The 54,971-nt window shown below is 61.7% G+C and carries 58 protein-coding genes and 2 tRNA genes (1 of these 60 running past the window's edge); 32 read left to right on the top strand and 28 right to left on the bottom strand.

The window, feature by feature from the left end; translation table 11 throughout:
* Window positions 1-1,915 carry the 3' portion of a sensor histidine kinase gene (locus BB347_RS03870; RefSeq protein ID WP_076578219.1) on the top strand. It extends 71 nt beyond the left edge of the window, so only the last 1,915 of its 1,986 coding nucleotides appear in the window; its start codon lies off the left edge, out of view; the stop codon is at window positions 1,913-1,915.
* Window positions 1,916-1,954: 39 nt separating this feature from the next.
* On the opposite strand, the gene BB347_RS03875 is transcribed toward BB347_RS03870, so the two are convergent.
* The 3 genes from BB347_RS03875 to BB347_RS03885 form a co-directional block, all read right to left on the bottom strand.
* Complete coding sequence (locus BB347_RS03875) at window positions 1,955-2,548, bottom strand: response regulator transcription factor (protein WP_076578214.1); 594 nt, start codon at window positions 2,546-2,548, stop codon at window positions 1,955-1,957.
* A gap of 93 nt (window positions 2,549-2,641) precedes the next feature.
* Window positions 2,642-4,933 carry a phosphoribosylformylglycinamidine synthase subunit PurL gene (gene purL, locus BB347_RS03880; RefSeq protein WP_076578212.1) on the bottom strand — a complete coding sequence of 764 codons (2,292 nt, stop codon included), beginning with the start codon at window positions 4,931-4,933 and terminating at the stop codon, window positions 2,642-2,644.
* Window positions 4,934-5,015: 82 nt separating this feature from the next.
* On the bottom strand, window positions 5,016-5,366 hold the full coding sequence (locus tag BB347_RS03885) for a winged helix-turn-helix transcriptional regulator (RefSeq protein ID WP_076578210.1): 351 nt from the start codon (window positions 5,364-5,366) through the stop codon (window positions 5,016-5,018).
* Between the two features lie 128 nt (window positions 5,367-5,494).
* Between BB347_RS03885 and BB347_RS03890 the strand changes: the two genes are divergently transcribed.
* The gene (locus tag BB347_RS03890) at window positions 5,495-6,106 is read left to right on the top strand and encodes a flavin reductase family protein (protein WP_076578208.1); all 612 of its coding nucleotides are present in this window, start codon (window positions 5,495-5,497) and stop codon (window positions 6,104-6,106) included.
* Between the two features lie 20 nt (window positions 6,107-6,126).
* On the opposite strand, the gene BB347_RS03895 is transcribed toward BB347_RS03890, so the two are convergent.
* Window positions 6,127-6,531, bottom strand: coding sequence for an SRPBCC family protein (locus BB347_RS03895; protein WP_076578206.1), 405 nt, complete (start codon window positions 6,529-6,531; stop codon window positions 6,127-6,129).
* A 223-nt stretch (window positions 6,532-6,754) separates the two neighbouring features.
* On the opposite strand from BB347_RS03895, the gene BB347_RS03900 reads away from it, so the two are divergent.
* Entirely contained in the window at window positions 6,755-7,729 is a 975-nt protein-coding gene (locus tag BB347_RS03900; RefSeq protein ID WP_076578204.1) for an aldo/keto reductase, read from the top strand.
* A gap of 422 nt (window positions 7,730-8,151) precedes the next feature.
* Window positions 8,152-8,604, top strand: a complete 453-nt coding sequence (locus tag BB347_RS03905; protein ID WP_076578202.1) for a PaaI family thioesterase — start codon at window positions 8,152-8,154, stop codon at window positions 8,602-8,604.
* A 178-nt stretch (window positions 8,605-8,782) separates the two neighbouring features.
* Here the strand turns inward: BB347_RS03905 and BB347_RS03910 are convergent, their stop codons facing one another.
* Window positions 8,783-9,337 carry a hypothetical protein gene (locus tag BB347_RS03910; protein WP_076578201.1) on the bottom strand — a complete coding sequence of 185 codons (555 nt, stop codon included), beginning with the start codon at window positions 9,335-9,337 and terminating at the stop codon, window positions 8,783-8,785.
* 158 nt (window positions 9,338-9,495) lie between these two features.
* Between BB347_RS03910 and BB347_RS03915 the strand changes: the two genes are divergently transcribed.
* A complete protein-coding gene (locus BB347_RS03915; protein ID WP_076578199.1) occupies window positions 9,496-9,912 on the top strand; it encodes a MarR family winged helix-turn-helix transcriptional regulator in 417 nt (138 codons plus the stop codon).
* 134 nt (window positions 9,913-10,046) lie between these two features.
* Here the strand turns inward: BB347_RS03915 and BB347_RS03920 are convergent, their stop codons facing one another.
* Together BB347_RS03920 and BB347_RS03925 are read right to left on the bottom strand one after the other, a co-directional pair.
* Complete coding sequence (locus tag BB347_RS03920) at window positions 10,047-10,586, bottom strand: CBS domain-containing protein (RefSeq protein ID WP_076578197.1); 540 nt, start codon at window positions 10,584-10,586, stop codon at window positions 10,047-10,049.
* A gap of 87 nt (window positions 10,587-10,673) precedes the next feature.
* Complete coding sequence (locus tag BB347_RS03925) at window positions 10,674-11,030, bottom strand: DUF555 domain-containing protein (protein WP_076578195.1); 357 nt, start codon at window positions 11,028-11,030, stop codon at window positions 10,674-10,676.
* A gap of 307 nt (window positions 11,031-11,337) precedes the next feature.
* On the opposite strand from BB347_RS03925, the gene BB347_RS03930 reads away from it, so the two are divergent.
* Window positions 11,338-11,517, top strand: a complete 180-nt coding sequence (locus BB347_RS03930; RefSeq protein WP_076578193.1) for a hypothetical protein — start codon at window positions 11,338-11,340, stop codon at window positions 11,515-11,517.
* A gap of 128 nt (window positions 11,518-11,645) precedes the next feature.
* The gene (psmB, locus tag BB347_RS03935; protein WP_076578191.1) at window positions 11,646-12,377 is read left to right on the top strand and encodes an archaeal proteasome endopeptidase complex subunit beta; all 732 of its coding nucleotides are present in this window, start codon (window positions 11,646-11,648) and stop codon (window positions 12,375-12,377) included.
* 226 nt (window positions 12,378-12,603) lie between these two features.
* Here psmB and BB347_RS03940 read toward each other — a convergent pair whose 3' ends face one another.
* Window positions 12,604-12,993, bottom strand: a complete 390-nt coding sequence (locus BB347_RS03940) for a hypothetical protein (RefSeq protein ID WP_076578189.1) — start codon at window positions 12,991-12,993, stop codon at window positions 12,604-12,606.
* Window positions 12,994-13,132: 139 nt separating this feature from the next.
* Entirely contained in the window at window positions 13,133-14,248 is a 1,116-nt protein-coding gene (locus BB347_RS03945) for a Gfo/Idh/MocA family protein (RefSeq protein ID WP_076580121.1), read from the bottom strand.
* 276 nt (window positions 14,249-14,524) lie between these two features.
* On the opposite strand from BB347_RS03945, the gene BB347_RS03950 reads away from it, so the two are divergent.
* Complete coding sequence (locus BB347_RS03950) at window positions 14,525-15,229, top strand: ThuA domain-containing protein (protein ID WP_076580119.1); 705 nt, start codon at window positions 14,525-14,527, stop codon at window positions 15,227-15,229.
* 60 nt (window positions 15,230-15,289) lie between these two features.
* Here BB347_RS03950 and BB347_RS03955 read toward each other — a convergent pair whose 3' ends face one another.
* On the bottom strand, window positions 15,290-16,141 hold the full coding sequence (locus BB347_RS03955) for a translation initiation factor eIF-2B (protein ID WP_076578187.1): 852 nt from the start codon (window positions 16,139-16,141) through the stop codon (window positions 15,290-15,292).
* 524 nt (window positions 16,142-16,665) lie between these two features.
* On the opposite strand from BB347_RS03955, the gene BB347_RS03960 reads away from it, so the two are divergent.
* Window positions 16,666-17,925 (top strand): polysaccharide deacetylase family protein, encoded by a 1,260-nt coding sequence (locus BB347_RS03960; protein ID WP_076578185.1) that lies wholly within the window; start codon window positions 16,666-16,668, stop codon window positions 17,923-17,925.
* A gap of 88 nt (window positions 17,926-18,013) precedes the next feature.
* On the opposite strand, the gene BB347_RS03965 is transcribed toward BB347_RS03960, so the two are convergent.
* Complete coding sequence (locus tag BB347_RS03965; protein WP_076578183.1) at window positions 18,014-18,337, bottom strand: DUF5783 family protein; 324 nt, start codon at window positions 18,335-18,337, stop codon at window positions 18,014-18,016.
* Window positions 18,338-18,481: 144 nt separating this feature from the next.
* Between BB347_RS03965 and BB347_RS03970 the strand changes: the two genes are divergently transcribed.
* From BB347_RS03970 to BB347_RS03985, 4 genes are all read left to right on the top strand, one after another.
* Entirely contained in the window at window positions 18,482-18,805 is a 324-nt protein-coding gene (locus tag BB347_RS03970; protein WP_076578181.1) for a hypothetical protein, read from the top strand.
* Window positions 18,806-18,877: 72 nt separating this feature from the next.
* The gene (locus BB347_RS03975; protein WP_076578179.1) at window positions 18,878-19,954 is read left to right on the top strand and encodes an Mrp/NBP35 family ATP-binding protein; all 1,077 of its coding nucleotides are present in this window, start codon (window positions 18,878-18,880) and stop codon (window positions 19,952-19,954) included.
* Complete coding sequence (locus tag BB347_RS03980; protein WP_076578177.1) at window positions 19,951-20,199, top strand: hypothetical protein; 249 nt, start codon at window positions 19,951-19,953, stop codon at window positions 20,197-20,199. Before BB347_RS03975 ends, BB347_RS03980 begins: the two co-directional genes overlap by 4 nt.
* A 105-nt stretch (window positions 20,200-20,304) precedes the next feature.
* Entirely contained in the window at window positions 20,305-20,919 is a 615-nt protein-coding gene (locus tag BB347_RS03985) for a uracil-DNA glycosylase (RefSeq protein ID WP_076578175.1), read from the top strand.
* A 38-nt stretch (window positions 20,920-20,957) separates the two neighbouring features.
* Here BB347_RS03985 and BB347_RS03990 read toward each other — a convergent pair whose 3' ends face one another.
* On the bottom strand, window positions 20,958-21,194 hold the full coding sequence (locus BB347_RS03990) for a hypothetical protein (RefSeq protein WP_076578173.1): 237 nt from the start codon (window positions 21,192-21,194) through the stop codon (window positions 20,958-20,960).
* A 152-nt stretch (window positions 21,195-21,346) separates the two neighbouring features.
* On the opposite strand from BB347_RS03990, the gene BB347_RS03995 reads away from it, so the two are divergent.
* Together BB347_RS03995 and BB347_RS04000 are read left to right on the top strand one after the other, a co-directional pair.
* Window positions 21,347-22,114: a hypothetical protein gene (locus tag BB347_RS03995; protein ID WP_076578171.1), complete on the top strand. Its 768-nt coding sequence runs from the start codon at window positions 21,347-21,349 to the stop codon at window positions 22,112-22,114.
* A 40-nt stretch (window positions 22,115-22,154) separates the two neighbouring features.
* Window positions 22,155-22,238 (top strand) — tRNA-Ser (locus BB347_RS04000).
* A gap of 185 nt (window positions 22,239-22,423) precedes the next feature.
* Here the strand turns inward: BB347_RS04000 and BB347_RS04005 are convergent.
* From BB347_RS04005 to glmS, 6 genes are all read right to left on the bottom strand, one after another.
* The gene (locus BB347_RS04005) at window positions 22,424-23,890 is read right to left on the bottom strand and encodes an MATE family efflux transporter (protein WP_076578169.1); all 1,467 of its coding nucleotides are present in this window, start codon (window positions 23,888-23,890) and stop codon (window positions 22,424-22,426) included.
* A gap of 275 nt (window positions 23,891-24,165) precedes the next feature.
* On the bottom strand, window positions 24,166-25,209 hold the full coding sequence (citE, locus tag BB347_RS04010; RefSeq protein ID WP_076578167.1) for an L-malyl-CoA/beta-methylmalyl-CoA lyase: 1,044 nt from the start codon (window positions 25,207-25,209) through the stop codon (window positions 24,166-24,168).
* Between the two features lie 61 nt (window positions 25,210-25,270).
* Window positions 25,271-26,332 carry a 2-methylfumaryl-CoA hydratase gene (gene mch, locus BB347_RS04015; protein WP_076578165.1) on the bottom strand — a complete coding sequence of 354 codons (1,062 nt, stop codon included), beginning with the start codon at window positions 26,330-26,332 and terminating at the stop codon, window positions 25,271-25,273.
* Entirely contained in the window at window positions 26,325-27,602 is a 1,278-nt protein-coding gene (locus BB347_RS04020) for a methylaspartate ammonia-lyase (RefSeq protein WP_076578163.1), read from the bottom strand. Before BB347_RS04020 ends, mch begins: the two co-directional genes overlap by 8 nt.
* Window positions 27,603-29,036, bottom strand: coding sequence for a methylaspartate mutase subunit E (locus BB347_RS04025; RefSeq protein ID WP_076578162.1), 1,434 nt, complete (start codon window positions 29,034-29,036; stop codon window positions 27,603-27,605).
* Window positions 29,037-29,492 (bottom strand): methylaspartate mutase subunit S, encoded by a 456-nt coding sequence (glmS, locus tag BB347_RS04030; RefSeq protein ID WP_076578160.1) that lies wholly within the window; start codon window positions 29,490-29,492, stop codon window positions 29,037-29,039. It lies immediately after the preceding gene.
* 138 nt (window positions 29,493-29,630) lie between these two features.
* Here glmS and mct point away from each other — a divergent pair, with 138 nt between their 5' ends.
* Window positions 29,631-30,803, top strand: a complete 1,173-nt coding sequence (gene mct, locus BB347_RS04035; RefSeq protein ID WP_076578158.1) for a succinyl-CoA:mesaconate CoA-transferase — start codon at window positions 29,631-29,633, stop codon at window positions 30,801-30,803.
* 168 nt (window positions 30,804-30,971) lie between these two features.
* Here mct and BB347_RS04040 read toward each other — a convergent pair whose 3' ends face one another.
* Window positions 30,972-31,313, bottom strand: a complete 342-nt coding sequence (locus tag BB347_RS04040; RefSeq protein WP_076578156.1) for a hypothetical protein — start codon at window positions 31,311-31,313, stop codon at window positions 30,972-30,974.
* Between the two features lie 272 nt (window positions 31,314-31,585).
* On the opposite strand from BB347_RS04040, the gene BB347_RS04045 reads away from it, so the two are divergent.
* From BB347_RS04045 to BB347_RS04060, 4 genes are read left to right on the top strand one after another with little or no spacing between them, the layout of a single operon-like run.
* Complete coding sequence (locus BB347_RS04045) at window positions 31,586-32,506, top strand: substrate-binding domain-containing protein (RefSeq protein WP_076578154.1); 921 nt, start codon at window positions 31,586-31,588, stop codon at window positions 32,504-32,506.
* A gap of 18 nt (window positions 32,507-32,524) precedes the next feature.
* Window positions 32,525-33,247, top strand: coding sequence for an ABC transporter permease (locus BB347_RS04050; RefSeq protein ID WP_076578152.1), 723 nt, complete (start codon window positions 32,525-32,527; stop codon window positions 33,245-33,247).
* Window positions 33,247-34,011: an amino acid ABC transporter ATP-binding protein gene (locus BB347_RS04055; protein WP_394329254.1), complete on the top strand. Its 765-nt coding sequence runs from the start codon at window positions 33,247-33,249 to the stop codon at window positions 34,009-34,011. Before BB347_RS04050 ends, BB347_RS04055 begins: the two co-directional genes overlap by 1 nt.
* A gap of 49 nt (window positions 34,012-34,060) precedes the next feature.
* On the top strand, window positions 34,061-34,765 hold the full coding sequence (locus BB347_RS04060) for a TOBE domain-containing protein (protein WP_076578148.1): 705 nt from the start codon (window positions 34,061-34,063) through the stop codon (window positions 34,763-34,765).
* Window positions 34,766-34,885: 120 nt separating this feature from the next.
* On the opposite strand, the gene BB347_RS04065 is transcribed toward BB347_RS04060, so the two are convergent.
* Window positions 34,886-36,076: a sensor histidine kinase gene (locus BB347_RS04065; RefSeq protein ID WP_236995985.1), complete on the bottom strand. Its 1,191-nt coding sequence runs from the start codon at window positions 36,074-36,076 to the stop codon at window positions 34,886-34,888.
* A gap of 143 nt (window positions 36,077-36,219) precedes the next feature.
* Between BB347_RS04065 and BB347_RS04070 the strand changes: the two genes are divergently transcribed.
* Window positions 36,220-36,540: a DUF5785 family protein gene (locus tag BB347_RS04070; protein WP_076578144.1), complete on the top strand. Its 321-nt coding sequence runs from the start codon at window positions 36,220-36,222 to the stop codon at window positions 36,538-36,540.
* 45 nt (window positions 36,541-36,585) lie between these two features.
* Here the strand turns inward: BB347_RS04070 and BB347_RS04075 are convergent, their stop codons facing one another.
* Window positions 36,586-37,854, bottom strand: a complete 1,269-nt coding sequence (locus BB347_RS04075) for an RNA-guided endonuclease InsQ/TnpB family protein (RefSeq protein WP_076580117.1) — start codon at window positions 37,852-37,854, stop codon at window positions 36,586-36,588.
* A gap of 246 nt (window positions 37,855-38,100) precedes the next feature.
* Between BB347_RS04075 and BB347_RS04080 the strand changes: the two genes are divergently transcribed.
* The 5 genes from BB347_RS04080 to BB347_RS04100 all read left to right on the top strand — a co-directional run bounded on the left by BB347_RS04080 (window position 38,101) and on the right by BB347_RS04100 (window position 41,558).
* Window positions 38,101-38,865 carry a GTP cyclohydrolase III gene (locus tag BB347_RS04080; protein ID WP_076578142.1) on the top strand — a complete coding sequence of 255 codons (765 nt, stop codon included), beginning with the start codon at window positions 38,101-38,103 and terminating at the stop codon, window positions 38,863-38,865.
* Between the two features lie 139 nt (window positions 38,866-39,004).
* Window positions 39,005-39,616, top strand: a complete 612-nt coding sequence (locus BB347_RS04085; protein ID WP_076578140.1) for a CBS domain-containing protein — start codon at window positions 39,005-39,007, stop codon at window positions 39,614-39,616.
* Window positions 39,617-39,756: 140 nt separating this feature from the next.
* On the top strand, window positions 39,757-40,983 hold the full coding sequence (locus BB347_RS04090) for a phosphoglycerate kinase (protein WP_076580115.1): 1,227 nt from the start codon (window positions 39,757-39,759) through the stop codon (window positions 40,981-40,983).
* Window positions 40,949-41,473 carry a GNAT family N-acetyltransferase gene (locus BB347_RS04095; RefSeq protein WP_076578138.1) on the top strand — a complete coding sequence of 175 codons (525 nt, stop codon included), beginning with the start codon at window positions 40,949-40,951 and terminating at the stop codon, window positions 41,471-41,473. Before BB347_RS04090 ends, BB347_RS04095 begins: the two co-directional genes overlap by 35 nt.
* 11 nt (window positions 41,474-41,484) lie before the next feature.
* Window positions 41,485-41,558, top strand: a tRNA-Thr gene (locus BB347_RS04100).
* A gap of 533 nt (window positions 41,559-42,091) precedes the next feature.
* Here the strand turns inward: BB347_RS04100 and BB347_RS04105 are convergent.
* Window positions 42,092-43,288, bottom strand: coding sequence for a hypothetical protein (locus tag BB347_RS04105; RefSeq protein WP_076578136.1), 1,197 nt, complete (start codon window positions 43,286-43,288; stop codon window positions 42,092-42,094).
* Window positions 43,289-43,771: 483 nt separating this feature from the next.
* The gene (locus tag BB347_RS04110) at window positions 43,772-44,389 is read right to left on the bottom strand and encodes a universal stress protein (RefSeq protein WP_076578134.1); all 618 of its coding nucleotides are present in this window, start codon (window positions 44,387-44,389) and stop codon (window positions 43,772-43,774) included.
* 189 nt (window positions 44,390-44,578) lie between these two features.
* Between BB347_RS04110 and BB347_RS04115 the strand changes: the two genes are divergently transcribed.
* Both BB347_RS04115 and BB347_RS04120 read left to right on the top strand, forming a co-directional pair.
* Complete coding sequence (locus BB347_RS04115) at window positions 44,579-46,153, top strand: long-chain-fatty-acid--CoA ligase (RefSeq protein ID WP_076580113.1); 1,575 nt, start codon at window positions 44,579-44,581, stop codon at window positions 46,151-46,153.
* Window positions 46,154-46,155: 2 nt separating this feature from the next.
* Entirely contained in the window at window positions 46,156-46,956 is an 801-nt protein-coding gene (locus BB347_RS04120; protein WP_076578132.1) for an enoyl-CoA hydratase/isomerase family protein, read from the top strand.
* A gap of 122 nt (window positions 46,957-47,078) precedes the next feature.
* Here the strand turns inward: BB347_RS04120 and BB347_RS04125 are convergent, their stop codons facing one another.
* A complete protein-coding gene (locus BB347_RS04125; protein ID WP_139326950.1) occupies window positions 47,079-47,534 on the bottom strand; it encodes a dCTP deaminase/dUTPase family protein in 456 nt (151 codons plus the stop codon).
* 130 nt (window positions 47,535-47,664) lie between these two features.
* Here BB347_RS04125 and BB347_RS04130 point away from each other — a divergent pair, with 130 nt between their 5' ends.
* Window positions 47,665-48,501 carry an MOSC domain-containing protein gene (locus BB347_RS04130; RefSeq protein ID WP_076578128.1) on the top strand — a complete coding sequence of 279 codons (837 nt, stop codon included), beginning with the start codon at window positions 47,665-47,667 and terminating at the stop codon, window positions 48,499-48,501.
* Window positions 48,502-48,532: 31 nt separating this feature from the next.
* Here the strand turns inward: BB347_RS04130 and BB347_RS04135 are convergent, their stop codons facing one another.
* Window positions 48,533-48,874 (bottom strand): hypothetical protein, encoded by a 342-nt coding sequence (locus BB347_RS04135; protein WP_076578126.1) that lies wholly within the window; start codon window positions 48,872-48,874, stop codon window positions 48,533-48,535.
* A 118-nt stretch (window positions 48,875-48,992) separates the two neighbouring features.
* On the opposite strand from BB347_RS04135, the gene BB347_RS04140 reads away from it, so the two are divergent.
* A complete protein-coding gene (locus BB347_RS04140) occupies window positions 48,993-52,034 on the top strand; it encodes a disk-shape morphogenesis protein volactin (protein ID WP_076578124.1) in 3,042 nt (1,013 codons plus the stop codon).
* A 61-nt stretch (window positions 52,035-52,095) separates the two neighbouring features.
* Here BB347_RS04140 and BB347_RS18910 read toward each other — a convergent pair whose 3' ends face one another.
* Both BB347_RS18910 and BB347_RS04145 read right to left on the bottom strand, forming a co-directional pair.
* On the bottom strand, window positions 52,096-52,227 hold the full coding sequence (locus BB347_RS18910) for a rubrerythrin-like domain-containing protein (RefSeq protein WP_139305358.1): 132 nt from the start codon (window positions 52,225-52,227) through the stop codon (window positions 52,096-52,098).
* A gap of 97 nt (window positions 52,228-52,324) precedes the next feature.
* A complete protein-coding gene (locus tag BB347_RS04145) occupies window positions 52,325-53,545 on the bottom strand; it encodes an MFS transporter (RefSeq protein WP_076578122.1) in 1,221 nt (406 codons plus the stop codon).
* A 259-nt stretch (window positions 53,546-53,804) separates the two neighbouring features.
* Between BB347_RS04145 and BB347_RS04150 the strand changes: the two genes are divergently transcribed.
* Window positions 53,805-53,987 (top strand): DUF7501 family protein, encoded by a 183-nt coding sequence (locus tag BB347_RS04150; protein ID WP_076578120.1) that lies wholly within the window; start codon window positions 53,805-53,807, stop codon window positions 53,985-53,987.
* Here the strand turns inward: BB347_RS04150 and BB347_RS04155 are convergent, their stop codons facing one another.
* Window positions 53,988-54,458, bottom strand: coding sequence for a hypothetical protein (locus BB347_RS04155; protein ID WP_076578118.1), 471 nt, complete (start codon window positions 54,456-54,458; stop codon window positions 53,988-53,990). It abuts the gene before it with no gap.
* 116 nt (window positions 54,459-54,574) lie between these two features.
* Between BB347_RS04155 and BB347_RS04160 the strand changes: the two genes are divergently transcribed.
* The gene (locus tag BB347_RS04160) at window positions 54,575-54,961 is read left to right on the top strand and encodes an SHOCT domain-containing protein (protein ID WP_076578116.1); all 387 of its coding nucleotides are present in this window, start codon (window positions 54,575-54,577) and stop codon (window positions 54,959-54,961) included.
* Window positions 54,962-54,971 lie beyond the last annotated feature (10 nt).

Here is a 54,971-nt window from a genome sequence, read left to right on the forward strand (position 1 = left end):
CTTCACGTATCTAAACGAGCGAGCGGAGACCCTCCTCAAACGATCTCGAGTCGACCTCATCGGACGTGTCATGTGGGACGAGTTCCCCACGACCGTCGAAACGCAGTTTCCGGATCGGTTCCACCGGGCGATGGACGAGCAGGTTTCCGTCTCCTTCGAGATCTATCACGCCCACCTCGAGACGTGGTTCGAAGCCCGCGCGTATCCCGCCGAGGACGGACTGTCGGTCTACATGCGAGACGTTACCGCGCGGAAAACACAGGAGACGACGCTGGCACAGCACGCGGCGGTCGTCGAGGCCGTTCACGACGCCGTCCTCACACTCGATCGCGATCGAAACCTCGTCACGGTCAACGGCGCAACCGAGGCGCTTCTCGGCATCGACCGGTCGAATCTCGTCGGTAAACACATCGAGTTCCTCACCAAACGCGCCGGGATCGACGACGAGCACGCGATTCAGATCGGCCAGGCAATCACCGACGTCGACGTCGGCAACGCCGTCGACAGACACCTCGAGTTACCGTTCACCGACGCCGACGGAACCGATCGAATTGGCGAGTTCCGATTCGTCCCGATCGAAGACGACGTCGCGACGGTCGCAGCCGTCATCCGCGACGTCACCGACCGACGCGAGTACGAGCGCGTCGTCACGTCCCTCCACGAAATTACCCGCTGGCTCCTCGAGTCGGACGACCCAGAAGAGATCTGTGCGATCGCCGTTCACGCGGGGAGTGACCTGCTCAATCTCCCGATCAGTGGCGTGTGGCTCCTCGACGACGAGCACGGCTACCTCGACCCCGTCGCCGGAACGGCCGGTGCACACGACGAATTCGGCGGATTGCCGCGATTCTCTCCCGGAGAGGGGCTCGTCTGGGATGTGTTCGAATCCGGCACCGTCGAGCGCTTCGACGATTTGACGACGGTCGACGACCTCTACAATCCCGACACGCCGATTCGATCGGAGATCATCGCACCGATCGGCACGCACGGTGTACTCATGACCGGTTCGTTCGAGGCTCACCAATTCGACGAAACAGACGTCGATCTCGTCTCCACGCTCGTCGAGAACACCCTTGCCGCACTCGAGCGCGCCCAGCGCGAGCACGTCCTTCGGGAGCGAACGGCTGAACTCGAGCGCCAGACTGACCGACTCGAGTCAGTCGCAGACGTCCTCTCGAGTGATCTCAAACAACAACTCTCGACGCTCGCCGACGCCCTCTCGGGAGAGAAGACGCCCCACGACCCAATGTGGGAATTTCCACTCGCGGAGGATACCGTCCAGACGACGCTCGAGCGAACCGAACGGCTCGTCGACGACGTTCGCGAGTTCGCACGGAATGCATCGGCTGTCGGACCGCGGACCAGAATCGACCTCGAGTCAGCGATCACGGACGCTCTCGAGCGCTCACGCCTCGAGAGCGAACGCGTCGTCGTCGAGCGCTCTGCATCGCTTCGGGCCGACGACGACCGGTTCGTCCGCCTCCTCGAGACGGCGTTCGACGACACAGCCGCGCGAGCGACCGACGACGTTACGATTCAGGTCGGACTCCTCGGATTTGACACTGACGACCGCACGCGCGGGTTTTTCTTGCTCGACGATGCAGCCGAGATTCCGCCACCAGCAGACGAGCGAGTGCTCGAGCCAACGATGCGCGAACACGACGATGATGGACGCGGGACGAACCCACTTTCAGACGCTGACGATGCCGATGATAGACCAGCAACCGGCGAATCGAGCGTTCGACGCGACATGAGTGAGAGCACGGATGGGCTCGGACTCGCTCTCGTCCGAGCGATCGCCGAAGCACACGACTGGACGCTCACCGTCGACACCGGGATCAATGGGGGGACGAGACTCGAGATCAGTGACGTAACGACACTCGAGGAGACGTCAGATTCCGACTTCGCTCCGTGAATGTGAAGACGCCGTTGTCGGACGGCCTACCGGGCTCGGTCAGTAAGTTTCTTCGAGCAGGGTATCGCGCGTGAGATCCTGACAGAGTCGACGGTAGCCATCTTGATCGAGGAGTTCCTGCATCGTGTCGTCGACTTGAACTCGAAGCACTGCCAGTCGGTCCTGCAGTCGGTCGTACTCGCGACTCGACTTTCGTTCTACCTCGGTTTTTTCCGCGTCCAGGAGGGCTTTTTTCGATGCCAGCGCGAAGAACTCTTGGAGTTGATCGTCGTAACTCGAGCGGAGGTGTAGCTGTTCGACGATCGAACACAACTCGTCTTTCGAGACGGGCTTGACGAGGTAGTCGTCGAATCCCATTTCGACGATGTCGAAGTCGGGTTCGACCGCGGTCACCATTGCGACCCGACAATCGAGATTCCGGTCTCGAATGGTGGTCAAAATCGTATCGCCAGAGAGCCCGGGCATTCGGCGATCGAGGAGCACGATATCGAGACCGTCGTCGATCGAATTCAGCGCCGTCTCCCCGTCGTAGGCTGTTTGGACGGTACACGATTCTGCGAGCCAGGTCGCGTAGAGATCAGCGAGATCAGGCTCGTCTTCGACGATCAGGACAGACGGGGGTTCTCTGGCCATTAAACAGTATCCTCCACCTTCTCGGTTCGTGATTTCAATTGTACCCGGGGAATATCAATATACCGGGTGCACGTGTCTACCGGCCCAAAATCATTACTCGAGAGCGCGTTCAATCGTCGCGCGTCGCTCGCGGATGTCCGCTGCGTCGATACTGAGCTGATGAGTGCCAGCGCTGACCTCGAGCGTTCCATCGGCCGTCGGCTGACCGAGCCTGGTGACCGGTGCAATGCCCTCGAACGCCTCGGCGACGGCTGCTGGCGACTCCGTTTGGATCACTGCTCGACCGGGTTGCTCGTGGAAGAGCGTACCTGTGACAGCTGCATCGTCAGCGTCGTCGGAAACGGGAAGCGAAACCTCGAGTCCCGCGTCGTCCGTGACCATTTCGGCCAGCGAAACGGCGAGACCGCCGTGGCTCACGTCGTGGACGGCGAGCGTCGAGGCGTCGTTCGCGACGTCGGCGAGCGCGTCGATCACGGCCGCTGGCTCGTCGAAGAGCGTCGGGAACGCGTCGCTTCCGCCGAACTGTGCGAGGTACTCGGAACCGCCGAGGCGGGCCTCGTCGGCTGCAGAGTCGTCCTCGGTGCCGAGCGTGAGGTCGCCGACGAGGACGAGCGTGCTGTCAGTCTCCGGAGAAATCGAGAGCGGCGGCGCGTCGTATCCCTCCTTGGTGCCGACCATCGCGAGCGTCGGCGTCGGCGGAATCGGGCCGGTGACGGAGTCGTTGTACAACGAGACGTTGCCGCCGACGACCGGCGCGGAGAGCGTCTCGCACATGTCGGCGAGGCCGTCGACAATCCCCTCGAAGCCGCCGTAGACGTCCGGTTTCTCCGGGTTGCCGCCGTTGAGGCAGTCGACGGCTGCGAGGGGCGTGGCTCCCTTCGCGGCGATGTTCGTCGCGTTTTCGAGGGCGATCGCTTTCGCCCCCTCGTAGGGTGCGGCGCTCGTCCAGTTCGGTGCCGCACCCGACGAAATCGCAAGACCCTGTCCTGTCTCGCGGCCGTCGCCACTCGACCCATTCGCAGAGCCACGCTCCGCGCTCGCTTCGCGAATCGCAATGATCGCCGCGTCGTCGCCCGGTCCGACGCTCGTCCGAACGCCGACCTCGTGGTCGTACTGGCGGTAGACCCACCGCTTCGAGGCCGTGTTCGGACTCGAGAGAACGGCCTCGAAGGCCTCCTCGAGGTCGACCTCGGGAAGGTCCGTGTCCGGCTGGGTCGGTTCCTCGCTGGGAAGGTCGTTCATCGGTGCGCCCTCGCCCAGGAAATAAGCGTCGACGTCGACGACGGTCTCGCCTTCGAATGTACACGTATAGTTGCCGTCCGTGACCTCACCGATGACCGAACAGCCCAGATCGTAGCGCTCGGTGATCTCACGCACGCGATCGACGCTTTCGGGTGCGACCTCGTAGCACATCCGTTCCTGGGACTCGGCGAGGAGAATCTCGAGGGCGTTCATGTTCGGCTCGCGCTGGTGGACGCGCTCGAGTTCGATGTATGCGCCGAGATTTCCTTTAGCGACGAGTTCGCTCGAGGCCCCGCCCAGTCCGGCGGCACCGAGGTCGCGGGCGGACTCGATCAGGCTTTCGTCGATCAGTTGCTCGTTGGCTTCGATGAGCAACTTTTCCGCGTAGGGGTCACCGACTTGAACCGCGGGTCGGTCTTCGGTTTCGGCGTCTTCTGCTAGGTCCTCGCTGGCGAAGCTGGCACCACCGAGACCGTCGCGACCGGTTCCGTTGCCGACGAGGACGAGTTTGTTGCCCGGCTCTTGGGCTTCGGCGGTGACGAGTCGATCGTCGTTCGTCAGGCCGATACAGGCGACGTTGACGAGCGGGTTCCCCTCGTAATCGGGGTGGAAGTCGACGCTGCCCGCGACCGTCGGCACGCCGATACAGTTGCCGTAGTGGCTGATTCCCTCGACGACGCCCTCGAAGAGGTACTTCGAGTGCTCGTGGTCGACATCGTCGGATCGGCGGGCAGTCGAACGCGGTTCGACAAACTCGCCGAAGTACAGCGAGTCGGCCAGCGCGATCGGGTACGCACCCATCGAGAGCGTGTCTCGGACGATGCCGCCGACACCCGTCGCAGCCCCGTCGAACGGGTCGACGTAGGAAGGGTGGTTGTGACTCTCGATGCCCATCGTGATGTAGGTCGACCCCTCCTCTGGGCCGCCGTCTTCGCTTCCCGGCAGCGCGACAACCGCCGCGTCGTCACCCGGTCCGATGACGACCTGCTCGCCCTCACTGTCGAACGCCGACAGCAGCGGTCTCGAGGAGCGATACGCGCAGTGTTCACTCCAGAGGTTTTCGAACAGCGCCGCCTCGGCCGGCGTCGGCTCTCGCTCGAGTTCCTCGACGACGAGTTCGCGATCCGAATCGGCAAGACTCATTCATGTCGGTGATGGAAGTCGGGCAGTAAATGGGTTTCTATATCCACATTCGTGCATAACTACGGGTCGTCGGAGAGGCCGACTACAATTCGAGTTGCTCGTCGTCGAGCCACGATCCGGCCCAGCATTCGATCTCGTCGAACACTGGATCGAGCGATTCGCCCTTGTCAGTGAGACTGTAGTAGGTCGCTACCGGAGCGTCTTCCTCGAGTCTGCGTTCGACGAAGCCCATCTCGCCGAGGTCGTCGAGGACGCGAGAGAGTGTCCGAGCGTTTGCACCCGTCGAGCGCTTGAGTTCGTTGAAGCGTTGTTCGCCGGAGAGGAGTTCGTGCAGGACGGCCAGTCGCCACTTCGAACCGATCTGCTCGAGCGATTCGATGACGGGGCAGGCGTTCGGTTCGTCGGTCTTCGTCGCAGGCTGTTGGGTCGCCATCTATTCGATCTGGCCACGGCTATGGGACGAATCACTTTAGCAGTTCGGATCGAAACCAACTAACACCATGTTAGCAGTGCCACCGAGTACCACACCGACAGAATGCGCTCGGATCGGGGGTATCGTTCGTGACTGACGACTCCCGCGAGACGCTCGAGATCGACGTGGACGACCACGAGGGTTCGCTCTATCGAGTGCTCTCGAGTGCGGTCGTGCCGCGACCGATCGCCTGGGTGAGCACCCGAAGCCCCGACGGTGTCGACAACCTCGCTCCCTACAGTTTCTTCACCGTGGCCTCGGTCGAGCCGCCGGTCGTGCTCTTCGCGCCAGTCGACGGCGAGGACGGCCTCAAGGACACGCCACACAACGTACGCGAGACGGAGGAGTTCGTGATCAACGTCGTCACCGACGGACTCGAGGTGGCGATGAACGAAACCAGTGCGAGCCTCCCGTCCGACGAAAGCGAGTTCGACCACGCCGATATCACGCGAGCCGATTCGAGCGTCGTCGACGTGGCCCGCGTCGCGGAGGCGAAAATCGCGTTCGAGTGTACGCTGCGTGACCTCATCGACGTCGGCGGTTCGACGCTCGTGCTGGGCGACGTGCGTCACGTTCACCTCGACGAGTCGGTCACACTCGAGGACCGAATCGACGTCACCGAGGTCGACGCCGTCGGGCGACTCGCGGGCAGTCTCTACGCTCGGACGGACGATCGATTCGGTCTCGAGCGGCCGCCGTAACCGCTCCGGCCGTCACGCAGTTACTCGGCGAGCAACTCCTCGAGGTTCTCGAGCGCGCGAAGCGTGACCGGAACGGAGCCCACTGCGTACGCCGGCAGTTCGAACGCGATCCGACAACGGTCGCGCTCGAGATCGTCGACCCGGTGGGTCGCGCCCGGTAGGCGCGAGAGCTTCCACGCCCAGCGACGATCCGCGCAGGTCGTGATACGAAACGACGTCCAGACGCCCGAGAGCCGGACGCGGCCGGTCGTCCCCGTTCGAATCCGCCGGTCGCTCGACTCGACGCCGGAGATCAGCGGCGACCACGACGGCCACTCGGTCGTGTCGACGAGCAGTTCCCACGGGTCCGCCGCGGGTGCCTCGAGCACGTGAGAGACCTCGATTCGGCGGCCGTCTTGGGTGTGTATCGGACGAACGCGAGTCATCCCTACGCGCCCCTACGCGGGCGAGACCCATGTGAATTTGCCTCACTCGAGAGTTGTGCAGGAGAGATCGCTATCGCTCGAGGACAGCACACTCAGCACCCGAGGCCCACCGTCAAAGACGGCGAAACAGGTGAGACGGTCGACCGTTTTTCGGAAGGGGTTCCGCCAGTTATCGCGCTCGCTGAGCACATACTGTTTTTTCGGTGGGGTTCGTCTCGAGCGTATGGAGTATACGACACTCGGTTCGACCGGAATGGAGGTCAGTCGACTCTGTCTGGGCTGTATGAGCTTTGGCTCGAGCGACTGGCGCGAATGGGTACTCGAAGACGAGGAGGGGAAGGAGATCATCGACCGAGCGATCGACCTCGGAATCAACTTTTTCGACACGGCGAATATGTACTCGCGCGGCGAGTCCGAACGGATTCTCGGCGAGGCGCTCGAGGGCCATCGCGAGTCGTCCGTCATCGCCACGAAGGTGTTCCACCCGATGCGCGACGACGATCCGCACTCGCAGGGACTCTCTCGAAAGACGATCGAACAGGAACTCGCGGCCAGTCGCGAACGCCTGGGCGTAGACACGATCGATCTCTACCAGATTCACCGTTGGGACTACGACACGCCGATCGAGACCACGCTCCGCACGCTCACAGACGCGGTTCGACGCGGTGAGGTGCGCTACATCGGCGCGTCGTCGATGTGGGCCCACCAGTTCGCCGATGCGCTCGCGACGAGCGAACTGAAGGGACTCGAGCGATTCGTCACGATGCAAAATCACTACAATCTGGTCTATCGGGAGGAAGAACGCGAGATGTTGCCCCTCTGTGCGAACGAGGGCATCGGCGTGATGCCGTGGTCTCCGCTGGCCCGTGGCTACCTCACGCGCCCGCACGAAGAGATCGACGCGACGACGCGCGGCGAGACTGAAGAGCACATGTACAACCATCCCTACCGGGAGGGAGGCGGCCAGGAGATCAACGAACGCGTCGCCGAAGTCGCCGCAGACAACGGCGCGACCATGGCCCAGATCGCTCTCGCGTGGTTGCTCCACAAAGAGTGGGTCGACGCACCGATCATCGGAACCACGAGCGTCGAGCACTTAGAGCAGGCCGTCGAAGCGCTCGAGATTTCGCTCTCGGCGTCGGATATGGCCTATCTCGAGGAACCGTACGAACCGGTCCCGGTGTCCGGCCACGACTGAATCGACCGTTCGGTCGTCGGTTGCGGTCGACGCTGCCCGCGAAATTGACGCCGGGTCCGTTTTCGCCTAATTTCTCGTCGTACTCGTTCGTCGTGACGCGTCGATCGCCGCGTCGAAACCAGCAGTGTGCTGGTAATATCACTCGATGCGTCGACCGTCGAACCGAAGAGCCGACCAGTACCGGTTCGGCTGGCAGTACTCCCATTGTCTGTACCCCCTGTACTAGTTGTATCCATTTGATTAATGTGAGAATACATCTAGAAATACTTGCGCGTACTAATTCGGTACATACACCAACTAGGTAAATTTTAAATTTTGTGTTAGTGCATTGGCGGACGGAATCACCGTGATTCACTCATCCCCAGAACGAACGACCCCCGTCGAACCGCCAGTAAACGCACCTGCCGCCATCAATACGACAGATGACCGCTGAATCCGCGACGCTCGATTCCGACGTTCCCGAACGATTCCTCGAGCACAGCGCCTACCTGTCGTGGCTCGGAATCCAGATCGACACGCTAGGATCCGCGTCCGCGACGGTTCGCCTCCCTGCAGAGAGCAAACACTTCAATCCGGCCCAGGGAACGTCGAAGGCGATAAGCGGCGGAGTCATTTCGACGCTGATCGATATCTCGGGTGGATTCGCCATCTGGACGACGTGCGACGATCCCGAGCGAGCGCAACTCTCGACGATCGACATGAACGTCTCGTTTCTCCACCCCGCGAGCGACGATCTCACCGCCGTCGCCGAGGTCGTCAGATCCGGCGGCTCTTTCGGTGTAGTGGAGGTCACCGTCGAGAGCGCAGCCGAGGACGATCGCGTCGTCGCCACCGGTCGGGCGACCTATCGAATCGGCACCGAGTCGAGTCAGTGATGCGATCCGGCCGAACCGAACCCGCGGATGTCACCGGTTGAAGGACGTCGATCGGCGTGGTTACTCGCCGAGAGGGAAACTGGGGAAGATCGTCGACGGTCGACGATCGTAGGCGAATTCTTTGCAGTATCAGACGTCGACGGGGATGAGAGTGCGATCTGCCTCGCGTGACTCGAACTCAGGGAACCTGTTCGGCGGTCTCGACCAGTTCGTCTTCCGTTCGCCACTCGTGCAGTCGATCGTCGGCCGCGAGCAACTCGAAGACGCCGTCTTCCATCCAGCCGTAGGGATACTTCTCGTCGCTGTTCGGGTACGTCCGCTTGAGGACGTAGCTCTTTTCGAAGTACTCCTCCGTGCCGACGAGGAGCCCCTGCTCGACGAGGAAACCACTCGGTTCTTTCTCGGCGACGCCGACGATGTGGGTGACGAGGTCTGCGATCAGGCAAAACTTCTGGATTCCGTTCTCCCAGTTTCCGCGAACGTCACTCATCTCGAAAGCGTAGGCGTCCGGGCGGCCGTTCAAATGGTCGACGACGCGCTCGAGGCGACGACGCTGCTCGGGGTCGTAGTTCCCGAGGACGAAGTACGAGCGCTCGCGCTCGTAGATCGGCGTCAGTTCGCTCAGCGCGCGGAGGAGTTCCTCGTTCTCTTCGAGCGTGAGGTCGTCGGCCTCGAGTCGCTCCGTCGCACTCGTGAGCACCTCCTCGGGGACCGGCGGCGACTCGTTGGTCATAGCCGGTGATTCATCCGGACCGACAAAAGGAGTTACTACACCGTTTCCGATTTCCGAAATAACTCTCGAGAGGTGTGGGGTCCCGTGGACACGGAGTTTAGTCAGGGGTAATTTACTCGAGGGTAAACTACTTGGTCGACGGTGCCGTAGGTGGATCCATGAGTACCGATGTGGGATCGCCGGCGGGGGCAAAAACGCGCGAACTCTTGCACTTCATCACGCAGGAGACCCGATTCGCACTCCTCACGAACATCGTCCAACACCCCGAGCAGTTGCCGTCGATGTACGAACTCGAGCAACTGAATCCGAGCGTCAGCGAGGCGACCGTGTACAAACACGTCCAGAAACTCGTCGACGCGGGCGTCGTGAAAGCGGTCGCACTGCCCGACGACGAGCGCCAACAAGGCTATCCCTGGAAATTCTACGGGCTGACGGAGGACGGACGGGAATTACTGGAGACGCACAACCTCCTCGCCGCCGAGGAGACGCTCCAGCGAATCTACGAAACGATTTCCGATAAACCCGAGAAGATGGTGAAGTACGAAAACGCGCCCCGACCCGCACACGAGAGGTAACGTCGATTCCGACAGAGCCTCGAGGAGCGGAGATACCCTCGAAACCGCTGACGTCACGATTTTGCTCCCACTCGCTTTCTGTGCCCACTCGAGACAGCGTTAGTCACCTGCTCGAGACGACTGTCGCGATCCGATTAGGAGAACCGTCTGGCAAGATCTGCTTCGGTGATGATGCCGACGGTTTCGCCCGCTTCGGTGATCATCACGGCCTTGTAGTGCTCGAGCAGGTTGCTGATTTCGTCGAGCGTGGCGTCTTTCGAAACCGTCGGGAAGCTCTCGCTCATGTGCGCTTCGACGGGTTCGTCTCGAGCCTCGGAGTCGAGGTGGACGAGGTCGCTCTGACTGATCGAACCGACGGGAATCCCCTCTTGGATGACGGCCAGTTGCGAGTACGCCTCTTCTTCCATCTTGCGCGCGGCTTCCTTGACGGCGTCGTCGGGAGAGACGTTGACGACGGCCTCGTTCATCAAGTTCTCCGCGCGAACGACGTCGCTTTCGGCCTTCTCGAGGGCGTTGACGATCCGTCGGAGTGTCGACAAACGAGGGTCCACGTCACCGCCTTCGATACGGGCGATCAACGGCTGGGAGACGTCCGCCGTATTCGCGAGTTCACTCTGGGTCAACCCGAGTTCGGTCCGGCGCTGGCGGAGGTCGGCGGGTGTCGGGAGCTCCATACGGCTCAATAACTAACGGTTATAGAAAATCCTTTGGGTCAGTGCAGGATCCGACGGCATCGAGCATCGACGCGACGGACCACAGAATTAGTCTTCGTCTTCGGAGACGTCGATGAGGTCAACGACCGAGAGTGGCACGTCGCGAAGGGCACCGCCGACTTCGCTCTTTGCGATCCGAGAGGCGTGTTCCTCGCTGTCCGCGTTGAACACTTCCATCTCGAGACCGAGACCGACGAGCGCGGTATTCGCCGCGACGAAGGCGGAATCGAACGGTTCGCCACAGGCCGGACAGCCCGTCGCACCGACTTCGACCTCGACGTAGTCCATGTTTTCGCTGTTGAGTCGCTTCCCGGCTTCGCTGACCGCGACGCCGATTGCGTCGTCGATCTCCTCGACGTCACGAACGAGCCACGCGGCTTCCATCGCGACGAGATAATTGGCCATATCAGGTGGTCGGTCCGGGGGGTTTCCTGTCTTGCGGTTCGTCGCCGGCGTGCGAGCGAGGCGCACTCCTCAGTGGGTCCACGGTGCGCACGAACGACGGATGATTCTCATACGTTATGAGAATTGCACAGGTCGATTGCTGCATACATAGCCGTACATCGCCTCGAGTTCGTCTCGAATTGTATCGAGTGCAAGTGGAGTTGAATCGCAAGGCGGCGTCGGGTTGGTTTTGCAGGGTTGATCATTATGCCTGGTGTATATCAAGAAAGTTTATATACACCCTCCGATTGGCACCCAGTGAACGCTGATGAAATCCCGCGTGTACCACGCGAGTCTGTTCGCACTGTACCAGCTGTGTATTGTGATCGGTATCGCCGTGATGCCACTCGCAATCGCCGCCCGCCAAGCTGGAGTTACTCTTCCGGTCCACCGACTCCTCGAGAGCGTCGAGGACGCCTACGAAGCAAGTCAGTCACAGACACCGTAAGCCAAAGCATCGTTTTATCGTCGAATGGCGCTATCGGTCATCTCGCTCGAGAGCCATCGGTGCTGATAGCGGAAACCGCGGCGGTGACCGCCGGTGTTTTATATCCTCCCTGTCGTAACGTTCGGTCAATGCGCACACCGCAACATCACTCGGAGTTCTCCCGCACGGTCGATCAGTTGGCCGACGAGACGGACCCCTACAGCCCAGAGATCGGAACGATCCCACAGAACGATCTCTCGCGTGCGGACCTCGATAACGTCAACAAGACGGGAACGACGACGATCGGAATCACGACCACGGACGGCGTCGTCATCGCGACGGACATGCGCGCGAGCCTCGGCGGTCGATTCGTCTCGAACAAAAACGTCCAGAAGGTCGAGCAGATTCACCCGACCGGCGCACTGACTCTCGTCGGCAGCGTCGGCGGTGCGCAGTCGTTCATCGAAACGCTTCGGGCCGAAGTGAACCTCTTCGAATCCCGACGCGGCGAGGGCATGAGCATCGACGCGCTCGCGACGCTCGCAGGGAACTTCGCTCGCGGCGGTCCGTTCTTCGCTATCCACCCGATTCTGGGTGGGGTGGACGACGAGGGCAGCCACGTATACAGCATCGATCCCGCGGGTGGCGTCATGAAAGATGACTACACCGTGACGGGGTCGGGAATGCAACTCGCCTACGGCCACTTAGAACAGGCCTACGAGGACGACCTCTCGAACGACGAGGCGACGACCATCGCCGCACGTTCCATCAAATCTGCTGCCGAACGCGACACCGGCTCCGGTAACGGTGTCTTCCTCTGTGAGATCACCGAAGACGGCGTCGACATCCACGGTCACCACGATTTCGACGAAGTCGTCTAACGCAGTTACTCCAATTTCGCGTTTCGCGTGACGAACGAACCAACGGGCGTCTGCTCCTGAAGACGACGAAATGCCATCCGCTCGTTTCGTCCATCACTCGAGTGAGACGAGTACGACTCAGTGAGGCGTGTGACGACGGCCGTACTCACGCGTCGTGATTCGAATCGATACTCGCTTGCGTTCTCGCTCTCGTTGCACCTCGAGACCCGAGAAAAGAGAGTGATCGTTACTGGTCGACGAACTCGACGGAGACGTCGTTCGGTTCGTCGTCGTACTCGAGTTCGATTTCGAACGTCAACCGAGAGATAACCTGCGTACAGATCTCGCCATAGCGGTGTGGGGCGACCTGAACGACGTCACCAGCGCTCGAGGAGTCGATACCGACGACTTCAGCCTCGTAACACGACTCGGGAACCGTCGTCCCACCGGTGATGATGACGGTATTGCCGTCGTACTCGACGGAATACTCGTCACCGGCATCGGTGTTTTCGGTGGAGATTTCGGAGTCGACGTCGACGACGCGTGGACCGTCTTCGGTTGCCGACGCCGTACTCGTCAGCGTCGCTCCTGCCAGGACCGATACACCAATCGCTTTGAGTGCCGCTCGTCGTTGCATTGCAGTGACATCTTACGACGACGGTGTATGTAACTATTTCCTCACAGTACTGGCGTTATTTTTATGTCCGCTGAGAACTGGCGGGCAGGTTCGAACACGGCGGCCCATCCCACCGTAAAACGTCACCACCAATCGGCGCTCACTGAAGCTTTGCACACTGTTCTGCCTCGAGTTCGGGGGCTTCGAGTTGGGCCGCGCGGCCGGTTTCGCTCGAGCGGTAGATGGCGTCGATGACGCGCTGGACGGTCAGCGCTTCTTCGATGGTATTGGTTTCGGGTTCGGCTTCAGTGGCGACTGCGCGAAGGAACTGTTCGTCCTGTTCGGTGTATCCGGTCACCGACGCGTCGCCGGTGAGCGTCGAGTCGGCGTAGTGATCGCAGCCGGCCGTTCCGGTCTCGAGAATGTCCAGGGCCGTGTCGCCGATATCGAACTGCGCGCCCGCTTCCGTGCCGCGAATCCGAAAGTCCATACTCTCCTCGCGATTCGTCGCCCAGGCGGCCTCGAGCGAGATCGTTTCACCGTTCTCACAGCGGATGAACGCGCTGACGGAGTCGTCGACGTCGTACGTCTCGCTCTTTCCGTCCCACGCGTCGCCGAATCCGTCGGGGTCGGCGTACTCCTCGGCGGAGCCGAACGTCGTTCTGGTTACACCGGAGACCTCCGTAATCTGTGGGAAATCGAGGGTGTAGAGGGCGAGGTCGAGTGCGTGAACGCCGATATCGAGGAGCGCGCCGCCGCCGGCGAGTTCGGGATTCGTAAACCAGGAGCCGGGGCCGGGAACACCTCGTCGTCGGACGTAGTTCGCTTCGATGTGTGTGAGATCACCGAATCGGCCGCGAGTGTGGTGGTCGTCGAACATGGCCATCGACGCGGCGTGACGGTTGTGAAAGCCCACCATGCAAATTCCGTCCGCGTCGGCCGCCGCGCGAGCGATTCGGCGCGCGCTCTCGAGGGTGTGTGCGAGTGGTTTCTCGACGAGCACGTCACAGCCGGCCTCGAGCGCGTCGATCGCGATCGGTTCGTGGAAGCGATTCGGAGTCGTCACGATAACGGCGTCGACGGTGTCGTTGTCGACGAGGCCGTCGTGAGTCTCGTACGTTTGTGCATCGAACTCCGTCTCGAAGCGCTCACGCTGTGCCTCGACGAGGTCAGCGCCGGCGACGACGTTCGCACCGAGTTCCGTCACGTGTCGGGCGTGGAGGTGACCCATTCCACCGAGACCGACAACCCCCACACCAATCCCCGCGCCGATCATCGTAAAATCACCAGTTTCCAAGCACGTCGGATAGAGATGGAAGAAGAAACGGTCCATTTCGTCCTCGATCGTGTACGCTCCCAGTCCATACAGAGAGGCAGCCGCCGATCAAAATAAGGGTTGTGACCACTTTATCGCCACGGTTACAGTGTAATTCACGACATTTGCTATGTTATTCTACCATCAATCGGTAGTACCGAGTAAATCCATATTTCTTCGAGAGATTCAGTGGTGCGATACGTCCCTACTAAGCGAGTGGGCGATGAAGATCACTCGATGGCGACGGTCACGATCTGGAACGAGTTTCGACACGAACGCGAGGATGACGACGTTGCTGCCGTCTATCCGGACGGTATCCACGAAACGATCGCTGACGGGCTCACCGACGGCGAGCGTGTACACGACATCCAGTACGCAACGCTCGAGGAACCCGATCACGGCCTCACCGAGGACGTTCTCGAGCGAACAGATGTCCTACTGTGGTGGGGCCACGAGGCCCACGACGAGGTCGCCGACGAAATCGTCGACCGCGTTCACCGGCGCGTCCTCGAGGGCATGGGGCTGATCGCCCTTCACTCGGCTCACTACTCGAAACCGTTCAAGCGACTCATGGGGACGACGTGTAGCCTCCAGTATCGAGAAGCGGGCGAGACGGAGCGCCTCTGGGTGGTCGACCCGGGACACCCCATCGTCGACGGACTCGACGAGTCACTCGAGTTGCCACGGACGGAGATGTACGGTGAGCCCTTCGACGTTCCCGAACCCGACCGATTGGTTTTCCTCAGTTGGTTCGAGGGGGGCGAGGTGTTTCGCAGCGGGTGTTGTTACCGGCGAGGGAGCGGGCGAATCTTCTACTTTCGTCCAGGTCACGAAACGTACCCGATCTACGAAAACGAAGAGATCCGACGCGTTCTCCGCAACGCGGTCGCGTGGGCCTCACCGACGGACGGCTCACCGCGAACGTTCGGTGAACGCGAGTGACGGTGAGGGCACGGTGACATCGTTTCTCGAGGCGATAGCCGAACGCAGTTTCTCGCTCCCTTAGAAGTACTCGCGCCCCTCGTCTGTGACGACGCTCTCGAGTAACTCGACCGGCGTCGCGTCGTAGTTCGGGTTTTCGATCGCGAAGCCGTCGGCGGGTTCGGGCATGACCTCGCTGCCAGCACGGTACTCGTTTTCGAAGACGAATCCCTCCTCGACGATCTTCGACGCCGATCCGAGGACGGTGACGGGAACGTCGAGTTGTGCAGCGGTCGCCGCGATGGGAAACGTCCCGACGCGGTTGTACAGCGTTTCGTCGACGATACAATCCATACCGACGACGACGCGGTCGCACTCCTCGAGGGAGAGTCCGTGGGCGCTATCGGTGATCAAGGTGGCGTCGACGTTGTCCATTTTAGCGAGTCTGCGTGCCGTCTTGCGGCCGATGAATCGGGGCCGAGCCTCCGTAATGTAGACGTCGAACGATTTGCCGGCCGTCGTCGCGTATTCGAGCGCCTCGAGCACCGTCGAGGAATAATCGTGTGTCAACAAGGTCGCACCGTCCTCGAGAACGTCGGCCGCGTTCTCTGCCGCCAAACGTTTGGCGGCCTCGACTCGGGAGACGACGGCGTCGATTTGCTCTCGCGTGTGGCGCTTGGCTGCCTCGACGCTGTCGAGGTCGGCGTCTTCGACGGCGGTGACGACCTCCCTAACTGCCGTCTGAAGCGAGGCGTGAGATGGGTTTGCCCGCCGAAGGACGGTACCGTTTCGTTCCAACGAACGGACGTACTCTTCGACGGTGGCGAACTCTCGATCGACCAGTTCCTCGAGAGCCCGTGTCGCACGTACCGCCACTACCGAGGAGCTGTGAGTCTGCATTTCCTGTATCTCCTCGACCGTCTCGTCGATCATACTCGGACAGATTCTCGTGAGCGCCAAAGGTGTTCGGGTCGTATCCGATCGAAGGCGACGCGACGAGCGACGACTCGACGCCTCTGTCGGTACAAGCTGACTCCCGTCTGTATCTCGAGTGGCGACGCGAATGGCAGTGGGAGTGACAATGGCACTGGCAACTCGAGCGGACAGTCACTCCCACACGGTATCTGATTTCGGGCGTCTCCTGGAGGCGATTTCTCGCCGGTCAATCGGTCATTGGCTTCCGAGAATGGTGACTGCAAGGACACAACGACCCTCGTTTCGAGCCCCCTCGTCGCGTCTGCGCGTCGCCTCGAGGAGTTCGAGTCGAGCCGCGCATCGGTGAGTGTAAGAGCCCCCAATCGATGGCGGTGAACTCTTGTTTTCTTCGCTTACCCGCGTTCGAAATCAGTTGACGCTCCGTTTCCCAATCTATTCTCAGTATAACAATTCACTGGCTCGCCCTCGGGCAGAAACGTACAGATGACTCACCGAATCGATCGTGCAACAGAGACGGATCAATGAACCGACGAACCTATCTAACGACGGGCCTCGCTCTCGGTGCAACGGGGTTCGCCGGTGTCGGTCTCGGTCAAACCGAAGGGGTGGATGAAGAAGACGTAATCGGCGAGGATCCCGACGATGACGACGAATTCGCAGACGCGGGTCCGGCCTCGCCGCCACCGACCGGGACGTTCGACGACTTCGAAACCCTCGAGCGCTGGCGCGTTAGACAGGATATCGGCTCGTTCGACGTGGATACGGATCGATACTACGAGGGGTCGCAGTCGGTCGTCTTCGAAGCCGATGACGAGGGCCAGACTCGAATCCGTCGCACGCTCAATGATCCGATCGACATCCGAACCGTCGCACCCGGTCTCGCCGTCGCGAGCGAACGAGGGAGCGTCGTCAGGATTCAACTTCAAGACGCCGACGGCGACTACGTCGAGTACAGTCAGCGTGTGCTCGATGGCATGCCGTTAACGCGCAAGAACTTCGGGCTCACTCGCATCCGGGGCGATCCCGACCTCAGCGAAATTTTCGTCCTCCAAATCGTCCACTGGGGCGACGAAGACGCCGACGGAGTCCAGCTCTGGGTCGACGACTTCCACTTCGTCCCAAAACCCGAGACGGGACGGGTTATGCTCCAGTTCCACGGCGGATACGAATCGCACTATACGGTCGCGCTCTCGCTCCTCGAGGAGTACGGCGTCACGGGAAGTGCGTTCGTTCCTCCCGAGCGAATCGGTACCGAATCCGGAAACGGCGAAAATCGACTGACGGAGGGACAAATCGCGTCGCTCGCCGGTGCCGACTGGACGATCGGCAGTTACGCCGCTCGAGGTTCACACCTCGACGGAGGCTCGAGCAGCGAGTTGGCAGCCGAGATCGTCGGCCCGACCGAGTGGCTCGAGGACGGAGGGTACGCGGACGACGGTCGGTTTTTCGCCTATCCAGGTGCAGTATATTCAGAAGCCTCGTACGAACTCGTCGCGGAACACTACGATCTCGGGTTTGCTGGCTCGGCGAGGGCACAGGGTTATGCCGGAAACCCGTATCTGTGTTCGCTCACCAGTTCACCCGAGCCGTTCGAAGCCGCCGACGTCGTCGAGTGGACGGCCGAGCACGGCGGCATCACGGCGATCCCGTTCTACGAAATCGACGACGAGGATTCCTACGAGGCGCTCGAGGAGACGGTCTCACGGATCGCCGAACTCGAAGCAGCGGGACACCTCGAGACGATCTCCCCCGTCGAGATGGCAGAGGAGTACGTCTACTGACGCCGAGTTTCGACGCTTCACCTGAACTCCAAACCGACACTTCGGCGGAACGTGCGGTCGGAAGTTCGTTCGTTCGTCCGTCCGTCTGTCACGTCTCGTCGTCGAACCCGAAGATCCGTCGGAGTTCGCGCTCGATTCGCTCGCGGAGTTCCGTGAGCACCGTCTCGAACTGCTCGTGGTCGGCAACCGGGCCGACGCGCTCTCGAGCGTCGTCCGGGAGTTCGACGCTGAACTCGCCGTCACCGTCGTAAAACGGTTCGCTCTCGCTCAATACCTTCCGGTCGATCGCCCGAAGCACCGCCGAATCGTACCGTCCGTGTAGCTGGTTGTACGCGTTCGAGTAGGCTTCCTCGAGTTCCTCGAAGTAGTAGACGTACTTCTCCTCGAACTTTTCGGGATCGAACTCGGTCATGCCAGCGTGTGGACGGGCCAGCGAGTAAACGGTTCGGAAAGCCACCCTCGAGAGAGTGATCGATCGATCTGACGCGGGTCCCCGTTCCAAGTCGCAGCCCGGACCGGCCACAGATTTACACGCACGACGCCGCTAGCTCCACGCATGAGCGTTACCGTTCGATACACCTGCCCCCACTGCGACGCCGTCGTCAGCCTCGAGCGGCCGCCGGAACTCACCGATCGATCGGTTACGACGACCACGCAGCCGGGGTGGGAGTACGCCACGCCGGACGATCCGAATCGCGAGGAAGCCGACGGGATCGCCTTCGTCTGCGGCGAGGACGGCCCCGTCACCGATCTCGAGGGAGATCCACTCGAGGGCTGTGGGCGTCCGTTTTACCTCAACTTCGTCCGCTACGAACACGGCGTGGAACTCGAGCCTGATCCGCCGACGTACGGCGGTCCGCGATTCGATTTCAACGCGTAGCGTCGCTGACGTCCGCCATCGGCGCTTTCGGTCGAACACAACCCTTTTCGACGGCCAGTTCCACCTACGGATATGGACGAAGACGCCGTTCGCGACCGCCTCCGGACGGTCGACGACCCGGAACTCGGAGACGATATCGTCTCGCTCGGACTCGTCAACGACATCAGCGTCGATGACGACACCGTCGAAGTGGATCTCGCCCTCGGTGCACCGTACTCACCCACCGAAAGCGACATGGCTGCCGAAATCCGCCAGGTGCTCGTCGACGAGGGCCTCGAACCGGAGCTCTCGGCGAGCATTCCAGATCGCGACGATCTCGCGAGCGAGGACCAGGTACTGCCCAACGTCAAGAACGTTATCGCCGTCTCCTCGGGGAAAGGTGGCGTCGGAAAGTCGACGCTGTCGGTGAACCTCGCAGCCGGACTCTCACAACTCGGGGCTCGCGTCGGTCTCTTCGACGCCGACGTGTACGGGCCGAACGTTCCGCGGATGGTCGACGCCGACGAGCCGCCGATGACCACCGAGGAGGAGACGCTCGTTCCGCCAGAGAAGTACGGGGTCAAGCTGATGAGCATGGCGTTTCTCACCGGCGAGGACGACCCAGTCATCTGGCGCGGCCCGATGGTCCACAAGGTCATCACGCAACTCACCGAGGACGTCGAGTGGGGACACCTCGATTACCTCATCATCGACCTTCCGCCGGGGACCGGCGACACCCAACTGACAATGCTCCAGACCATGCCCGTCACCGGATCGGTCATCGTCACCACACCACAGGACGTCGCACTCGACGACGCTCGGAAAGGACTCGAGATGTTCGCCAAACACGACACCGTCGTGTTGGGCATCGCCGAGAACATGTCGACGTTCTCCTGTCCCGACTGTGGCGGCGAACACGACATCTTCGGCTCCGGCGGCGGCGAGGAGTTCGCCGAGACCCACGAGATGCCGTTCCTCGGATCGGTTCCCCTCGATCCAGCCGTCCGAGAAGGCGGCGACGGCGGGAAGCCGACCGTCCTCGAGGACGACTCCTCGACGGGCGACGCGTTCCGGACGATCACCGAAAACGTCGCGAACAACACCGGTATCGTCCACCGACGCGGCATCTCCCAGAGCAGGCAAAGCGGTGCCGTCACGCCCGACCGATGAGCGACGAGGCGACCGACGATGCCACCGCGGCGGGCGAGTTCACCGCTGATCCCGAACGCGTCGCCACGCTTCGCGAAATCGCGGACGACGTCCGTGGCGAAACGAGCGAGAGCAAACAACTCGCGAACATCCTCTATCGCACCAGCGACCTCTACGACGCGAGCGAGGACACGTCGCCCGAATCGATCGTCCGCAACGTCAAATTCATCCTCGAGGTCACCGAGCGCGGCGGTCTCGGTCGCTAACTCGACTCCGCAACCGCCACCGCTCGCGGCCGCGTCGCTTTTGCGCTTCTATCACGACACTCGAGTGTGGACGCGAATCAACGCTCTCGAAGCAACCCCTACGGGATGGACGAGGAGTGCCAGAACTGTCCGGCGCTCTGTGAAACACGCACGCAGGTCGTCCACGGCTACGGCGACGTGGATGCGGACTTTCTGTTCGTCGGCGAACGACCATCCGAGCGTGCTGACCAACTCGGGGTACCGTTCGCAGAACCCGCAACCGATCGATCCGATGGTGAGGAAGGGGCCACGCTCCGACGGATGCTCGAGCGCCTCGGTCTCTGCGATTCGACCTCGCCACCAGACGCACCGCAGGTCGAGAACGTCTATCTCACGAATTTGACGCGGTGTCGCGACCCCGACCGACGGCCGACAGCCGACGAAATCGGCAACTGTGAACCGTACCTCAACGCCGAAATTCGGATGATCAACCCGGAGATCCTCGTCCCCGTCGGCGAGCGCGCCCTCGCGGAACTCGGGGCGACGTACACGACGACCCCAGTCGACGAGCTTTCGCTCCCTGCAGCGCACGCGGCTCGAATCCGTGGCCGCGGCTTCGAACTCGTTCCGATGGTCGCCCCACGCGAGCAGACCGACGAACAGACGCAAGTGTGGCTCGAGGGGTTCGTCGACCTCATGGCGTCGGATTATCGCCAGACGAAGGGACAACGAGATCGCTGAAAATCGGTTCGTCGGGTCGTGTAGCACCGACAGTGTGGCTACCAGTACGGACCCGCTCGCCACTGCTTGGAACGGGCACCGAGGGCGATTAGCGAACCGACGACGAGCGCCGTGACGACGAGGACGGCGGCCGTCGGCGCGAGGTACTCACTCGACTCGAGGAGGTAGCCATCGACGGCCCCGAGGAGGCCGACGACTGCGAGTGCAGCGATAGAGAGGGAGCCGAGCAATCCAACCGAGCGCGGAATCGATCGCGAAATCGCTTGTTCGTCCATGCGCGAGTGCTCGCGTCCCACCACTATAATTCACCCGACGTTCGGTCGGTACCTGGACAGGACAAGGCGAGATGGGACTGGGGCGCAAGCGTCGCCGGGTCCCGACACCGGGAAGCGCCGCGTTCAAGGCCCACCCACCCGGAGTATCGGCCATGCTGGTCGTCGTTCCGGTCGATCCGCCTCGAGAGGGACTCGTTCTCCCATCGCTCGTCGAGAACGCACCGCTATCAGCCACAGAGGCCTGTCGGCTATACGAAGCGAGCGTCGTCGACGTACTCCGAGCGGTCGCTTCGAGTGGCGGCGAGTTGCTGGTCAACTATCGGGACGCGGAGACGCTCCCCGACGACGTCGCGTCCGGTGACCCCGAGGACGACGTTCGGAATCTCGCGACCGACGCGCTCGGGATCCCTGCCGAGAGTGCTACCGAAGCCGATACTGATAGCATCCGCTTCGAGCGACAGGTCGGCTCGAGTCACAGCGCCAGAGTCGGGAACACCGTCACGCACCTCCTCGAGCGCGAAGACGCCGGCAGCGTCGGTGTTCTCGAACCGACTGCTGCGCTCGTCCGACGAACGGAACTCGACGGCGCGGCGATGTCGACCCGGCGAAAGGACGTCGTTCTCGGTCCATCGTCGGACGGGAGTACGTATTTCGCCGCTTTTCACGAGCCGATCGACTTCACCGACGCGTACGTGGGTCCCGAACTCCCGACGCTCGCCGAGCGAGCACGCAACGCGGGTCTCGAGGTCGGATTCGCTCCGATGCTCCCGACCGTCGCTACACCCGCCGGACTTCGATCGACCGTCTCGCTCCTCGAGGCCCGTCGCCACGCGGGAACGCTGCGCGCCGAAGCGACGGCCACCGTCGTCGACGACCTCGACCTCTCGGTGGGTTCCGGGGGGACGCTCGAGCGAGCGTAACCGATAACCCTTTTTGAGCGGACGGAAAAGCAAGAGGTGAGGTGGGGTGGCAGAGCGGCCCAACGCGCCTGCCTTGAGAGCAGGTGGCTGTCAAGCCTCATGGGTTCAAATCCCATCCCCACCGCTTTCTGCGAGAAAATACGACGAACGTAGTGGGGAGTCTTTCGAGCAGAAAGCGAAACGTGGGATTTGAACTAGACCAGTCGCGCGCAGCGAAGCGAGCACGTCTGGGCGTAGTTCAAATCCCATCCCCACCATCCACAACTCACCTCCCTTTCAGGACCCTCGAGTACGTCTCGAGCGAGCCACTTACTCAGCTGCCGAAGGTCGTCCGGAGACGACATCGTCCGTCCACGTTCCGCGGAGGAACCAGAGGCCGGCGACGAGGACGCTGACGACGTTCGACAGTGCCATCGCGTACCAGACCCCCGTTTCACCGATTCCAGCCCACTCGATCAACGCGAGTGCGACGGGAATTTGGATGATCCACAGCGAGAGGATCGAAAACGCCATCGCGATTCGGGTGCTTCCGCTCCCGCGGAACGCACCCATCAGGATCTGGAAGACGCCGAGGAAGGCGAACGTCGGACCGACGATCATCAGGAAGTCGGCACCCATCTGGACGACCTGTCCGGACTCGTCTTCCGTGAGGAAGATCTCGATAATCTCCGGTGCGAACGCGTAGACGGCGACGCTCATCGCCGCGAACGCCCCGCCGATGATCCCTGCGTTCAACAACACGCCGCGGCGAGCACGACCCGTCTGATCGGCACCGAGATTCTGCCCGACGACGACCTCGGTTGCCTGTGCGACGCCCAGCGAGAGCAGCGTAAAGACGGCGTAGACGCGACCGCCGACGCCGTAGGCGGCGACGGCATCGGAGCCGGCGATCGCAACCAGCGCCGTCAACACCGCGAGGCCGAGCGCTCGAGTACTCTGCTCGATACCGGCGGGGATTCCAAGCCGAACGATCGTTTTGACCGTCTCGAGTTGCAGTCGGAACTGCGAGAGCGTCGGACGGATTCCCAATTGGCCGGAGACGAGCAGCCAGATGCCGACCGCTGCGCCGACCGCGCGACTGATCACCGTCGCGATGGCGGCTCCCTGCACGTCGAGTCCGGTGAAGCCTGTCATCGAGTAGAGCGTCGCCTCGAGGGACTCGAGGCCGACGACGCTGAAGACGGGGTTGTCTTCGAACCCGAGAATAAGGAAGGGGTCGAGGACGATGTTGAGGACGACGCTGATCGCCATCAGGTACATCGGCGTTCGGGTGTCTCCCCACCCGCGCAACAGCGCCTGAAACATGAAGAACGCGAAGACGGTAACGGTCCCGAGGAACCAGGTTCGCGTGTAACTGACGGCCATCTCGTGGACCGCACTGCCGGCGTCCGCGCCGACGAGGGTGAGCAACTGCGGCGTGAAGATGTAGCCGATTATCGACGCGACGATGGAGACGAGCAGGACGAACGACATCGTCTGCCCGACGACGTGATCGACCTCCTCGTGGTTGTCCGCGCCCTTGTGCTGGGCGATCAGGATCGTTCCGGCGACGGTGAAGCCGCCGCCGATGGAGATAATGAGGAAGATGATGGGGAAGGCGAAAGAGATCGCCGCGACCGCGTCGGCACTCACGCGGCCGACCCAGAACGTGTCCGCGATGTTGTACGCGACCTGGAGCAACTGCGTGACGATCAGCGGAATCGCCAGAAAGACGATCGGTTTGAGCAACTCGCCGTCGGTCACGTCGACGGAACGATCCTCACCGGTTGCCGTCATCGTTCACCAACGAGTGGAGAGCTAGTCACCAAAGCCGGCAGCCAAGCACGCAAATTCACCGGACAGTGCATAACCGCCCGCTGGAGGACCTCCGTATCGAACAGAATCCGCTCGAACGTATTTTGTGGGGACCTCCCATTCGATTGCCACATACTGACTGACTAGTCAGTCAGTGCCTATAGGCGTTTTGTGAGAGACAGTCTCTGGGAACCGACTCACAAACGAACGTACTGGAACGGCCCAAAACAAGGGAGAAACGGCCCCAGGTCAGCAGATTACTGGTAGGAAAGGTCGAGGTCGCGTGCGCGGCTCAACAGCCCTTCGTCGTAGTACTCTTCAGTCTGTGCCGGTCGAGTGCCGTCGATCGCACGAACCTGCTGAACCGTGTTTCGGAACACCTTGAACGTCGCTTCGTCGACCATCTGCCCATCGAGCGTGACCGCTCCCGTCCCCTCGGCTTTGGCCTCGTTGAAGCGCTCGATCTTGCTCACGTCGCGCTCGAGTTCCTCGGGCGTCGGCATGTGAACCGTGTTGGCCTGCACGGTCTGCTTCGGATACAGCGACCAGGAGCCGTCGAGTCCGAGGTGGGCTTCGTGTTCGACCTGGTCCGCGTAGGCGTCGGCGTTGTAGTACGTCAGGCCGGCGCGTTCCTTGAAGAGGTCGTCGAAGGGACCGCCGATACAGAGGAGGTCGCCGGCACTCGCTTCGTTCGAGAGTTCCTCGAGGAGGGCGTCCCAGCGCGGGCGACCGTCTCCGAGGTCGCGAGCGCCGAGTTCGGCGGCGTAGTCGACGGGACCGAAGACCAGTGCGGTGAGACGGGACTCCTCGCCGAACTTCGAAATTTCGCGGAGGTCCGAGCGTGCGCGGCCGGTTTCGACGATGATCGCGAGCTTGATCGAGCCGTCTGCGTGGCCGTGTTCGGATTCCGCTTCCGCGACGGCTTCGGCTGCTCGTTCGACGTCTTCGACGCGACCGACCTTGGGGACGACGACGCCTTCGATTTCGTCGCCGATTTCGCCGACGAGCTGGTCGATCTGTTCACGGCCGCGCGATCGGAACGATTCGTCCTCGTAGCTCCACTCGACGCGGGGCCAGATTTCGCCCGCGAATTCGTGTTCGGGGACGAGTTCGATGGTGTTCTCGAGGCCCTTGTCTTTCATGTTCGGCGCGGTCCCGTCCTCCATGTCGGGGACGAGCCAGTCGGGTGCCTGAAAGCCCTCGGCCTCGAGGCCGGAGCGCAGGTACTTCGCCGAGTCGTCTTTCGGAACGGCGGCCGGTGCAGTCTGGAAGGTTCGGCAGAGTCGAGTGTCGTCTGTCATCGTTGGAATTTGAAGTCGTGGATATGGTCGTGAGTGCGGTCGTTTGTGATATTCGATCGTGTTAGTTAGAACGCTTTTGAATCTCCGCCGTGCGTGTCCCCGAGTAGACAGGTTCGTCGTCCTGGTTGAAGGCGATGTGCTCGAAGGTGACGGTTCCTGCTCGGTCGCTCGAGGCGTCGTTTTCGGCGGAGAGGACGCGCGTAAACGCGTAGACGGTGTCGCCGACGGCGACGAACGTGTGGAAGGATTCGTCGTCGAAGCCGACTTCGCGCCAGGTCTGTTCGTCCGAGCGAGCGTGCCCCAGCGCGGTCGACCGGGTCACGTCGCCGTAGGTGACGATGTTCCCCGAGGGGGAATCGGACATGACGTCGACGTTGTGGTGTTGTTTGGCCGTGTTCAGCGTCGACAGCGGGAGCTGTGCGACCGTTACGTCGTCTTGGGTGCGACCGCGCTCGTGGCGGTAGGCGACGGCGGCGTCTTCGTCCGCCGCCGTCTCGAGTGCCTCGACGAAGTCCTCGTAGTAGCCTCCCTCGGGCGTGACGAACGTATCGGGAAGTTCGGGTTCGTCGTCGTCCTCGGTCGCTGTCGCACCGCTCCCGTCAGTCGCGAGCGGCTCACGTCGCGGGATCATGTTCGTCCGTTCGTACGAACACAACACGTCGCCCGTCTCGGCGTCTTTTCCGCGAGTTCGCCAGGAGACGATGCCGTACTCCGGTCGGGAACTCGAGGTCGCTCGGTTGACGACTTCGCTTTCGACGTGGAGTTCGGTGCCCGTGTACACCGGCGACTCCGGGAAGCGAACGTCGGTTCGACCGAGGAAGTAACCGCCCTTCTCGCTCAAGTCCTCGACGGTGATTCCGAGCGTCGCAGCCGTCAGGTAGTCGGGGTGAACCGGCGGTTCGTCGAATCCACGCGCCTCGGCGGCGTCGGTACGCCAGTACGCAGGGTCGTGGTTCAGCGTCTGGCCCATCCACTGTTCGTTCCCGAATTGGGTGAGCGTGAGGCCGGGATCGTGTTCGATGACGTCTCCCTCCGCAAAGTCCTCGAAACAGTTTCCTTTCTCTTTGGTCTCGACCTGCTCGAGTGCCTGTGCGAACGTCTCAGGATCAGTCCACTCAGTCATCTGCTGTCACCTCATCCGCGTCTGCTGTTAACTGTTCCCGTTCGCGTCGGGCGATCGTCCGCCGCATCTCGTTCTCGACGATCATGTAGCCCTCGTCGAATCCCATACCGGGCTTTGCGAGCACCTGCGCGGCGTTCGTCGCGAGCGCAACGTGTGCGCAGGCCCGCGAAGAGATTTCCGTCTCGTTGCACGTCCCGCCGAGGTACGCTCGAGTGTCGGTTCCCTCGCAGTAGCGAACGGCTTGTCCGCTCCGGTGAATGCCACCGAGGTCGGGCGTCTTGATCTGCACGATGTCGGCCGCTCCGGCGTCGACGAACGCCTGCACGTCCTCGAAGGTGTTACACCACTCGTCGGCGACGATGTCGACGTCGACACCGGCGTCAGCGAGTCCATCGCGGAGTTCGACCATCGCCTCGATCTGTTCCGCGCGAGCGCCGACGTCCATCGGCCCCTCGATCTGGAGCGGGTAGGGTGCGGCGGCCTCCTCGAGGTCCGCAAAGTAGTCGACGACCTCGTCGCGGTCGTAGGGCGCGCCGAAGACCTCGCCGATCATGCCGTAGACGTCGATGTGGAATCGCGGCTCGTAGCCGTCGGGGCCGAGTTCCTGTGAGCGTTCCGTGAGCCACTCGACGTACTCGCGCAAGGTCCCGCCGTCTTCGCCGATTTTCTCGACGCTGTTGATCAGCGCGTGTGGCAAGACCGGCACGCCTTTGACGAACATTTTCTCGGTGTTGGTGTAACGAGCGTCGCCGGATTGGCCGAAGACCGGCACCGGTTCTTCGGCAGGCTCGGTCCCAAGGGCGTCGGCCAGCACGTCCGTCTGCGTCGTGTTGTCCGCTTCAGCCGCGGCGGCGAGCAAGGCCTGTGAGACGCCGTAGCGAATCGCTGTGTGGAGGCGTGTTCCATCGACTTGCAACTCCTCGAGCGTCTCGGCGTTGTCGAGGAATGCAGTGGCGTCACGGCCCTCGAGTTCATTGGCGAGTGGACCCTCGACGACGGGGGCGTACTCCTCGGCTTTGAACAGCGGGTCGCGTCCCCCTGCGCCGGAGTACTGCACGGCTGCACAGTCACCTCGGACGACGGTGCCGTCCGCGAGTTCGATGTCGACGATGAGCGTTTCGCCGGCTTGTCGAATCTCGTCGAAGCCCTCCGTGACGGGCGTTCCCGTGTACGTGAATCCGTCCTGCTGTGCTCCTTGCTTGATCGCGCGCTGGTCGTCGAAGAAGAACCCGGAGTAGCCGGGCGTTGCGTATATCCCTGTAATTTCCATTTAGACGTCACCCTGTGGTCTGCCGATGAGTTTGCCGTCGCTGATCGCGTCGACGTCGTCTGCAACCATTCGGAACGACTGTTTGCGACCCTCGGTGTCCGCCCGTTGGGAGAGTCGCGCCTTGTGAATCTCTTTGATGTCGTCGTCCATCTCGAGGTCGGCCCACTCGAAGATGCGGACGCGACCGTCGTCGTCTCGAGCGGGGAGGACCGCACCCCGTGCGCTGTCACTCGGGGCGAACGGCACGTCGAGTGCCCCGGAGTCGAACGCCTTGAGCGTCCCCTGGACGACGTCGCCGTCGCCGTGGGTAAAGATGGTGTCCATCAGACACCGCGTCTCCCGTTCGATGAGGTCCTGTTCCTCGTCGATCCCGTCGATATCGATCTTCTGTTCGATGGCCATATCGATGACCTGTCGCGTCGTGCGCAGGCCAGAGGCGTTCGCCTCCTTCGTCGGCACGCCCTGGAACTCCTGGGGCGACTTGGTGATGACCTTATCCGGTTGTGCGATGGCGGCGGTCATCCCGCCGAGGCTGATCACGCCGTTGGCGCGCGCCTCGTCCGGCGGGAAGCCGCCCATCCACTCGTGGAAGACGGTCGTAACGACGACCTCGTCGGGGAGGTACTCGTTGCCCAGCTTCTTGAGCGCGTTCAGCGCGGCGACGTCCTGGACGACGTTGCCGACCTGCCCGTAGCCGAGGGTGATCGAGCGGACGCCCTGTGTCGCCGCGAGTTGCCCCTCGACGATCATAATCGCGATCGCGATCGACGGCGGGACGAGCGTTCCCGTGAGTGGGCCGAAGGGCTCCCGGTTAATCCGGATGCCGCGTTCGGTGTAGGCTCCCGCCAGTCGGTCCACGAACTGCCAGCGCTCGATGGTCTCCTCGAGCCCGTGGCGTTTCGTGTAGGGGATGTTGTAGGAGATCGGCCCGCCTTCGAAGCTCTGGAAGCCGCCGGCGAAGGTGATCGCCGCCAGCAGTCGAGCGTCGGGCGTGCCGTGGCGCACTTCGATCGGCGCGTCGACCGCGTCGATCAGCTTCCGACAGCCGTCGACGCCGTGGTTGACCGCGGGAAAGCCGTTGAGCGTGTCGTCGCCCGTCTCTCGAGCTTTCTCGAGGCCCTGCTGGGCCTTCTCGTACTCGTTGTCGCGCGTGTACGAGTCAATCGTCGTCGGGATGAGGTCCGCCTGCCCCTCCTCGTGGAGGTATTTCGAGAGTTCGATCTGATCGTCGAGCCGGGGAACGCCGGCTCGAGGCTGTAGGAGCGGTTTGTCGGCCGACTCGAGGACGTCCGCGAATCGCTTGCGATCTGGCAGCGACTCGTGGTACTCGATCGCTTCCTCGAAGTCGACGTCCGCACCCGTCTCCCAGTCAGACCGAATCTCCTCGTCGATACGCCGTAGCTCGTCGGCTGGAATACGTTCGTCTCGTATCATCTAGGAACTGATAGTAGCGCGTTCAGACTCGGTCGGTGTGATTTGGAGGTCCTCTCGAAGCGCCTCGATCGCGTCTTCGGGGTCCGTTTCCGAGTCGAAGACGCGGTCGAAGCCCAGCTTCCGGAACGTCCGGCGAGTCTGGTCGAACTCGTCCTGCCCAACGGCGAGGTTGCCACCGATGTAGGTGACGGCGTCGACGTCGGACTCTGCGAGGACCTCGTGGAATCCCTGACAGTCCTGCTCGGCGTGGCCGTAGAGCGACGAGACCAGTACGGCCTCGGCGTCGTGAGTTACCGCTTCCTCGGCGAACTCCTCCTGGGAGGTCTGGACACCGAGGTTAACAACGTCGAAGCCTGCTGCACTGAAGGCCTGCTCTAAGATTGTGATTCCAACGACGTGTGCATCGGAACCGATCACGCCGAGGACGACCGTTTGGGACATCGTATGATGAATCATGAGGAACGCCACTATAAACCTAATGATCTTCCATGATAATACTCCTTAAACATCCTTACAGCCCCCCTATGGCACAGCGACACAATATACATGATCGATGGTAAGGGTTTTGGTCGTGGTTTTAGAAGTGACCGGTACATGGGAGCACTTTCGAATCTGCGCGTGCTCGATCTGACCCAGGTGCTTGCTGGGCCGTACTGCACGATGTTACTCGCGGATATGGGCGCTGACGTCGTCAAGATCGAGCGTCCGGGTGGCGATATGATTCGGTCGAATCCACCGTTCGTCGACGACCCCGAGAAGGAAGCCTACGGCGGGTACTTCCAGAGTGTGAATCGCGGCAAGAAGAGTATCGAACTCAACCTCGGCGACGAAACGGATCGCGACGATTTCCTCTCGCTCGTCGAAGAAGCCGACATCGTCGTCGAGAACTACCGCGCCGGGACGATGGAGAAGTACGATCTGGGCTACGAGACGCTCACCGAGTACAACGAGAATCTCATCTACTCCTCGATTCGCGGGTTCGGTGACCCGCGTACGGGCGAAACAGATCGTCAAGGCCAGCCGTCGTTCGATCTCATCGCCCAGGCGCTTGGCGGCGTGATGGAGACGACCGGACAACCGGACGGGCCACCGACCAAAACCGGCCCCGGCGTCGGCGACCTCTTTACCGCCACGCTGAACTGCATCGGTATCCTCGCAGCCGTGAACCACCGCGAACAGACCGGCGAGGGCCAGTACGTCGACACCGGCATGTACGACTCCATGATCAGTTTCACCGAACGGGCGATCTACCAGCAGTCGTACTCCGGGGAAGCACCCTCCCGGCGGGGCAACTCCCACCCGACGCTGTTTCCCTACAACGCCTTCGAAACCGCAGACGGCTACGCCGTTATCGCCGCGTTCAACAACAACCACTGGGCCGAACTCTGTGAGATAATGGGTCGCGAGGACCTCTCCGAATCGTACCCGACCACGCCAGAACGCCTCGAGAACCGAGAGAGTCTCCGGGACGAAATCGCCAACTGGACCGTAGAGCAGACGAACGAAGAACTGGTGGGCAAACTCGAAGGGCGGGTTCCGGCCGCCAAGGTCCAGACCACCGAGGAAATCTTCGAGGACGAACACGTCCGTATCCGGGATATGCTCGTGCCCGTCGAACAGCCTGGTGCCGACCGCGACGTCGAAATCGCGGGTAACCCGATCAAAATGAGCGAGACGACGCCCCAGCCCCGCGGTCGCGCGCCGTTGCTCGACGAGCACCGCGAGGAGGTACTCGGCGAAGAAGCCGAAACGACGGCCGACGACTGATCTGACGGCGTCTCCTTCTATCGCGCTTTGCGGGCGTTCGGATACCCACCCTCGCCCCGCGTACTGTCCCGGCGAAGTGGTCGAATCGTTGTAACGGCACTCGAGGGGCCTGCGACGTATCCGACTACAGAAAATCGAGGAAGGGTACGGAAGTTCGAGGAAGACTACTCACCCGTGCGCTCGAAAGGTCGATCGGTGACTCCAGAGGTAAATCAGGAGTATCAGGGAAAGTGTTAGCCCGAGCGGGTTCCCGTCGTGGATGCTGATCAGGGAGTTCAGCGCGAGCGCGAGCAGTCCCCAGGACCACGCCCACGATTGGAGCGTCCAGAGGCCCAAAAGGAGGAGCAACTGTAGCACCGAAACGATCGCTCCTCCGACGGCGAACAACGGTGCTTCGAGGACGAGGAACGGCACCATCGCCAGCAAAAGGATCGGAAAGGCCGCTGCGACGAGACACAGCAGTCGAATCCCGACCGGCGGATGCGTGTGCGACCGTCCCGAGCCTTCCATAAAGTATCTGACTATTCAAATATTATAATAATTTTGGAACTCGTGTGTGTTCGGTACGTGTTCGGCGCTCGAGTACAGATGATATATTAATTACAGTTATCGGCCCGGGTGCTCGTTCACATTGTCGTAACCGATTCAGACACCTATGTTGTTCGAAAGTAAATTAATATGGTTACGTATTCTGGTGATGAAGCGCCTTTGACACGCTTGTAAACTCAATGTCGTTTCGGCATGCCAAAACACATATGTCTGTCCGCTCTAACGTGGTGTCCATGGCGATACATCGGAGACGGGCGCTTGCAGGTATCGGAAGCGCTGTGACGATCGGACTCGCTGGCTGCGTCGGCCTGGGGAACGACGACAACCCGGATGGAGCCGACATACACGGCGAGACGCTCCGTCTCACCACGACCACGAGTACGTACGACACGGGGCTGCTCGACGAACTCAATCTGGCGTTCGAAGAGCGATTCGGCGTCACCGTCGAAACCATCGGACAGGGGACGGGGGCCGCACTCGAGACGGCACGGAGCGGCGATTCGGACGTGGTGATGGTCCACGCCCGTTCCCAAGAAGACGAGTTCCTCGAGGAGGGCTACGGCGTCAACCGACGCGATCTGATGTTCAACGACTTCATCGTCGTCGGCGACCCCGACGACCCCGCAGGCATCGGCGGTGGCGACGACGTCGAAGACGCGTTCGCGACGATCGCCGACACGGACTCGACGTTCGTCTCGCGCGGGGACGACTCCGGAACGCACACGAAAGAACTCGAGATCTGGGCGGAAGCGGGCGTCGGCGACGACCGCGGCGAGTACCAGGAGGCCGGTGACGGAATGGGCGAAGTCCTCATTCAGACGGACCAGGGCGGCGGGTACACGCTCGCCGACCGGGGAACCTACCTCTCGATGCAAAGCGAACTCGAACTCGAGATCCACGTCGAGGGACCGATCGAAGACGGGCCGGAACTGCTCGCGAACCCCTACGGAATCGTCGCCGTCGACCCGGCCGAGCACGACAACGTCGAGTACGATCTGGCGATGGCGTACATCGGATTCATCACGAGTCTCGAGGGGCAGGAACTGATCGAGGAGTACACGGTCGAAGGAGAGCAACTGTTTTACCCCGAAGCGATCGCAGACGAACCGAACTTTCAGCAGTACGTGCCAGAGGAGTGGGAGCCGTCCGAGTAAGAGGGTATACAGACACACATGGTCTACGAGTCTCTCCTATCGACTCCGTTGGTTCTCGAGTTTCCGTTCGAGTGGAACTACATCCGGAGCATCATCTACGTCTCGCTGTACGTGAGCCTCGTTGCCGTCGCGTTGAGCACGCTCTTTAGCCTCCCTGTTGCGCTCTTCGTCGGCTTCAAAGAGTTCCGGGGAAAGCAGTTGCTCACGTCGCTTATCAACACCGGAATGGGATTTCCGAGCGTCGTCGTCGGCCTCGTCGTCTTATTTGCGGTGTCCAATCAGGGGCCGTTCGGGACGTTCGACCTCGTGTTCACGCCCGAGGCGATGATCATTTCGCAGTTCGTCCTGGCGACGCCGGTGATTACGGGCGTGAGTTTAGCCGCCGTGAGTAGCGTCGAGGAGAACGTCCGCGATGCGGCGTTCGCGATGGGCGGGACGCGATACGACGTCGCGCTCGTCACGATCAAAGAAGCCCGGTACGGGATCGCAACGGCCGTGCTCGCCGGCTTCGGTCGGGCGATCAGCGAGGTCGGGTCCGTCCTCATCGTCGGTGGCAACATCGCCGGTGCCGACGGCACGTCCGTCACTCGAACGCTGACGACGGCGATTCAACTCGAGGCGCGCCAGGGACGGTTCGAGACGGCGATGATCCTCGGTGCGATCCTGGTCGTCCTCGTCTTGCTCGTCAACGCCGTCGTGGTTCGACTCGGAAGCGGAAGTGGAAGCGGGAGGTACGGATAATGCTCGAAGCAAACGAAGTTCACCACGGATACGACGACGAAACCGTCTTCGAAGGCGTCTCGCTGTCGGTCGATCCCGGCGAAGTCGTCGCGATCATCGGACCCTCCGGCGTCGGAAAATCGACACTGCTCCGGCTGCTGGCAGTTTTCGACGCGCCCGACCGCGGTACGATCGCGTTCGACGGAACCCCGATGTGGGACGCAACCGAACAGGAACGCTTGGAACACCGTCGTCGAATTGGAATGGTCTTCCAGGAAGCGAGCCTCTTCGACGCGAGCGTCCGTCGAAACGCTGGGTACGGTGTTCGCGTTCGCCAGTCGTGGACCGAGAGGGTTCGACACGAAGTCGCCAGTCTGGTTGGTAAAGAGAACGGAACAACGGACGTTCTCGAGGCGCTCGAGACCGTCGGGCTGACCGAGAAAGTCGATCAGGACGCCTCGTCGCTCTCGGGCGGCGAGGCACAGCGGGTCGCGTTCGCTCGCGCACTGGCGTACGAACCGGACGTGCTCTTGCTCGACGAGCCGACGTCGGATCTCGACCCGCGGAATACCGCAGTTATCGAGGACGCCGTCCGTCAGGCTCGAAATCGAGGCATCGGGGTCACGATCGCCACCCACGACATGCATCAGGCCGAGCGCGTCGCCGATCGAGTTGCGGTTTTGCTGGAAAACGATATCATCGAAGTCGGCGACACCGAGACGGTCTTCGAGAGCCCGCGCGACGATCGGACCCGGAAATTTATTGACGGCGACCTCATCTACTGAGTGATACTCGAGTGACCTTCTCGTTCACGGTTCGGAGGACGACACACGGATGACGATACGAAAGGAGTACACGACGAAACTCTCGGTCGGCGACGTCACCATCGACCGACGCGACATCGACATGCTCGACGCGATCGACCAGCACGGCTCGCTGCACAAGGCGGCGGACGAACTCGGGAGGTCGTACGCGCGGTTGCAACGACGGGTCGTCGAAATCGAAGACTCCGTCGGCCAAATCACCGAGCGTCGACGTGGCGGCAGCGACGGGGGTGGCACCGACTTGACTCAGACTGCCCACGAGTTACGTCACCAGTTCAATCAGCACGACGTCGAACTCGACGGCGTCTCTCGGGTGACTGAGTCGGTCTTTACGGGGAGCGTACAGAACAGAAACGGAGAGTTAGCAACCGTCGACACGAACGCGGGCTCGATTCTGGCACTCGTTCCGGACGACGCACACAGGGTGCAAGTCGCCGTTCGCTCCGATGCGGTCGTCCTGGAGAACCCGACGGACACGCCAGAGCCGGTCGAAACGAGCCTTCGGAACCAGTTTACCGGAACGGTCGTCGATACGGAACCCGGCGAAGCGATTACCAAGGTAACGATTCGACTACCCGATTCCGTCGCCCTCCACGCGCTCATCACGAACGCGAGTGCGGATCGGTTGTCGATTCGATCCGGCCAGTCGATTACCGCGTCGTTCAAGGCGACTGCGGCGAGGGCGATTCGCCTCGAGTCGACACTCGAGGAGTAGAACAACCGAGCGGAGGACGCGCTTTCGTCGCGTCGCGATGTTAATGGATGCTGTGTGCCCCGAGTGGCCCGGTGTTCTTAGCCGCCCGTCTCTCGATTCCGAAGCCTGTAACGGGCGAAGTTACGCCTCGTCTGCACAGGCTGGCAACGTTACGGTGAACGTCGACCCGTTCCCCGGTGTCGAATCGACGCTGATCGTGCCGTCGTGGCGTTCGGCAATTCGTTCACAGAGTGCCAAACCGAGACCCGTCCCCTCGTGTTCCTCGCGAGTGTGCAAGCGCTGAAACATCTCGAAGATCCGCTCCTGCTCAGCGGGATCGATACCAATGCCATCGTCGCTGACCGAGAGTCGCCAGTCGGCTCCGTTTCGCTCTGCAGTGACGTGGACCGACGGCGGCTCCTCGCCGCTGTATTCGAGTGCGTTTCTAATGAGGTTTCCCAGTAACTGCCGGAGTTGGGCTTCGTCACCCTCGACACGGGGGAGGTCGTCTGCCGTGACCTCGCCATCGCACTCCGCGATTTTCACCGACAGGTCGTCACAAATCTCCTCGAAGACCGTTTCGAGATCGACCGGCTCGAGTGGTTCCCCCTCCGTTTCGACGCGCGAGTATCGAAGCAACCCGTCGATCATCCGCCGCATCCGATCCGCGCCGTCGACTGCGTACTTCAGAAACTCCTCCGTCTCGGCGTCGAGATCGTCGTTTCGTCGGTCGATCAACTGCAGGTAACTCGAGACCATTCGCAGCGGTTCTTGGAGATCGTGGCTCGCGGCGTAGGCGAACTGCTCGAGTCGCTCGTTCGAGGCCTCGAGTTGCCGGTTCGAACGCTCGAGTCGAGCGACGGTCTCCTCTAGTTCTCGTTGGGTCGCCTCGAGCGCCCGATTGCGGTGTTCGAGTTCGCGCTCTCGAGTTCGGGCCTTCCCGTCGTGGACGCCGATTCCGTACCCGGCCGTCGTTCCGAGCGAGGTGAGGATGGGGATCGCCCGACTGGGATTTGCAATGCCGCCCTCGGCGAGCACGTGATAGGATACGAGGACGGTGAGGATGATGGCGAACCCGACGAGCGACCAGCCGGCTACGTACGGATAGTACTCGTCGTCGATACTGGTTCTGGGGAGTCGGTAGCTACCGTAACAGAGGACGGCACCGAAGACGCTGATGAGAAACCAAATCAGGAAGACACTCGAAGGGGTGCCCCCGTTCGAAAGACGAACGATCGTTCGTCCGGTGGCGACCACTACGTACATCATCCCGAAAAAGAGGATGAGGCGTCTCGGGCCGACCAGCGAGACAATCGGCTTCCACCGGGTCACTACCGTCAACCCTGTAATGCACCTACAATAGTATTTTGTTCGCCGAACTGCCGATCGCTGTGAGGAGAACGGAGGTCGAGGATCCTCGGTCGAGTCGCCGATGGAGAGTAACCCTTTTGCGGGACCCCTGCACACGTCAGAGTATGGACTGGCCACACGATCCCGACGGCGAGCAAGGCAGCGAAGGGATGCGCAAGTACGACATGCGCATCATCGCCGACAAAGTCGACGAGGACGAAGACTTCCCGATGATCCGTGAGGAGTTCGTCGAAGAACACGGTGACGATCCGATCCGGGTCAACTACGAGACGGTCGTCCCGATGCGGGAGATCTTCGAGTACGTCGAACCCGAGGAGTTCGAAACGATTCTCGATATGCACAAGGCAATCGGCGACGCGATGCGTGCAGGCGACTTCTGGGACTACCACCCGAAAGGCGCGGACCCGGAGAAGAAACCGGCTTGACATCCTCCCCGCCCTGAAGGGCGAGGATTCCCGAGCGTTGGGATATTAAGGTTTGCAACTGAGCTGTCCGCCCGGTGCGAAACGCCCCGAGGTTTGGTTGAACAGGTAGGCTACTGGCCGTGCCAAACGACCGTTACTCATATCCTCCGTCGGAGGATTCTGAGTTATCTTTCTGCGAATGTTCACCGCACCATTCACGTCCGCGTTCATTGTCGCTCCGCACGATTCACAGACGTACAATCCGCGCTCCACACGATTCGCGTCCCGCTTCCTCCCACAACACGAACACGTCTTCGACGTGTCGCGCTCGCTCTTTCGGTCTACGAGGATGCCGTGTTCCTCCGCCTTGTATTCGAGCAACGTGGTGAAGCGGTCGAACTCCCATCCGTGGAGTTTCTTGTTTCCACGTTTACCCCAGTTCCGCGAGTCACCATTCTCGCCCTCACGAATCTTGCTCAAGTCACCGATGGCGATACGACCAATCTCGTGGTCGATGCACCTCTTGACGATGTGTTTGGCGAGAGCGTTCAGGAAGTGGTTTTTCCGACGAGATAGTTTCTGTCGAGCACGAAGCGCACGACGTGACGGACCGTTCTCGCCTTCCGTGTCGTACTCGTCGCGGGTGAAGTAGTGCTTGTCTTGCTTCAGCACGTTCCCCGGATACAATTCGGCGTCACCATCATCGTAGGCGATGGTGAGGTAGTTCTTGATCCCGAGATCGATTCCCGCAGTGTTGTCTCCGGGTGCGTCTTCGACAGGGATTTCGACGTTACAGACGAGGTGGAGTTCCCAGCGGTCGCCGTTCCATACGGCGCGTACTTGCTGGATGTTCTCCACGGTCACGTCCGATCGCGTCTCGTATTCTACGAGAATGAAGTCCGAGCGGTGCTGTTTGAGGTTAAAGCCCTTACTCAGACGGAGTTTGTTGTGTTTGGAATCGTGTTTGATGCCGTTTTGTTTCCACGTTACGGTGGAGCGTGGGTGGTTGTCGCCTCGCTTTCGGTATCCGGGTGGATTCGCGTCGGTGTCGCCGTTCTTGCGTTTTTTGAACCAACCGTTAAACGACTCAGCAAGCTCTTCTAGAACTCGCTGACTTGACTGAGAATGTAGGTCACTGTATCGTTCGTGGTCTTTTAGTTCGCGCTTGAGGTCGGCTTCAGACGGTATCTCTCCGGTTTCATCCCATTCTTGTTGGGTGTGGTAGCGGGCGACGTTCCACAGTTTGGATGCTGAGTGCCCGCAGTCATCGAGGTTGTCACTCACTTGGGAGTGGTTGACAATTTTCGCTCGATAGGTTCGGGTTGTCTCCAGCATCGTACTATGTCCATAAGTCCTTATGAAATAGTCAGTATTAAAGATAGTGGTTGAGCGTGGAATATCCATCCGTGCAGTAATCGGTGGAAGGCGTCATCCCGTGACGGCGCGTATCCCCGCCCTGAAGGGCGAGGTTTTGCGCCTGCTCATCCCATAAGCAGCATCGAGTCGCGACGCAGACGAGTCTCCATCACGAATCTGGATTACGTACCACTTATACGACGGCGTTCGAAAGAAGTTCTCACCGTGACTACTACGCAGGTTACGCTCGTTCAAATCGATAACTACGGGCCATGGACGGTCACTCCCGAGCCGAGACGGGAAGCCGACCTACAGACGCTCCAATCCCGGCTTTACGCCGATATCTCCCAATTCGTCGGCAACCGTGGTGGCTACGTTTTCTTCACCCGCTTCGACAATATGATCGCCATTACGAACGGCCTCGACCTCGAGGATCACGCGCTCCTCCAGGAGTCGGTGGGCAATCGCTACCCCGTAACGCTCAGTCTAGGCGTATCGACGAACGCCAATCCCGTACAGGCACTCGCCGACGCGACCGGACACGTCCAAGATGCGGGAAGCGCACAGGATAAGAACCGACGCGAGTGTCTCGAGGGACGAGTTATCGACGGCGACGAGCGACGGGAAGACGACATTCAGATCGCTCACTTCGACGTCGTCAACGCGACCGGCCAGTACACCGACGAACTCAACGCGTTCGATACGTTCATCGAAATCGAGCAGGGCTACGCCGAATTGATGCGACACATGCGCTACAGCCACGACAGCCTCTCGTTTTTCGTCGGTGGCGACAACATCATCGTCGTCTGTCCGGATCTTACGGCAGACGACTACGAGGAGGCGATTTACCACGTCCAAGAAGCAGTCGATGTCGACTTACAAGTGGGCGTCGGCCGTGGCACCAGTGCTCACGACGCCGGATTCGCCGCGAAGCACGCGTTAGAAACGTGTCGCGCCGACGGAACCAGAGTCGAACTCGAGTGGGAGTAACCGGCTACTGCTGGCAATCGTCCCCGCCGTTTGGGACGCGACGAATGACCTCTCGTCCCCCGAATTACGGACCTTCTACTCCTGTTTGCTTAAACGTAGCGGGGGTAGCTTTTAGCCCGACCGTGTACATTGTTCACACATGGAATCGGAACTGTCGGTCAGAGATGTTCTGACGAACGAGTTCGTCGGCGTCAGTGAATCGGACACGGTCCGAGACGCGGTGTCGTTGATGCGCGAGGAGCGGGCGAGTTGCGTGCTCGTCGTTCGGGGACCGAAGCCGGTTGGCATCATGACCGAGTGGGACGTCCTCGGCATCATCGCCGACGAACACGATGCGGGCGAGACGACCGTCGGTGACGCCATGACTGCACCCGTCATCACGTTCACGCCGGAGCGCTCGCTCACCGAGGCGGCGAACGTCATGACTCGCCAGCACATCCGAAATATCGTCGTCGAAGACGATGACGGCGTGCTCGGACTCGTCACCCAGCGCGATGTCATCGCTGCGGCGAGTTCCTTCCAGGGGACGATGACGCCGCTTCGCTCAAGCGACGCCGCGTACGACAACGGACAACTCGCGACCGAACGACCGGCGCAATCGTCCCAACCCCGCGAGGAACTCGAGTCTGGCTCCGTTCTTCCCACCGACGAGTACTCGACACAGAGCGTCTGTGAAGCCTGTGGAACGCTTTCGGATTCGCTCTGGGATGCGAACGGAAAGCTCGTGTGCACGGACTGCCGTGCCGTCTGAGCAGCGAGTGTGCCGTCTGCGTCGACTCGTCCCCGCCCCGCCACAGCGGCCTCGAAAATGTACTGATTCGTGCTAACACTCTGCAGGAACGATTACTCCGATGGAAAGACCTTTCGGGTGCCGCGGTGGACTGGTCGGTAATGACCGATACCCTCGACGACCTCGACGTCGAAGGGACCACCGTCGGCGTTCGCGTCGATATCAACAGTCCGATCGACGATGACGGTTCACTCGCCGACGACGCCCGACTACGTGCCCACGTCGACACACTCTCCGAACTCCTCGAGCGTGGTGGCCGCGTCGCCGTCCTCGCCCACCAAGGTCGACCGGGTGGCGACGATTTCGTCTCTCTCGAGCCCCACGCTGAACGTCTCTCGACGCTGCTCGAGCGTCCCGTCGACTACGTGGACGTCACCTACAGCAGCGGTGCGCGCGAGGCCGTTCGAAACCTCGACGACGGCGACTGCATCGTCCTCGAGAACACCCGTTTTTACAGCGAGGAGTACATGGAGTTCGACCCCGACGCGGCCGCACGGACCCATCTCGTCGAGGGATTAGCTCCGGTGCTCGACGCCTACGTCAACGATGCCTTCGCCGCAGCCCACCGCTCACAGCCCTCGCTCGTCGGCTTTCCGAGCGTGCTCCCCGGCTACGCCGGTCGAGTCATGGAGTCCGAACTCGACGTGTTGGGATCGATCGAAGAGACACCCGAGCCGCGAGTGTACGTTCTCGGCGGCGCGAAGGTCTCCGATTCGATCGACGTCGCTTGGTCTGTGCTCGAGAAGGGGCTCGCGGATCACGTCCTGACGGCAGGCGTCGCGGGGAACGTGTTCCTCACCGCCGACGGCGTCGACCTCGGGGATGCGAGCACCGACTTCATCTACGAGCAAGGCTACTGGGACGAAATCGACCGCGCCGCCGACTTGCTCGACGCCTACGGCGAACGGGTTGCACTCCCCCGAGACGTCGCCGTCGAACGAGACGGCGAGCGACACGAACTCGGCGTCAACGCCTTGCCGCCGGCCGATTCCGAGGCCGCGATGGATATCGGCTCGTCGACGCTCTCGTACTACGAACGAATCCTCGAGGGTGCGGGAACGGTCATCCTCAACGGCCCAGCCGGCGTCTTCGAGGAGGCAGCGTTCGAGAACGGAACTCGGGAGCTCTACAACGCGGCGAGTGACGTCGACACGAGTATCGTCGGCGGTGGAGATACCGCCTCGGCGTTACGCAGTCTCGGCGTCGAGGGCTTCTCCCACGTCAGCACCGGCGGCGGCGCAGCGTTGCGAATGCTTACTGCAGAACCGCTCCCTGCTGTGACGGCACTCGAGGATGGACCGAAACACCAACAGCCAGCCGACGATTGAGTACGCGACCCAGGACGATATCGAGGCGGTCACCGATCTCTGGGTTCGTCTCGCACGCGATCAGCGCCTCCACGAGTCGGCCGTCCTCCCGGAGCGAAATCGAGAATCGATGCGAGAGACGCTGGCCGCCCATCAGGTTGCCGAGTGCCTGCTCGTCGCTCGCGTCGGTGGCTCCGTCGTCGGGTTCGCCTCCTTCACCCTCGAGCGTGGGACGCTCGCACTCGACACGACCCGCGGACTGCTGTCGAACATCTACGTCGATCCCCCGTTTCGCGGACGGGGGATCGGGACGGCGCTGCTCGAGGCGGCGGAGGACGAACTCGCCTCCCAGGGTGCGAGCGTCGTGACGCTCGAGGTGATGGCGATGAACGACGACGCCAGGCGGTTCTACGCGCGACACGGCTACGACCCGTATCGGGTGTCGATGAAGCGCTCACTCGAGGACGACGACCGATCCAAAAGCGATACACACTCAAAGGGGGACCGCTAACCACAATCTGCGCCAGGGGAGCATGGGTGGTTCATGCACTCGACTTGTAATCGAGACTCCCGGGGTTCAAATCCCCGCCCTGGCTTGCTGACGCGAACACAGTCGTGAGCGTCAGCAGCGAGAACGGATTTGAATCAGACTGAGGTTCTGCGCTACGCGCAGGTTCTCGGGCGTGGTTCAAATCCCCGCCCTGGCTTCCTCCTCGAGACCTCCTTCGTGAGAGACAGGTCGCTATCGAGCGTGTCGCCTCGACACCTGCTGGTTCTCTTCGAGACGCAGCCAGCGGCTTTTCTATCGGACGCGTCGCTCGAGTGGGTGAAAACTATCGGCCTGGTGAGGGCCGATGTCGGAACAGGTGGTGGAAGTGGTACGACGAGGGACTGTAGTAGTTGAACCCCTTCGTGGCAACGACTGGTGTTCTACCCCCGTCAGTGCAGTGAACGTGGTCCCAAATGATAGGTCTCCTCCCAAATTGTGTTGGGTTTCGCCACGATGTCTCCGAGTGGCAAGTGCGCGATTCTGACCCGAGTATGGCCTGAGTCTCCCAAAAACGCGTTCGAGATGCATCAATCGTGGAAACAGACGACAGAAACAGTGCCTCGAGCGACTGGTGGTTCCTCACCCACTCGATTCTGACGGCGCGTCTGCTTCGGGTGGCGTTGGGGCAGTCGGATCACCAGTGGAGTCGTCCGTTCCGACGTCCTGATCGTCCGGTGTAGCCGTGCCTGCTGGCTCGTCGATACTGACGTCGACGGCCTCCCAGAGCGGTTCTGAGGCGAACGTTCCGTCGCCGGTGATCACCCACGGGATGATCACGCAGGTGTGACACAGTTCGTCGCCGACGGTGAGTGACGCGGTGTCCGTTGCACCCGAGACGTCGGAGACGCCGAGGATCGTGTCCGCCTGCGTGAGCCACCAGACGACTCGATCGAGGTTCTCGTCCGGGTCGGACACGTCGATCTCGAGCGTCGTCTGTTCGTCGGCCTCGGGATCGAACTCGAGGATGCCTGGCTCTGGGCGCACGGCGTCGATGCTGGGATCGGCGAGTCCCTTCGGATCGACGGTGACGGTCCAGCTCGCTCTGAACTGTTCGCCGTCGACGTCGACGGCGGCGACGACTTCCGACGGACCGGGTGTGTCGAACGTCTCCTGCCAGAAGTGTGCGTCCTGTTCGGCGAAGTAGACCGCCTGCCACGGATCGGCGAGTGTACTACCGACTTCCTCACCGTCGACGAACCAGGTCGTCGTCTGCGTGGCGTCCGGATCGACGGCACCGACTTCGAAGTGGACCGTCGTTCCCGGTTGGACGGTCAACTCCGGGTCGGGAAACTGGAGGGCCGCGTCGAGTTCCTCCGCGGGGAGGAGACGGACGGTGCGCTCGTCAGCGACGCCGTTCGCGCTGACGCGGAGCGTTACCGACTCTTCCGTTTCGACGGGTTCGGTTGGAACGCTCGGCGTCGTCGGTTGAACCGTCTCTCCGGGCCCGATCGTGAGCGTTACCGAGCCGACCGACTCGCCGTCGACGAACGAGTCGATCGCGGGCTCGATCGGCTGGCTCGTTAGATTTTCGACCTCGAGCGTCCACTCGAGGAACTCGCCACCGGTCAGCGCGTCCGGGACGTCCACGATTCGGACAGCGAGGGACGATTCGTCGATGTCGTTCGGTTCGGCGTCGTTCGGTTCAGTGTGTTTGGGATCACCCGCCGTCGCGTCCGATTCGTCCGTCTTCGTTTTACCACCGTGAGGACCGCCAGCGGCGCTTGCGGCGTTTGGTACCGATGCGATACTTCCGACAACAACCCCTTTCAAGAGCATTCGTCGATTCACGTGTCTAGCCTCCTATACTATCGGACGGGACGTTCACGACGGGATTCGCGAACGGGTAGGCACCTCCTGTAACGCTGCTGTCCGAAGGGCTCGTTTCTGTCCGACAGTATACTGGTCGCCAACCCGGAATCACCGCAAAAAGGGGGAGTACCGTTGTGCGCACAAATCGGATATTTGGCTCGTGTCGGTCTCGACGTACATTTGATGGGGAACGTTACCGGGCTGTTGTGTCCGATTACTAACGCAGGAGGTGGCTGCGATGCCGGTAGGCAACCGTAAACGAGGGAGCGTGTCGGCAGATCCAGCGCGAGTCACGACCGAACCGTCTCAAGTCGCGATCAGAATCAATAATCGCCCTCACCCGCCGACCAGAATTAACGGGCGCGCTCACGATCCCTCGCATAGACTCGAGAGACCGTACCGAGACGAGTAGGGGCTCCTCGATCGGGAGCGAGGAGGCCCTCTGTCACGCTAACCGACGATGCGCGCGTCTCCCGTGAGCGCGTCGACGTGAACGTCAACCGTTTCGGCTTCGGTCTCGAGGACGACGATCCAGGTCGCACTCGTTCGATGTGGTTCCTCGAGGGTGGTGAAATCCTCCGCCTCGAGCGCGGAGTGTTCGTCGGCGAGGGCCGTTCGAGCGATGGCGTCGGCCTCCCCGGCGTCCTCGATTCGGATCTCGTCGGTCTGGCGGACGGTGACGACCGGCACGTCGGCCATTCGGACGACGCGCTCGGTGACGCTGCCGACGAGCACGCGATCGAGTCCGGATCGGCCCTGCGTCCCCATCACGATCATGTCGACGTCGTTGACCGACGCGTACTCGAGGATCGCTTCGTGGGGAACGCCCTGTTCGACCGTCGTTTCGACGGGGACGCCGACACGCTCGCATTCGGCTTCGACGCGGTCGACGGCCCGGTAGGCTGCCGGTGTGACCGCGTCGTTCTGGAGCGTCCCCAGTGGCCCTTCCGGGACGATGGAGAGGGCGTGAACGCTCGCGTCGAATTGTTGGGCGATCGTGAGACCGTGGTCGATCGACTGTCGCGTTCCGTCGCTTCCGTCCGTCGGGATGAGCACGTCCTCGTACATCTGGGTGAGCAGTTGGTTCCTGAGACGTAAATAGCCAGGAGTCAGGGACGACCGAATTACCTGCGTCGACACCTGATGGGACCGAACTATCGAATGGCGAGCGTTTCGAGCAACCGTTCCGTCCGTCGAATCCCCGGCGTCGTCGGTGGTAATCTTTTTTACGGCACACGGAAACACAACTCACGGAGTATGACAAATCTTGTCACTAATCTCGCGGCAGCCGTCGAGGAGTACGGCGAAAATACCGCGATTGGCTATGAGGGGGCTGAGACGAACTACGAGGAGTTCTGGGGACAAACGGGCGCGTTCGCGAACGCGCTCGAGGAACGCGGGGTCGGCGCGGACGATCGCGTTGCGATCTATCTGCCGAACGTTCCGCCGTTTCTGATCGCGTTCCACGGCACGCTTCGGGCGGGCGGGGCCGTCGTGCCGATGAATCCACAGTACAAGACTCGAGAGATCGGTCACCTACTCGGCGACAGCGAAGCCAAAGTCGTCGTCGCGTTAGCCGATCTCGTGCCGTTCGTCACGGAAGTACAGGACGAGACGAGCGTCGAGCACGTCGTCAGCGTCGGTGGCGAGGCCGAGGGTGCGACCGAGTTTACCGAGTTCCTCGAGCCGGGTGATCCCGGCATCACCGAACGAGCGGACGACGATGTGGCGGTGCAGCCGTACACGTCGGGGACGACGGGGCAACCGAAGGGGGTGCAATTAACCCACGAGAACCTCGCGTCGAACGCGAGGGCGGCGTCTGAACTGATTCCGGACGGGATCAGAGCCGACGACAAGCAACTCGGCGTCCTCCCGCTGTTCCACATTTACGGGATGACCGTCGTGATGAATTCCACGCTGTTCAACGGCGGGGCGTTCTACCCGCTCCCAGCGTGGGACGCACAACAGGCCATCTCGCTGATCGAGGACGAACAACTGACGCTGATGCACGGCGTGCCGGCGATGTACAACGACGTTATCAACCAGCCGGACGCCGCGGAGTTCGACCTCTCCTCGCTGCGGCTGTGTGGCGTCGGTGGCTCCGGCATTCCGGTCGAGGTGTTGCGCAAGTTCGAGGAACTGTACGAACCGAAGCTCTACGAGGGCTACGGCCTGACCGAAACGAGTCCGATCACGCACTTCAACAGCCCGATCGAGGGGCGACGCGTCGGCAGCGTCGGCAAGACGGTGCCGGGTGTCGACTCGAAGGTGGTCGACGAGAACTTCGAGTCGGTCTCGCCGGTCGAAGCGGGACCGATCGACGAGGAAAATACGGATCTGCGCGATATCACGGGCGAGATCGTGGTCGCCGGGCCGAACGTCATGAAGGGCTACTACGGGCTTCCCGAGGCAAACGAGGAGGCCTTTACCGACGATGAGGGTCGACGGTGGTTCCACACCGGCGACATCGGCTATTCCGACGAAGACGGCTTCTACTACGTCGTCGACCGCGAGAAGCACATGATCGTCACCGGCGGCTACAACGTCTATCCGCGGGAAGTCGAGGAATTGCTCTTCGAGCACGAGGCCGTCGCCGACGCCGCCGTCGCGGGAATTCCCGACGAGCGCCGCGGCGAGACCATCAAAGCGTTCGTCGTCACCACGCCCGACGCGGACGTGACCGAAGACGAACTCAAAGAGTACTGTCTGACCAACCTCGCGGAGTACAAGCACCCTCGAGAAATCGAGTTCGTCGAGGAATTGCCGCGAACGACGACCGGCAAAGTCCAAAAATTCAAGCTCCGTGACGAAGAAGCAAGCACGAGTCAATAATAATGGCACTTGGTGACGCGGTACTCCTCGACATCGAGGATGACGGCCCGGCGACGATCACGCTCAACCAGCCCGACCGACGAAACGCCTTTTCGTCGGAGATTCACGACGGGTTCGTGGCGGCGTTCGAGGAAATCGAAGGGAGTGACGCTCGCTGTGTCGTCCTTCAGGGCGCGGGCGGTGCGTTCTCGGCCGGCGGTGACGTCAAGCGAATGGTCGAGACGCTCGAGGAAGACATTCCGGCCGACGAGCGAGCGCGCAGCCTCGAACAGCGGGTAGGCGAGATGATGACGGCGCTGGTCAACTGTCCGATTCCGACAATCGCGGCCATCGACGGTCCCGCAGTCGGGGCTGGCGCGAACCTGGCCATCGGCTGTGACGTCCAGTTGGCGAGCGATCGGTCGGTCTTCGGCTTCGTCTTCCGGCAGGTCGGCTTGAGCGTCGACGCCGGGACGTCGTACCTGCTACCCCGGATCGTCGGCGAGAACGTGGCCAAGGAACTGGTCCTGACCGGCGACATCTTCGGCACCGACCGCGCGGAGGAACTCGGGTTGGTCAACCACGTCTACGCCGAAGACGAGTTCGACGAGAACGTCGACGAATTCGTCGAGCAGATCGTCTCCGGCCCGCCGGTCGCCCTTCGACACGCGAATCGGCTGGTCGGCGAGGGGCTCGACAAATCCCTCGAGCAGGCGCTAACCGACGAAGCCGTCGCCCAGGGGATCGTCTTCGATACCGACGACCACGCGGAGGGCGTCAACGCCTTCCTCGAGGAGCGAGACCCCGAGTTCGAGGGACGGTAGTTCGACACGAATTCGGTATTTTTTGATCGATAGACGGCAAAGAATCCGGCAGTGAGGACACTGCAGCGTGACGGGGGATAGCGAAATCACCCAGAGTCACGGGAAGGACGGCGACAACAACGTCAGGACTCGTCTATCGATGCAGGTCCCACCTCGACGAGCGTCGACACGCGTGCGTTTTCCTTGAGGTGCAAGCCGCCGTCGGCGACCGACAGCGGGAGTAACGGCAGGTGTGAGGCGACCCAGACCGAAGGATGGGAGCCGCCGCGAGCCAGAAGTTCGTTTCGCGGTTGCAAGTGAAGTAGCTTGTCTCCGTCGGTCAGAAACTCGTTGTGTTGGAGCACGTACTGACCGCCTTCGAGAGTCCACCAGCCGTACTCGTCGTCGGGTTGACGGAGTTCAGTCGGAATCGGTTCGAGGTCGGCGTCCTCGAGTTCGTCGCCGCCGAAGTCGATCGAGCCCGGTTCGGTGACTTCGTACAGTGCGCCGACGGTCAGATCGATCCCGTGATCGTGAACCTGCGTGGGCTCGTACACCAGATTGTCGACCGCGTCGGATAGCTGGGTGTCGGGGGACATTTCGCTCCGAATGACGGTTTCGACCGACAAAAAAGTGCCCTCGGAGGCGTGCCTCTCCGTCTCGATTGATGCCGGCGAACGCGGGGTGAAACGAATACAGCTAAGAGCGATCATAATGACACCCCACCAAATGGTACACCTCGGTCAAATCCGCGTCCATCCGATCAAATCACTCGACGCAGTGTCGATAGACGGGTGTGACATCGCCGACGGCGGCGGACTCGAGTGGGATCGTCGGTACGCAATCGTCGAACGAACGAGCGCCCCCGGCTCGGAGACGGACGCCGTTGGCCAGTACGTCAACGGCAAGCGCGAACGGCGAACGCACGAACTCGAGACCACGTACGATCTCGAGCGAGAGACGGTGACGATCCGCGAACGAGGCGCCGAGGAGACGAACACGTTCCACCTCGAACTCGATCGCGACTGTTTCGCCTCCTGGCTCTCCTCGTACTTCGGCTACCCGGTCGAAGTCGTTCGAGACGACGAGGGCGGCTTTCCGGACGACACCGATGCCGCCGGCCCGACGGTCATCAGTACGGGCACGCTCGAGGCGGTCGCCTCGTGGTACGATGAGATCGAGACGGAAGAGATGTGCCGGCGACTCCGTCCGAACCTCGTCCTCGAGGCACCCGCCTTCTGGGAGGATCGGCTCTACGAACGACCGGGCCAGGTCGTTCCGTTCGAGATTGGCGGCGTCGAACTGCAGGGCGTCAACCCGTGCCAGCGGTGTGTCGTTCCGACACGAGATCCCGACACGGGTGAGCAAACGGAGGGCTTCCAGGAGACGTTCGTCGAACGCAGAGAAGCGACGCTTCCCGAGTGGGCCAGCGAAGCGTGGTTCGATCACTACTTCCGGTTGATGGTCAATACGACCGTGCCGGACTCGTCGTGGGGCGATTCGCTCGCGGTCACGGACCCCGTCAGCGTCGACGACGTGCTCGTCGATGCGAACCCGGCCCAGTAGCGTCGGAAACGATCTCCATCTTGGCCGACCGTCACTCGCCCTCGAGGAGCCATCGATACCGCGGATGGATCCACGACCACTCCTGACTGACGATCCAGTCACGAAGCTGTGCCCGATCGACGATTCCCGGCACCGTGTCGACCAGCTTCGACGGCGATTCGCCCGCGACCGGTTTGTAGGCGATCGAGCGCGTCGTCGTACAGTAAAACGATGCTCGCGTACACTCGTCTTGCAACCCGATCAGGTAGCGGTTGATCTGATCTTCGGAGAGGAGGTACTCGCTGATCTCGTCGATAGCCAGGTCGTCGTCTTCCTGACGGACGGACAGGATAGCCGACTGGAGATCCGACTCGAGGTCGCGTTCGTGTCCCATACTCGTGTCGTCGCCGAGAAGGGGCAAAAGTATCCTGCGTGCCAGCGCCGTTCGCGCTGGTTTTCACATCTGGTACTCGGGGCCAAAGCTCAAAGAGGGCGCTTGACTCAGCGATGACATGGAATACGGTCTCGATATCGGACCGGAGGGCCTCAGGGTGGCTTCCGGCAAGGGGGAGGGGACGGTCGACTCGGTTCCGCCGGTCGTCGTTTCGGACGACGAGGGGACACTCGAAGAGCAACTCGACGCGTCGGGAGGAACGGTACTCGTCGAATCGGAGGGGGCGACGTACGCGGTGGGGTCGGCTGCGATATCGGCCACGACGAGCGGTGAGAGCGCGCCGAAATCGTTGTTCTCGAACGGCGTTCTCACCGTCGACGCGTACGCCGAGTCGGCTCTCGACGCGCTCGTCGACGAACTAATCGACGCCGACGGGAACGAGGTCGAGCGACTGTGCTATACCACGCCAGGACGGCTCGTCGACGTTTCCGAACCGACTGAGGCTCACCGAGAGACCGTCGACGCGGTGTTCACCGAGCGCGACATCGATGCGACGCCGATTAGCCGCGGATTCGCCGTCGTCTACGATCAACTTCGCGACGAGAACCACACCGGACTCGGTCTCTGTCTGGGCACGCAGACGACGAGCGTCACGCTCGCGTACTATGGCGTCCCCGCACTGGCGTTCTCACTCGCCAAAGGGAGCGACTGGGTCGTCGATCGAGCGGCGACGGCATGCGAGGTCGAACCGTCTCACGTCGCGACCATCCTCGAGGGGTTTCGACTCGAGCCGGACGCGGCGACGGGCGACGTCGAGAGTGCACTCGCACAGGCCTACGACGCCCTGATCGCCGAAATCGTCGACGAGATCGAGGCGGAAGCGACCGAGAGCGACGTCCAACAAGGGCTGGGAATCTCGATGGCCCTCGCAGGTGAAGGAGCTGTCGAGGGACTCGAGTACCTTCTGGGGGGACGCTTCGACGCAGCACCGTTGCCGTTCTCCGTTCAGGACGTGCGACTCGCCGACGAGCCGAGTGAGAGTGCGACCAGAGGGGCCCTCGCAGCCGCCAGAGACGACGTCGACTCTTACGAAGACGTCGTCTGGCCGGGGGCGGATGCCGACGACGCTGGCGACGCAGCGTCCACGACTCAACCGACGACGCTCTCCGGTAGCGACGGGCAGACGACGCTCTCGTTCGACGAATCAACCGGGGGAGGCGGACGCTCGGAGCACGAGCGAGCGAACGACGCGATCGACCAACTCTTCGATCGACTCGCCAACCGCGACGAAGAGATTCAGACGCTCGAAGGCGACCTCGAGGCAGCACTCGAGGAGCTCTCGGCGCTCGAGGAACGGGCCGCAACGGCCGAATCGGTCGACGAACTCGGCGGCGAACTGGAGACGGTCAGGGCGGACGTTCGCGACCTCGAGGCCAAGAATGAGACGTTCGCCAGCGCCGACTCGCTCGCGGAGTTTACAGCCGAGACGAACGACGAACTCGCGTCGGTGTCGGACACCCTCGAGACGCTCGAAGCCGACTTCGAGGCGGAACACGACTCGCTTTCAGCAACGATCGAAACCCTCGAGGGCACACTCGGGGACCTTGAATCGAAACTCGAAGCCGATATCGAGACCCTCGAATCGGCACTCGAAACTGACATCGAGACCCTCGAGACGGCCCTCGAAACCGAACGCGACTCGCTCGAACGAGTCGACGAGACGGTCCAGTCACTCGAGACCCGAACAGCGACTCTCAGTGATCGCCTCGACGAGCAAGATGCGGAACTCGCCGAAGTTTCAGCGCAACTCGAGGACGGTCTCGAGCAGGCGACTGACGAACGTGAACGACTCGAAGAGGATCTGGACGCGGTGGCCGAAGCGCTCGAGACGACTCGAGACGCACTCGAGGACGAACTGAATTCGGTCAGCGATCGACTCGGAACCCTCGACGACGACCTCGAAACACTCGATGACCGTGTCGAAACCCTCGACGACGGTCTCGAGACGACCGCGACGACGACCGAGCGTCTCGACGAGCACCAGCGTGCGACGGACGACCGTGTCGAGGCCGTCGAAAACAGCGTCTCGGCACTCGAGACCGACATCGAGTCCGTCTCGGCGGACGTACAGACTACCAGCGACGACGTCGACGGGATCGAAGCAGATGTCGACACGGTCGCGGCGGACATCGAAACGGTCGCGGCGGACGTCGACACGGTCGTGGCGAACGTCGACACGGTCGAATCGACCGTCGAAACGCTCGAGACCGACGTGCAAGCAGTCACGTCCGAGATCGACGAAGTCGACAGTACAATCGACGAGCGCGTGGGCGGTGTAGAGAACCGTCTCGAGTCGCTTCGAGAGGCGGTCGACGAACTCGAGGCAGGGTCGGTCGAGGCCGAGCGTGTCGAAGCGGACCTCACGGCCCGACTGGACGAACTCGAGGCCGAGTTCGAGAATGCGCTTGTGGACCTCGAAACGGCATCCGACGACCGATCTGAGGAATTCGAGGCTCGTTTCGATTCGCTCGAGACGGACTCGAACGAGATCGAAACCGGACTCGAGGCGCTCGAGGCGGAACTCGAGTCGCTGGGAACAGAACTCTCGTCGCTCCAGGACGCGGATGCCGGAACTGATCACGGCGCTCGCATCGACGGCGTCGAAAACACGGTAGTCGACGTCGCGGACCGAGTCGACCGGCTCGAAAGCCGGTTTGGCAAACTCGAAGAGCAGACGAGTAGCCACGACGAGCGTCTCGAGGAGACGACGGCAACGGTCGACGATCAGGGTCGTCGCCTCGCCGACCAAGACTCTCGGATCGAGGCAGTGATGGCCAACCTCGAGAGTCTGGAGGAGGCAGACGCCGCACGCGAAGCGCACACGGGTCAGACTGCTGCGAGCGACCGCGATGCAGACCTCGAGGAGCTTCGAGATGCACTCGAGGAACTGCGCGAGCAACAGGGGGCCCAGCGACAGCCCTCGAGCGAGACGAGATCGGATGACGCCGCCGGTCTCGTCGCTCCGACCGCTGCTGGTGGCGGTGGGGCCGGTCTCGTCGCCGGTGGCGCGCTCGCGGCTATCGGCGAACCGACAGTCGGTGGTGTTGTCCTCGCGCTCGGAATCGTGCTTCTCCTCGCAACCGCCCTCCTCGGACGATAGCACAAGTTTGGGAGAGAATCACCGCTCAGGCCGTCACTTGACTGGCGTGTTCGAGTGCCGATTAGCTCCCGACAACCTCGACGTTACGCATCTCGCCGCCACAGCGTCGACAGGTGCTCACGAGTGAGTCCGTGGCCCACTCTCGGCGGCCACACAAGAGGCACTCGTACTCGAGTGAATCGGCGAGTGACATACGTCGTGCTAGGTCGTGTTCCGTGTTAACTCTTTCCACCAGGTGCTCGAACGTACGCCCGACTGTCGGGGAGGTGAGGGGTAACCAGGTCGTGGCATTATTCGAGAACCCAAAGAAACACGCTCAACACGGTTGCAGCAACGATCGAAGCGGCGAGTACCCCGAATGCGGGCTGAAAGCCGACGACCTCTGAAAGGGTGCCGACGATGGCTGGCGAGACGGCACCGGCGGCCATCAACAGTGTTCGGACGACGCCGAGTCCGCCACCGGCGACGTCGTCCGGAATGACGGCCATCAGGTACGCCCCTCTAACGGGTCGAAAACCGTGCGAGCCGATGCCGACAGCGACGAGCGTGGCACCGAGGACGACGGGGCCGGCAGAGTCGGTCAGGGAGATGAACGCGATCAATGCGATCGAGGCGAGTCCGAGCAAGAAGACGATGATCGGAAGCTTCCCGAGACGGTCGCTGAGGTCGCCGGTCACGAGTTGGACCAGACTCGCCAGGAAGAGCGCGCTGTAGAGCAATCCCGCGGCCGCCTCGCTCAGTCCGGCTTCCTGCGTGAGATACAGCGGTGCGAACGCGACGAAGCCGTTGTACGTAAACGAGAACAAGACCGTTAGAAGGGCGAAGACGGCAAACCGCCAGTCGCGAAAGAGTGACGCGTACTGTGAAATGTTGCCGGCAGAAATCGCGCTCGTCGCGGCGTCGCCGTGAGTTTCACCGGGAACGCGCTTGGGGACTCGAACGCGAAATGCGACCGCGAGAGCGAGCGCTGTCAGCCCAGCGACTAAGAAGATCATTCGCCAACTGTCGCCGAGTGCGAACGAGACGCCTGCAACGGCGACGACCGCTGCCGGAGCGACCACGCCACCGAACGCACCGAACGTATCGAGGATTCCGAGGGCTCGACCTGTCCGAGCGGGATAGGCTCGAGAGAGTAGCCGAACGGCGACGGTCTTGTGCGCGCCGGTTCCAGCACCCATGATGAGCATCGCGACGACGAGGACGAGAAACGGCGAGTCAACGACGAGGATGAGCGCGGCGACACCAGCGACGAGCGCACCGGTAGTGACGACGAGTACCGACCCGAATCGGTCTGCGAGGACGCCGGAGGGAAACTGCATCGCGGCGTAGACGAGCATGAATCCGGTGTAGGAAGCACCGAGTACGGCGTTCGAGACCCCGTAGCTCAGTTGAAACGAGTCGAACAGCGGCGGAAAGGCATATCGGAGGAACTTACCGAGAAACCAGATCGTTGCCGCGAGCAGGAGGACGTCGTAGTGAGTGATGCGTTGAGCCGTCTCTCGAACCGACATTGCGTTACATCGAAGGTGTCTCCATCGGACGGATGAATACCCACCGATTCGCCGATCGAATTCAGCAAATGTCGACTCAGTGGTATACTGGAAATGGGACTGCGGTATCGTTCGGTCCGCTCATAAACGGTCGCGCTCAATCGAGAAGTACTGTCTGGCAGTGTCGCAAATTGGTCTAGTGGGATTATACACCATACTAATTATAATAGATCTTAACGGAGAACACGTATATGAGAGATGGTGATACTCACCGGAACCGATGGCAGTTAACACGACAGCAGACTGGACGAATCCAATACACTGTCCGTTCTGTGGCACCGAACTCGAGTCACCCGGCGCAGGGTTCGTCGATCACATCGAAGAGAGCGACGACTGCAAGCAATCGTTCGACCACTGGCGCGAGAATATCACCGGCGATCTCGCCGGCGAGTGGGCGGGCTAGTCACTCGAAATCGGGCAGGTCTTCCGGCGGTTCGTACTCGGCTTCCCAGTCGATGTACTCCTCTTTGAGGACGACGGAGACGATTTGGCCGAACTCCGTCAGTTCGGCGTTGATCGCGGAGACGGTCCCCCACGTGTCTAGTTCCGGGTGATACGCTCGTTCTTGCCAATCTTCCGGAATCCCCGGGGCGTGATAGCCGACCCTGTCTGCGAAATCGTCCCAGAAGAAGTCGAAGCCGGCGAAGAGATCGAGATCTCGAGCGATGGCGTACGTCCGTTCGTCCAGATCGGTGTCCTCGACCCACTCCTCGAAGGCTTCCTCCCAGGCCCCGTTTTCGAGGAACTCCTCGAGTTCCTCGCGTCGGTAGTCGATGTCCTCTGCGCCGTCGGCACTAATCGTCGCGTCCTCGTACTCGTTGGGATCGACGACGTTCAACTCCGGCGGCTCCGGTGGTTCGACCTCGAGTGTCATACCGTGGCGTAGGGTCGGTGCGTGGAAAAGAATTCCCACCTCGAGTCGGGAGCGAAACGCGCCCTCGAGTCGAGAGCGATGCGTACAATTATTTCGAGCGACGCCAACTAATGCGTATGGGCGCTGACAGTGGTGGACGGAGTTACAGTCTCACGGAAATCTTCGCCATCAAGTTCGTCCTCGCGGACATTTTGATCATCGCCGCGTTGTTGTTAGCCGGACCACTGTACGCACTGGCGATCACACTCTTGTTCGTCGTCAGCACCTTTCTCATCTGGTACCTCGTCAAACGCGACGAGTCTGAGTCGGCGACCGAACCGTCGAACGTCGACGGGCCAGTATCTGAACGCGATCCCGTTAGCAAACTTCAGGAGCGATACGCGGCCGGCGAACTCTCCGACGAGGAGTTCGAGACCAAACTCGAGCGCTTGATTGACGCCAACGAGCGGGCCGAAAACGCCGGGATCGACACCGAGGAACTCGAATTCGAAAAGGCGAGCTAGGCAGTCGCTC

It is taken from the genome of Natronorubrum daqingense (assembly GCF_001971705.1).
GTDB lineage: Archaea > Halobacteriota > Halobacteria > Halobacteriales > Natrialbaceae > Natronorubrum > Natronorubrum daqingense.

Excerpts from the sequence above, each read along its gene's own strand:
- BB347_RS04110 (WP_076578134.1), bottom strand. The coding sequence starts at position 44,389 with ATGTACGAGGACGTGCTCATCCCGACGGACGGAAGCGACGGAACGCGA.
- BB347_RS03915 (WP_076578199.1), top strand. The coding sequence starts at position 9,496 with ATGAGTACCGATGTGGGATCGCCGGCGGGGGCAAAAACGCGCGAACTC.
- BB347_RS04055 (WP_394329254.1), top strand. The coding sequence starts at position 33,247 with ATGCTCGAAGCAAACGAAGTTCACCACGGATACGACGACGAAACCGTC.
- BB347_RS04070 (WP_076578144.1), top strand. The coding sequence starts at position 36,220 with ATGGACTGGCCACACGATCCCGACGGCGAGCAAGGCAGCGAAGGGATG.
- BB347_RS04075 (WP_076580117.1), bottom strand. The coding sequence starts at position 37,854 with ATGCTGGAGACAACCCGAACCTATCGAGCGAAAATTGTCAACCACTCC.
- BB347_RS03925 (WP_076578195.1), bottom strand. The coding sequence starts at position 11,030 with ATGGCCAATTATCTCGTCGCGATGGAAGCCGCGTGGCTCGTTCGTGAC.
- BB347_RS03900 (WP_076578204.1), top strand. The coding sequence starts at position 6,755 with ATGGAGTATACGACACTCGGTTCGACCGGAATGGAGGTCAGTCGACTC.
- psmB (WP_076578191.1), top strand. The coding sequence starts at position 11,646 with ATGCGCACACCGCAACATCACTCGGAGTTCTCCCGCACGGTCGATCAG.
- BB347_RS04125 (WP_139326950.1), bottom strand. The coding sequence starts at position 47,534 with ATGTCCCCCGACACCCAGCTATCCGACGCGGTCGACAATCTGGTGTAC.
- BB347_RS03945 (WP_076580121.1), bottom strand. The coding sequence starts at position 14,248 with ATGATCGGCGCGGGGATTGGTGTGGGGGTTGTCGGTCTCGGTGGAATG.
- BB347_RS03970 (WP_076578181.1), top strand. The coding sequence starts at position 18,482 with ATGAGCGTTACCGTTCGATACACCTGCCCCCACTGCGACGCCGTCGTC.
- BB347_RS04085 (WP_076578140.1), top strand. The coding sequence starts at position 39,005 with ATGGAATCGGAACTGTCGGTCAGAGATGTTCTGACGAACGAGTTCGTC.
- glmS (WP_076578160.1), bottom strand. The coding sequence starts at position 29,492 with ATGATTCATCATACGATGTCCCAAACGGTCGTCCTCGGCGTGATCGGT.
- BB347_RS03980 (WP_076578177.1), top strand. The coding sequence starts at position 19,951 with ATGAGCGACGAGGCGACCGACGATGCCACCGCGGCGGGCGAGTTCACC.
- BB347_RS04115 (WP_076580113.1), top strand. The coding sequence starts at position 44,579 with ATGACAAATCTTGTCACTAATCTCGCGGCAGCCGTCGAGGAGTACGGC.
- BB347_RS04005 (WP_076578169.1), bottom strand. The coding sequence starts at position 23,890 with ATGACGGCAACCGGTGAGGATCGTTCCGTCGACGTGACCGACGGCGAG.
- BB347_RS03920 (WP_076578197.1), bottom strand. The coding sequence starts at position 10,586 with ATGGAGCTCCCGACACCCGCCGACCTCCGCCAGCGCCGGACCGAACTC.
- BB347_RS03905 (WP_076578202.1), top strand. The coding sequence starts at position 8,152 with ATGACCGCTGAATCCGCGACGCTCGATTCCGACGTTCCCGAACGATTC.
- BB347_RS04020 (WP_076578163.1), bottom strand. The coding sequence starts at position 27,602 with ATGGAAATTACAGGGATATACGCAACGCCCGGCTACTCCGGGTTCTTC.
- purL (WP_076578212.1), bottom strand. The coding sequence starts at position 4,933 with ATGAGTCTTGCCGATTCGGATCGCGAACTCGTCGTCGAGGAACTCGAG.
- BB347_RS03930 (WP_076578193.1), top strand. The coding sequence starts at position 11,338 with ATGAAATCCCGCGTGTACCACGCGAGTCTGTTCGCACTGTACCAGCTG.
- BB347_RS03995 (WP_076578171.1), top strand. The coding sequence starts at position 21,347 with ATGCTGGTCGTCGTTCCGGTCGATCCGCCTCGAGAGGGACTCGTTCTC.
- BB347_RS04090 (WP_076580115.1), top strand. The coding sequence starts at position 39,757 with ATGACCGATACCCTCGACGACCTCGACGTCGAAGGGACCACCGTCGGC.
- BB347_RS04050 (WP_076578152.1), top strand. The coding sequence starts at position 32,525 with ATGGTCTACGAGTCTCTCCTATCGACTCCGTTGGTTCTCGAGTTTCCG.
- BB347_RS03875 (WP_076578214.1), bottom strand. The coding sequence starts at position 2,548 with ATGGCCAGAGAACCCCCGTCTGTCCTGATCGTCGAAGACGAGCCTGAT.
- BB347_RS04040 (WP_076578156.1), bottom strand. The coding sequence starts at position 31,313 with ATGGAAGGCTCGGGACGGTCGCACACGCATCCGCCGGTCGGGATTCGA.
- BB347_RS04120 (WP_076578132.1), top strand. The coding sequence starts at position 46,156 with ATGGCACTTGGTGACGCGGTACTCCTCGACATCGAGGATGACGGCCCG.
- BB347_RS04130 (WP_076578128.1), top strand. The coding sequence starts at position 47,665 with ATGGTACACCTCGGTCAAATCCGCGTCCATCCGATCAAATCACTCGAC.
- BB347_RS04095 (WP_076578138.1), top strand. The coding sequence starts at position 40,949 with ATGGACCGAAACACCAACAGCCAGCCGACGATTGAGTACGCGACCCAG.
- BB347_RS03985 (WP_076578175.1), top strand. The coding sequence starts at position 20,305 with ATGGACGAGGAGTGCCAGAACTGTCCGGCGCTCTGTGAAACACGCACG.
- BB347_RS03955 (WP_076578187.1), bottom strand. The coding sequence starts at position 16,141 with ATGATCGACGAGACGGTCGAGGAGATACAGGAAATGCAGACTCACAGC.
- BB347_RS04155 (WP_076578118.1), bottom strand. The coding sequence starts at position 54,458 with ATGACACTCGAGGTCGAACCACCGGAGCCGCCGGAGTTGAACGTCGTC.
- BB347_RS03910 (WP_076578201.1), bottom strand. The coding sequence starts at position 9,337 with ATGACCAACGAGTCGCCGCCGGTCCCCGAGGAGGTGCTCACGAGTGCG.
- BB347_RS03885 (WP_076578210.1), bottom strand. The coding sequence starts at position 5,366 with ATGGCGACCCAACAGCCTGCGACGAAGACCGACGAACCGAACGCCTGC.
- BB347_RS04045 (WP_076578154.1), top strand. The coding sequence starts at position 31,586 with ATGGCGATACATCGGAGACGGGCGCTTGCAGGTATCGGAAGCGCTGTG.
- BB347_RS04105 (WP_076578136.1), bottom strand. The coding sequence starts at position 43,288 with ATGCTCTTGAAAGGGGTTGTTGTCGGAAGTATCGCATCGGTACCAAAC.
- mct (WP_076578158.1), top strand. The coding sequence starts at position 29,631 with ATGGGAGCACTTTCGAATCTGCGCGTGCTCGATCTGACCCAGGTGCTT.
- BB347_RS04060 (WP_076578148.1), top strand. The coding sequence starts at position 34,061 with ATGACGATACGAAAGGAGTACACGACGAAACTCTCGGTCGGCGACGTC.
- BB347_RS04160 (WP_076578116.1), top strand. The coding sequence starts at position 54,575 with ATGGGCGCTGACAGTGGTGGACGGAGTTACAGTCTCACGGAAATCTTC.
- BB347_RS03895 (WP_076578206.1), bottom strand. The coding sequence starts at position 6,531 with ATGACTCGCGTTCGTCCGATACACACCCAAGACGGCCGCCGAATCGAG.
- BB347_RS04150 (WP_076578120.1), top strand. The coding sequence starts at position 53,805 with ATGGCAGTTAACACGACAGCAGACTGGACGAATCCAATACACTGTCCG.
- mch (WP_076578165.1), bottom strand. The coding sequence starts at position 26,332 with ATGACTGAGTGGACTGATCCTGAGACGTTCGCACAGGCACTCGAGCAG.
- BB347_RS03940 (WP_076578189.1), bottom strand. The coding sequence starts at position 12,993 with ATGCAACGACGAGCGGCACTCAAAGCGATTGGTGTATCGGTCCTGGCA.
- BB347_RS03990 (WP_076578173.1), bottom strand. The coding sequence starts at position 21,194 with ATGGACGAACAAGCGATTTCGCGATCGATTCCGCGCTCGGTTGGATTG.
- BB347_RS04140 (WP_076578124.1), top strand. The coding sequence starts at position 48,993 with ATGGAATACGGTCTCGATATCGGACCGGAGGGCCTCAGGGTGGCTTCC.
- BB347_RS18910 (WP_139305358.1), bottom strand. The coding sequence starts at position 52,227 with ATGTCACTCGCCGATTCACTCGAGTACGAGTGCCTCTTGTGTGGCCGC.
- BB347_RS03965 (WP_076578183.1), bottom strand. The coding sequence starts at position 18,337 with ATGACCGAGTTCGATCCCGAAAAGTTCGAGGAGAAGTACGTCTACTAC.
- BB347_RS03960 (WP_076578185.1), top strand. The coding sequence starts at position 16,666 with ATGAACCGACGAACCTATCTAACGACGGGCCTCGCTCTCGGTGCAACG.
- BB347_RS04145 (WP_076578122.1), bottom strand. The coding sequence starts at position 53,545 with ATGTCGGTTCGAGAGACGGCTCAACGCATCACTCACTACGACGTCCTC.
- BB347_RS04025 (WP_076578162.1), bottom strand. The coding sequence starts at position 29,036 with ATGATACGAGACGAACGTATTCCAGCCGACGAGCTACGGCGTATCGAC.
- BB347_RS03950 (WP_076580119.1), top strand. The coding sequence starts at position 14,525 with ATGGCGACGGTCACGATCTGGAACGAGTTTCGACACGAACGCGAGGAT.
- BB347_RS03975 (WP_076578179.1), top strand. The coding sequence starts at position 18,878 with ATGGACGAAGACGCCGTTCGCGACCGCCTCCGGACGGTCGACGACCCG.
- citE (WP_076578167.1), bottom strand. The coding sequence starts at position 25,209 with ATGACAGACGACACTCGACTCTGCCGAACCTTCCAGACTGCACCGGCC.
- BB347_RS04135 (WP_076578126.1), bottom strand. The coding sequence starts at position 48,874 with ATGGGACACGAACGCGACCTCGAGTCGGATCTCCAGTCGGCTATCCTG.